General features: G+C 73.5%; 58 protein-coding genes (1 of these 58 only partly in view). 44 read left to right on the forward strand and 14 right to left on the reverse strand.

The features are described from left to right. Positions 1–193 precede the first annotated feature (193 nt). Positions 194–769, forward strand: coding sequence for a hypothetical protein (locus ACI79R_RS05715; RefSeq protein ID WP_456572614.1), 576 nt, complete (start codon positions 194–196; stop codon positions 767–769). A gap of 78 nt (positions 770–847) precedes the next feature. Here ACI79R_RS05715 and ACI79R_RS05720 read toward each other — a convergent pair whose 3' ends face one another. Together ACI79R_RS05720 and ACI79R_RS05725 are read right to left on the reverse strand one after the other, a co-directional pair. Next, positions 848–1231, reverse strand: a complete 384-nt coding sequence (locus ACI79R_RS05720; protein ID WP_456572615.1) for a VOC family protein — start codon at positions 1229–1231, stop codon at positions 848–850. Between the two features lie 124 nt (positions 1232–1355). After that, positions 1356–2273, reverse strand: coding sequence for a LysR family transcriptional regulator (locus ACI79R_RS05725; RefSeq protein ID WP_456572616.1), 918 nt, complete (start codon positions 2271–2273; stop codon positions 1356–1358). Positions 2274–2379: 106 nt separating this feature from the next. Here ACI79R_RS05725 and ACI79R_RS05730 point away from each other — a divergent pair, with 106 nt between their 5' ends. From ACI79R_RS05730 to ACI79R_RS05775, 10 genes are read left to right on the forward strand one after another with little or no spacing between them, the layout of a single operon-like run. Further along, on the forward strand, positions 2380–3252 hold the full coding sequence (locus tag ACI79R_RS05730; RefSeq protein WP_456572617.1) for an FAD binding domain-containing protein: 873 nt from the start codon (positions 2380–2382) through the stop codon (positions 3250–3252). After that, complete coding sequence (locus tag ACI79R_RS05735; RefSeq protein ID WP_456572618.1) at positions 3249–3746, forward strand: (2Fe-2S)-binding protein; 498 nt, start codon at positions 3249–3251, stop codon at positions 3744–3746. Before ACI79R_RS05730 ends, ACI79R_RS05735 begins: the two co-directional genes overlap by 4 nt. Continuing rightward, on the forward strand, positions 3743–6109 hold the full coding sequence (locus ACI79R_RS05740; RefSeq protein WP_456572619.1) for a xanthine dehydrogenase family protein molybdopterin-binding subunit: 2367 nt from the start codon (positions 3743–3745) through the stop codon (positions 6107–6109). The genes ACI79R_RS05735 and ACI79R_RS05740 overlap by 4 nt, the downstream gene beginning before the upstream one ends. After that, the gene (locus ACI79R_RS05745; RefSeq protein WP_456572620.1) at positions 6106–6507 is read left to right on the forward strand and encodes a Rieske (2Fe-2S) protein; all 402 of its coding nucleotides are present in this window, start codon (positions 6106–6108) and stop codon (positions 6505–6507) included. Before ACI79R_RS05740 ends, ACI79R_RS05745 begins: the two co-directional genes overlap by 4 nt. Positions 6508–6514: 7 nt before the next feature. Further along, positions 6515–7876, forward strand: a complete 1362-nt coding sequence (locus ACI79R_RS05750; RefSeq protein WP_456572621.1) for an aromatic ring-hydroxylating oxygenase subunit alpha — start codon at positions 6515–6517, stop codon at positions 7874–7876. After that, positions 7873–8400 (forward strand): aromatic-ring-hydroxylating dioxygenase subunit beta, encoded by a 528-nt coding sequence (locus ACI79R_RS05755; protein ID WP_456572622.1) that lies wholly within the window; start codon positions 7873–7875, stop codon positions 8398–8400. Before ACI79R_RS05750 ends, ACI79R_RS05755 begins: the two co-directional genes overlap by 4 nt. Before the next feature lie 2 nt (positions 8401–8402). Beyond that, on the forward strand, positions 8403–9248 hold the full coding sequence (gene hcaB, locus ACI79R_RS05760) for a 3-(cis-5,6-dihydroxycyclohexa-1,3-dien-1-yl)propanoate dehydrogenase (RefSeq protein ID WP_456572623.1): 846 nt from the start codon (positions 8403–8405) through the stop codon (positions 9246–9248). After that, the gene (locus tag ACI79R_RS05765; protein WP_456572624.1) at positions 9245–9583 is read left to right on the forward strand and encodes an antibiotic biosynthesis monooxygenase; all 339 of its coding nucleotides are present in this window, start codon (positions 9245–9247) and stop codon (positions 9581–9583) included. The genes hcaB and ACI79R_RS05765 overlap by 4 nt, the downstream gene beginning before the upstream one ends. After that, positions 9583–10464 (forward strand): polysaccharide deacetylase family protein, encoded by an 882-nt coding sequence (locus ACI79R_RS05770; RefSeq protein ID WP_456572625.1) that lies wholly within the window; start codon positions 9583–9585, stop codon positions 10462–10464. Before ACI79R_RS05765 ends, ACI79R_RS05770 begins: the two co-directional genes overlap by 1 nt. Positions 10465–10469: 5 nt before the next feature. Then, the gene (locus tag ACI79R_RS05775; protein ID WP_456572626.1) at positions 10470–11204 is read left to right on the forward strand and encodes an SDR family NAD(P)-dependent oxidoreductase; all 735 of its coding nucleotides are present in this window, start codon (positions 10470–10472) and stop codon (positions 11202–11204) included. A gap of 4 nt (positions 11205–11208) precedes the next feature. Here ACI79R_RS05775 and ACI79R_RS05780 read toward each other — a convergent pair whose 3' ends face one another. Both ACI79R_RS05780 and ACI79R_RS05785 read right to left on the reverse strand, forming a co-directional pair. After that, on the reverse strand, positions 11209–11976 hold the full coding sequence (locus ACI79R_RS05780; protein ID WP_456572627.1) for an SDR family NAD(P)-dependent oxidoreductase: 768 nt from the start codon (positions 11974–11976) through the stop codon (positions 11209–11211). Beyond that, on the reverse strand, positions 11973–12431 hold the full coding sequence (locus ACI79R_RS05785; protein WP_456572628.1) for a nuclear transport factor 2 family protein: 459 nt from the start codon (positions 12429–12431) through the stop codon (positions 11973–11975). The genes ACI79R_RS05780 and ACI79R_RS05785 overlap by 4 nt, the downstream gene beginning before the upstream one ends. Positions 12432–12496: 65 nt before the next feature. Between ACI79R_RS05785 and ACI79R_RS05790 the strand changes: the two genes are divergently transcribed. Next, positions 12497–13669, forward strand: coding sequence for an NAD(P)/FAD-dependent oxidoreductase (locus tag ACI79R_RS05790; protein WP_456572629.1), 1173 nt, complete (start codon positions 12497–12499; stop codon positions 13667–13669). A gap of 49 nt (positions 13670–13718) precedes the next feature. Here the strand turns inward: ACI79R_RS05790 and ACI79R_RS05795 are convergent, their stop codons facing one another. Further along, positions 13719–14414: a GntR family transcriptional regulator gene (locus tag ACI79R_RS05795; RefSeq protein ID WP_456572630.1), complete on the reverse strand. Its 696-nt coding sequence runs from the start codon at positions 14412–14414 to the stop codon at positions 13719–13721. A 271-nt stretch (positions 14415–14685) separates the two neighbouring features. Here ACI79R_RS05795 and ACI79R_RS05800 point away from each other — a divergent pair, with 271 nt between their 5' ends. Genes ACI79R_RS05800 through ACI79R_RS05830 form a run of 7 tightly spaced genes read left to right on the forward strand, consistent with a single transcriptional unit; the run spans position 14686 to position 21035 of the window. Then, positions 14686–15702, forward strand: a complete 1017-nt coding sequence (locus ACI79R_RS05800; RefSeq protein WP_456572631.1) for a dihydrodipicolinate synthase family protein — start codon at positions 14686–14688, stop codon at positions 15700–15702. Then, the gene (locus ACI79R_RS05805; protein ID WP_456572632.1) at positions 15699–16706 is read left to right on the forward strand and encodes an ornithine cyclodeaminase family protein; all 1008 of its coding nucleotides are present in this window, start codon (positions 15699–15701) and stop codon (positions 16704–16706) included. The genes ACI79R_RS05800 and ACI79R_RS05805 overlap by 4 nt, the downstream gene beginning before the upstream one ends. Beyond that, positions 16703–18172 (forward strand): NAD-dependent succinate-semialdehyde dehydrogenase, encoded by a 1470-nt coding sequence (locus ACI79R_RS05810; RefSeq protein WP_456572633.1) that lies wholly within the window; start codon positions 16703–16705, stop codon positions 18170–18172. Before ACI79R_RS05805 ends, ACI79R_RS05810 begins: the two co-directional genes overlap by 4 nt. Before the next feature lie 34 nt (positions 18173–18206). Continuing rightward, positions 18207–19052: a carbon-nitrogen family hydrolase gene (locus tag ACI79R_RS05815; protein WP_456572634.1), complete on the forward strand. Its 846-nt coding sequence runs from the start codon at positions 18207–18209 to the stop codon at positions 19050–19052. Further along, positions 19049–19732 carry a DUF2848 family protein gene (locus ACI79R_RS05820; RefSeq protein ID WP_456572635.1) on the forward strand — a complete coding sequence of 228 codons (684 nt, stop codon included), beginning with the start codon at positions 19049–19051 and terminating at the stop codon, positions 19730–19732. The genes ACI79R_RS05815 and ACI79R_RS05820 overlap by 4 nt, the downstream gene beginning before the upstream one ends. Before the next feature lie 23 nt (positions 19733–19755). Further along, positions 19756–20115 (forward strand): cupin domain-containing protein, encoded by a 360-nt coding sequence (locus tag ACI79R_RS05825; protein ID WP_456572636.1) that lies wholly within the window; start codon positions 19756–19758, stop codon positions 20113–20115. Between the two features lie 11 nt (positions 20116–20126). After that, complete coding sequence (locus ACI79R_RS05830; RefSeq protein ID WP_456572637.1) at positions 20127–21035, forward strand: ABC transporter substrate-binding protein; 909 nt, start codon at positions 20127–20129, stop codon at positions 21033–21035. Positions 21036–21111: 76 nt separating this feature from the next. On the opposite strand, the gene ACI79R_RS05835 is transcribed toward ACI79R_RS05830, so the two are convergent. Continuing rightward, on the reverse strand, positions 21112–21873 hold the full coding sequence (locus tag ACI79R_RS05835; protein ID WP_456572638.1) for an IclR family transcriptional regulator: 762 nt from the start codon (positions 21871–21873) through the stop codon (positions 21112–21114). Positions 21874–22317: 444 nt separating this feature from the next. Here ACI79R_RS05835 and ACI79R_RS05840 point away from each other — a divergent pair, with 444 nt between their 5' ends. The 7 genes from ACI79R_RS05840 (at position 22318) to ACI79R_RS05870 (ending at position 29784) form a co-directional block, all read left to right on the forward strand. Beyond that, positions 22318–22512: a ferredoxin gene (locus ACI79R_RS05840; RefSeq protein WP_456572639.1), complete on the forward strand. Its 195-nt coding sequence runs from the start codon at positions 22318–22320 to the stop codon at positions 22510–22512. 118 nt (positions 22513–22630) lie between these two features. Next, positions 22631–23956: an aromatic ring-hydroxylating oxygenase subunit alpha gene (locus ACI79R_RS05845; RefSeq protein ID WP_456572640.1), complete on the forward strand. Its 1326-nt coding sequence runs from the start codon at positions 22631–22633 to the stop codon at positions 23954–23956. Beyond that, the gene (locus tag ACI79R_RS05850; RefSeq protein WP_456572641.1) at positions 23953–24471 is read left to right on the forward strand and encodes an aromatic-ring-hydroxylating dioxygenase subunit beta; all 519 of its coding nucleotides are present in this window, start codon (positions 23953–23955) and stop codon (positions 24469–24471) included. Before ACI79R_RS05845 ends, ACI79R_RS05850 begins: the two co-directional genes overlap by 4 nt. Positions 24472–24662: 191 nt before the next feature. Further along, complete coding sequence (locus ACI79R_RS05855; protein WP_456572642.1) at positions 24663–25544, forward strand: VOC family protein; 882 nt, start codon at positions 24663–24665, stop codon at positions 25542–25544. Positions 25545–25590: 46 nt separating this feature from the next. Further along, a complete protein-coding gene (locus tag ACI79R_RS05860) occupies positions 25591–27294 on the forward strand; it encodes a thiamine pyrophosphate-binding protein (RefSeq protein ID WP_456572643.1) in 1704 nt (567 codons plus the stop codon). 22 nt (positions 27295–27316) lie between these two features. Then, positions 27317–28834 carry an aldehyde dehydrogenase family protein gene (locus tag ACI79R_RS05865; RefSeq protein WP_456572644.1) on the forward strand — a complete coding sequence of 506 codons (1518 nt, stop codon included), beginning with the start codon at positions 27317–27319 and terminating at the stop codon, positions 28832–28834. Further along, complete coding sequence (locus ACI79R_RS05870) at positions 28831–29784, forward strand: alpha/beta fold hydrolase (RefSeq protein WP_456572645.1); 954 nt, start codon at positions 28831–28833, stop codon at positions 29782–29784. Before ACI79R_RS05865 ends, ACI79R_RS05870 begins: the two co-directional genes overlap by 4 nt. 5 nt (positions 29785–29789) lie before the next feature. Here ACI79R_RS05870 and ACI79R_RS05875 read toward each other — a convergent pair whose 3' ends face one another. Beyond that, positions 29790–30491, reverse strand: a complete 702-nt coding sequence (locus ACI79R_RS05875) for a GntR family transcriptional regulator (protein ID WP_456572646.1) — start codon at positions 30489–30491, stop codon at positions 29790–29792. Positions 30492–30694: 203 nt separating this feature from the next. On the opposite strand from ACI79R_RS05875, the gene ACI79R_RS05880 reads away from it, so the two are divergent. The 11 genes from ACI79R_RS05880 to ACI79R_RS05930 all read left to right on the forward strand — a co-directional run bounded on the left by ACI79R_RS05880 (position 30695) and on the right by ACI79R_RS05930 (position 41255). Further along, positions 30695–31375 (forward strand): cysteine hydrolase family protein, encoded by a 681-nt coding sequence (locus ACI79R_RS05880; RefSeq protein ID WP_456572647.1) that lies wholly within the window; start codon positions 30695–30697, stop codon positions 31373–31375. Positions 31376–31421: 46 nt separating this feature from the next. Continuing rightward, positions 31422–32675, forward strand: a complete 1254-nt coding sequence (locus ACI79R_RS05885) for an MFS transporter (RefSeq protein ID WP_456572648.1) — start codon at positions 31422–31424, stop codon at positions 32673–32675. Between the two features lie 195 nt (positions 32676–32870). After that, positions 32871–33749: an ABC transporter permease gene (locus tag ACI79R_RS05890; protein ID WP_456572649.1), complete on the forward strand. Its 879-nt coding sequence runs from the start codon at positions 32871–32873 to the stop codon at positions 33747–33749. Beyond that, positions 33749–34609 carry an ABC transporter permease gene (locus ACI79R_RS05895; RefSeq protein ID WP_456572650.1) on the forward strand — a complete coding sequence of 287 codons (861 nt, stop codon included), beginning with the start codon at positions 33749–33751 and terminating at the stop codon, positions 34607–34609. Before ACI79R_RS05890 ends, ACI79R_RS05895 begins: the two co-directional genes overlap by 1 nt. 25 nt (positions 34610–34634) lie before the next feature. Further along, positions 34635–35414 (forward strand): ABC transporter ATP-binding protein, encoded by a 780-nt coding sequence (locus ACI79R_RS05900; RefSeq protein ID WP_456572651.1) that lies wholly within the window; start codon positions 34635–34637, stop codon positions 35412–35414. A 136-nt stretch (positions 35415–35550) separates the two neighbouring features. Beyond that, positions 35551–36543 (forward strand): ABC transporter substrate-binding protein, encoded by a 993-nt coding sequence (locus ACI79R_RS05905; protein WP_456572652.1) that lies wholly within the window; start codon positions 35551–35553, stop codon positions 36541–36543. Between the two features lie 95 nt (positions 36544–36638). Then, on the forward strand, positions 36639–37574 hold the full coding sequence (locus ACI79R_RS05910; protein WP_456572653.1) for an alpha/beta hydrolase family protein: 936 nt from the start codon (positions 36639–36641) through the stop codon (positions 37572–37574). 156 nt (positions 37575–37730) lie between these two features. Continuing rightward, on the forward strand, positions 37731–38792 hold the full coding sequence (locus tag ACI79R_RS05915) for an ABC transporter substrate-binding protein (RefSeq protein WP_456572654.1): 1062 nt from the start codon (positions 37731–37733) through the stop codon (positions 38790–38792). Between the two features lie 45 nt (positions 38793–38837). Then, on the forward strand, positions 38838–39647 hold the full coding sequence (locus ACI79R_RS05920) for an ABC transporter ATP-binding protein (protein WP_456572655.1): 810 nt from the start codon (positions 38838–38840) through the stop codon (positions 39645–39647). After that, the gene (locus ACI79R_RS05925) at positions 39647–40426 is read left to right on the forward strand and encodes an ABC transporter permease (protein WP_456572826.1); all 780 of its coding nucleotides are present in this window, start codon (positions 39647–39649) and stop codon (positions 40424–40426) included. The genes ACI79R_RS05920 and ACI79R_RS05925 overlap by 1 nt, the downstream gene beginning before the upstream one ends. Then, positions 40419–41255, forward strand: coding sequence for an ABC transporter permease (locus tag ACI79R_RS05930; RefSeq protein ID WP_456572656.1), 837 nt, complete (start codon positions 40419–40421; stop codon positions 41253–41255). The genes ACI79R_RS05925 and ACI79R_RS05930 overlap by 8 nt, the downstream gene beginning before the upstream one ends. A 93-nt stretch (positions 41256–41348) precedes the next feature. Here the strand turns inward: ACI79R_RS05930 and ACI79R_RS05935 are convergent, their stop codons facing one another. Beyond that, the gene (locus ACI79R_RS05935; protein WP_456572657.1) at positions 41349–42830 is read right to left on the reverse strand and encodes an APC family permease; all 1482 of its coding nucleotides are present in this window, start codon (positions 42828–42830) and stop codon (positions 41349–41351) included. 252 nt (positions 42831–43082) lie between these two features. Here ACI79R_RS05935 and paaZ point away from each other — a divergent pair, with 252 nt between their 5' ends. Further along, positions 43083–44648 (forward strand): phenylacetic acid degradation bifunctional protein PaaZ, encoded by a 1566-nt coding sequence (paaZ, locus tag ACI79R_RS05940; protein WP_456572658.1) that lies wholly within the window; start codon positions 43083–43085, stop codon positions 44646–44648. A gap of 4 nt (positions 44649–44652) precedes the next feature. Here paaZ and ACI79R_RS05945 read toward each other — a convergent pair whose 3' ends face one another. Beyond that, entirely contained in the window at positions 44653–45648 is a 996-nt protein-coding gene (locus ACI79R_RS05945) for an alpha/beta hydrolase (protein ID WP_456572659.1), read from the reverse strand. A gap of 150 nt (positions 45649–45798) precedes the next feature. On the opposite strand from ACI79R_RS05945, the gene ACI79R_RS05950 reads away from it, so the two are divergent. Then, complete coding sequence (locus tag ACI79R_RS05950; RefSeq protein ID WP_456572660.1) at positions 45799–47409, forward strand: Na+/H+ antiporter; 1611 nt, start codon at positions 45799–45801, stop codon at positions 47407–47409. Between the two features lie 21 nt (positions 47410–47430). On the opposite strand, the gene ACI79R_RS05955 is transcribed toward ACI79R_RS05950, so the two are convergent. After that, positions 47431–48456, reverse strand: coding sequence for a TerC family protein (locus ACI79R_RS05955; RefSeq protein ID WP_456572661.1), 1026 nt, complete (start codon positions 48454–48456; stop codon positions 47431–47433). Between the two features lie 181 nt (positions 48457–48637). Between ACI79R_RS05955 and ACI79R_RS05960 the strand changes: the two genes are divergently transcribed. Continuing rightward, entirely contained in the window at positions 48638–48946 is a 309-nt protein-coding gene (locus ACI79R_RS05960; protein ID WP_456572662.1) for a winged helix-turn-helix domain-containing protein, read from the forward strand. A 21-nt stretch (positions 48947–48967) separates the two neighbouring features. On the opposite strand, the gene ACI79R_RS05965 is transcribed toward ACI79R_RS05960, so the two are convergent. Further along, a complete protein-coding gene (locus tag ACI79R_RS05965) occupies positions 48968–49180 on the reverse strand; it encodes a DUF1918 domain-containing protein (protein WP_456572663.1) in 213 nt (70 codons plus the stop codon). 130 nt (positions 49181–49310) lie between these two features. Here ACI79R_RS05965 and ACI79R_RS05970 point away from each other — a divergent pair, with 130 nt between their 5' ends. Continuing rightward, a complete protein-coding gene (locus ACI79R_RS05970; RefSeq protein ID WP_456572664.1) occupies positions 49311–50216 on the forward strand; it encodes an NAD-dependent epimerase/dehydratase family protein in 906 nt (301 codons plus the stop codon). 18 nt (positions 50217–50234) lie between these two features. Here the strand turns inward: ACI79R_RS05970 and ACI79R_RS05975 are convergent, their stop codons facing one another. Then, on the reverse strand, positions 50235–50423 hold the full coding sequence (locus ACI79R_RS05975) for a hypothetical protein (RefSeq protein WP_456572665.1): 189 nt from the start codon (positions 50421–50423) through the stop codon (positions 50235–50237). Positions 50424–50603: 180 nt separating this feature from the next. Here ACI79R_RS05975 and ACI79R_RS05980 point away from each other — a divergent pair, with 180 nt between their 5' ends. Then, entirely contained in the window at positions 50604–51326 is a 723-nt protein-coding gene (locus ACI79R_RS05980; protein WP_456572666.1) for a GAF and ANTAR domain-containing protein, read from the forward strand. Positions 51327–51347: 21 nt separating this feature from the next. Here the strand turns inward: ACI79R_RS05980 and ACI79R_RS05985 are convergent, their stop codons facing one another. Both ACI79R_RS05985 and ACI79R_RS05990 read right to left on the reverse strand, forming a co-directional pair. Beyond that, on the reverse strand, positions 51348–52082 hold the full coding sequence (locus ACI79R_RS05985; RefSeq protein WP_456572667.1) for an ANTAR domain-containing protein: 735 nt from the start codon (positions 52080–52082) through the stop codon (positions 51348–51350). Between the two features lie 113 nt (positions 52083–52195). Next, a complete protein-coding gene (locus ACI79R_RS05990) occupies positions 52196–53431 on the reverse strand; it encodes a cytochrome P450 (RefSeq protein ID WP_456572668.1) in 1236 nt (411 codons plus the stop codon). 228 nt (positions 53432–53659) lie between these two features. Here ACI79R_RS05990 and ACI79R_RS05995 point away from each other — a divergent pair, with 228 nt between their 5' ends. Together ACI79R_RS05995 and ACI79R_RS06000 are read left to right on the forward strand one after the other, a co-directional pair. Next, positions 53660–54865, forward strand: a complete 1206-nt coding sequence (locus ACI79R_RS05995) for an ABC transporter ATP-binding protein (RefSeq protein ID WP_456572669.1) — start codon at positions 53660–53662, stop codon at positions 54863–54865. Then, positions 54862–55390, forward strand: the beginning of a protein-coding gene (locus ACI79R_RS06000) for an ABC transporter permease (RefSeq protein WP_456572670.1). Its footprint extends 1256 nt past the window's final position; 529 of the gene's 1785 nt are visible here — the first part of the coding sequence; it begins with the start codon at positions 54862–54864; the stop codon falls past the right edge of the window. Before ACI79R_RS05995 ends, ACI79R_RS06000 begins: the two co-directional genes overlap by 4 nt.

Below are 55390 nucleotides of genomic sequence, written 5' to 3' on the forward strand. Positions count from 1 at the left end.
CGGGTCGAGCCGGGCCGGAGGCGTGGGGGTCCGGCCCGGGTGACGCGCGGAGGGCCCGGACCCCCGAACGGCAGTCGAGCGAGAGCCGGGCGCCACCACGGTCACAGGCCGGTCCCGGGCGGATGCCAGCCGGAGCACAGGAAGCGCGCCGAGATTCGGCCCGACGGCTGGAGGGTCCGGCCGACAGGAGGACATGGTGCGCAAGAAGCTGATCGTCGCCGGCGCTGCCGGCGTGCTGACCCTGGCCGGTCTCGGGGTGGCCCTGCCCGCCCTGGCCGACGAGGAGACCCCCGCGGGGAGCTCGACGTCGGAGGACCGCATCCGCGACGCCCTCTCCGATCTGGTCGAGGACGGCTCGATCACCCAGGAGCAGGCCGACGAGGTGGCCACGACCCTCAGTGACGCCGGCCTGGGCGGGCACGGTGGACACGGCCCCGGGGGTGGGCGGGTCTCCCTGTCGGCGGCCGCGGAGACCCTCGGCATGACCGAGGACGAGCTGCGCACCGCCCTGGAGGCCGACGGCGCCTCGCTGGCCACCGTCGCCGAGGGCCAGGGCGTCGCCGTGGACGACCTGGTCGCGGCGCTCGTGGCGGCCCAGACCGACCGCATCACCGAGGCGGTGACCGCCGGCGACCTCACCCAGGAGGAGGCCGACGAGCGCCTGGCCGACCTGGAGGAGCGCGTCACCGAGTGGGTGAACAGCACCGACCTCGACGGCCTGCGCGGCGGCCCCGGCCCCGGCCCCGGCCGCGGCGGCGACGGCGACTGACCCACCTGCGCCGGCGGCGCCGCCCCGGACGGGGCGGCGCCGCTGCCGCGTGCGCGCCCCTGCCGCCGGCCGGTCCGCTCAGCGCTGGTCGCGGCGCAGGGGGTGGTCGTCGGGCACCTCGACGAGCGCGATCCGCACGCCGTCGGGGTCCTCGAGCCACATCTCGACCAGGCCCCAGGCCTCGGTCCGGGGCGGCCGGGTGACGGTCACGCCGGCGGCGGCCAGCCGGTCGTGCTCGGCGGCGACGTCGCGGACCTGGAGCCACAGCGCCATCCCCGCCGGTGGGACGTCGGACCGGCCCGAGACCTCCAGCAGCCCGTTGCCGAGGAAGAAGACGACACCGCGGTGCTCGGGCGGGCCGAACTCGCGGTACACGGCCAGGCCGAGGACGTCGCGGTAGAACGCCTGGGACCGCGCCGGATCCGACGGGCGCAGCAGGATGCGACTGGTCAGGACCTCCATGGCGGCATCCTCGCCTGCCGGGGTCCGGTGCGCCCGTGTCGGCTGTGCGGATTTCCGGCGAGGGGAGACGACGGCAATGTGTATACAGTAGTCTCCGAACGTGCGACCGCCGCCTTCCTCGCCGTCACCCGCGATCGGGGGAGGCGCTCCGGGCCCGCAGGGTGGCGGTCGCCAGATCGACGAGCTCGGTGACGAGCCGGTTGCCCTCGAGCTCGCGCCGCCAGCCGACCATGAAGCCCAGCGGCGCCACTCCGGTCACGGGGACGCCGACCAGCCCCGGGCGCGGGTAGAACGCCATGACCGAGGCCGGCGTCGTCGTCAGGCCCTGGCCGTCCTCCGCTGCCTGCAGCCATTCCTCGGCCGTCTCGACCACGGCGCCGACCGGCCGGTCGCCGATCTCGGCGGCGAGGGTGTGCACCGCCATCCACTCCCGGATGACCGGATCGCTGTCGTGGCCGCGGACCACGATGGCCGGGTGCCCGGCGAGGTCCTCGGGGTGCAGCTCGGTCCGGTCGGCGAGCGGGTGGTCGCCGGGCACCAGGACGATCCGCGGCTCCTCGCTGATCCGCACCAGGCGGACCCCGGGGTGGGGGAGCGGGTTGCGCAGCAGCGCGACGTCGGTCTCGCCGGTGAGCAGTCCGGCGTAGGGGTCGGTGAAGGGGAAGCTGCGGATCTCGACGCTGACCAGAGGGTTGCGACGGCGGAACTCCCGCAGCAGCGGTGCCTGGAGGTCGCCGGCGCCCTGGGCCACGAACCCCACCCGCAACCGGCCCGCCGACGCCGCGGCGACGGCGCGGCTGCGGATGATGCCGTCGTCCAGTGCGGTCAGGGCCGCCTTCACCGCGGCGAGGAACTCCTCCCCGGCGGGGGTGAGCGCCACCCGGTGGGTCGTGCGGTCGAACAGGCGCGTCCCCACCTGCCGCTCGAGGTCCTTGATCTGGGAGCTGAGGACCTGCTGGGCGATGTGCAGGCGCTGGGCGGCGCGGGTGAAGCCGAGTTCCTCGGTCAGCACCACGAAGCGGCGCAGCACCTCGAGCTTCACAGCTTCCGGACTGTAGACCCACGCGCAACTCCGTCTATCCGATGACCGTGGCCTCCGACACGCTGTTGTGTATGCAGAATCCACTAGCACGCGGAAGCTGCGACTCGTGAAGCCGGCCCCCTTCACGTACTCCCGCGCGGAGTCCCTCGAGTCGGCTGTGTCGCTGCTGGGTGAGGACGGCGCCGAGGCGCGCGTCCTGGCGGGCGGGCAGAGCCTCGTCGCGCAGATGAACCTCCGCGACGTCCGTCCCGGACGCCTGGTCGACATCATGCGGGCGCGCGACCTGCAGGGCATCGACGCCTCGGACGGGTTCGTGGAGATCCAGGCCGCCGTCCGTCAGGCGCGGGTCGAGGACGATCCGCGGATGGGGGAGCGGGTACCGCTGCTGGCCGAGGCGCTGGCGAAGGTCGCCTACCGCGAGATCCGCAACGCCGGCACGGTCTGCGGCAGCATCGCCCACGCGGACCCGCTCGGCGAGGTGCCGACCGTCGCCGTGACCCTGGACGCCGAGATCGTCGCCCACGGTCCCCGCGGGCGGCGGTCGATCCCCGCCACGGACTTCTTCCGGGCGCGGCACGTCACCGCGCTCCAGCCGGACGAGCTGCTGGCAGCGGTCCGGTTCCCGGCCGCGACCCCCGGCACGGGCAGCGCCTTCGTCGAGATGGCACCGCGCAAGGGCGGCTACGCCATCGTGGGGGCCGCCGCCACGCTCCGGATCGAGGACGGCGTCATCGCCGGCGCGGCCGTGGGCCTGCTCGGCGTGGCCGACACCCCGGTCCGCAGCCGCCGCGCCGAGGCGGTGCTCCGTGGCGGCGCGCCCTCGGAGGCGCTGTTCCGCGAGGCCGCGGCGGCGGCCGCCGGAGACGTCGACCCGGCGGATGACGTCCACGCGACGGCCGCCCACCGCACCCACCTGACATCCGTCCTCACGCGTCGAGCGCTCACCGTCGCCGCGGCCCGCATCCAGGAGAAGGCATGACCACCATCGCCGTCACGGTCAACGGGGTCCAGCGGGAGGTCGACGTCGAGGACCGCACCCTCCTCGCCGACGCCATCCGCGAGCAGCTGGGCCTGACCGGCACGAAGCTCGGGTGCTCGCACGGCGTCTGCGGCAGCTGCACGGTCCAGGTCGACGACGTCGCCGTGCGCTCGTGCCTGATGTTCGCCGTCCAGGCCGACGGCTGCTCGATCCGCACGGTGGAGGGCCTGGCGACCGAGACCGGGGACCTCCACCCGCTGCAGGAGGCGTTCCGCCAGGCGCACGGGCTGCAGTGCGGCTTCTGCACGCCCGGCTTCCTCATGACGGCGGTGGCGCTGGTGGAGTCCGGCGCCCCCATCGACGAGGCCTCGGCGCGCCGGCTGGTCGCCGGCAACATCTGCCGCTGCACCGGCTACGACGGCATCGTCTGCGCCGTCGTCGACGCGGCCCGCAGCATCGCGGCCGCCGCGGCCGGCGAGGGAGCGGTCCGATGACCGTCGAGGAGCGCGCCGGCTTCGCGCGCACCCGCTGGGTCGGGCAGCCCCTCGTCCGGGTCGAGGACCCCAAGATGCTCATGGGCGTGGCCCGCTACGTCGGGGACCTCGCGCCGGCCGGCGCGGTGGAGGCCGCCTTCGTCCGGTCGACGCTGCCGCACGCCCGCATCCGCGCCATCGATGCCAGCGCCGCCCTGGCCCTGCCCGGCGTGCTGGCCGTGTACACGGCCGCGGACCTGGCCGGCACCACGCCGCTGCGCGACCTGGTCGCGATCCCGGAGGTGCAGAGCACGCCGCGGGGCGCGCTCGCCGGCGACCGGGTGCGCTTCGTCGGCGAACCGGTCGCCGTGGTCATCGCCGCCGACCGCTACGTCGCCGAGGACGCCGTCGCCCTGGTCACCGTCGACTACGACCCGCTGCCGCCGGTGGCGTCCGTCGAGGCCGCCGTCGCCGACGGCGCGCCGCGACTGCACGACGACATCGAGGGCAACTGCTACTACCGCGCCGAGGGGGACACCGGCCGCACCGACGAGGTCCTGGCGAGCGCGCCGCACGTCGTGCGCCGCACGCTCCACCTGGCCCGCGCCGTGTCCTCCGCCATGGAGGCCCGGGGCATCGTCGCCGCCCTCGACCCGGCGACGGAGGAGCTCACCTGCTGGATCTCCAGCCAGGCGCCGCACCAGCAGCGCTACTTCCTCTCCCTGGCGCTCGGCCTGCCGGAGAACCGGATCCGGGTCGTCGCGCCGGCGGTCGGCGGCGCGTTCGGGCCGAAGGACTTCATCTTCCCGGAGGACGTCTGCGTCGCCTGGGCCGCCATCCGGCTGCGGCGCCCGGTGCGCTGGATCGAGGACCGCCGGGAGAACCTCACGGCGGCGCCGCAGGCCAAGGAGCAGGTCCTGGAACTGGAGCTGGCGGCCGACGCGAACGGCTGCCTGCTGGCGGCCCGGGGCCGGTTCACCGGGGACACCGGGGCGTACTCCTACTCGGCGCCGGGCGGGCTCATCGACTTCGCGCTCACCGCCCAGGGACTGCCCGGGCCCTACCGGATGGGCTGCTACGCCTTCGAGATCGCCGGGGTCCTGACCAACAAGGCGCCGATCGCGCCGTACCGCGGCGTGGGTTTCACCGCGGCGCAGATCATCCGGGAGATGGCCCTGGACGACCTGGCCCGCGAGATCGGCCTCGACCCCGTCGAGCTGCGGCGGCGCAACCTCCTCGACGGCGCGCCGACCACCTCCCTCACCGGCATGGCCTACGACGGCGGCAGCTACCGCACGTCGCTGGAGCGGGCCGTGGAACTGGTCGACTACGCGGGGTTCCGCGAGCGGCAGGAGGCCGCCCGCGCGGAGGGACGGCTGCTCGGCATCGGCGTCTCGCCGTTCGTGGAGATGACGGCGATGGGCACCCGCTCGGCCCTGCAGAGCGGGGTCAACATCTTCAGCCACGACAACGCCCGGGTGACCATCGACCTCACCGGCAAGATCACCGTCGCGGTCGGGACGTGCTCGCACGGCCAGGGCCACCACACCGCGTTCGCGCAGGTCGCCGCGGACGCCTTCGGGGTCGATCCCGGCGACGTCGTCGTCGTCGACGGTGACACCGGGCGCACCCCCTGGGGGATGGGCACCTTCGCCAGCCGCAGCGCCGTCTTCGGCACGGGCAGCATCCTCGCGGCGGCCACCCGGGTCCGCGACAAGCTGCTGCGGGTCGCCTCGCTCCTGCTGGAGGCGCCCCCGGAGGCGCTCGAGTGCGCCGACGGGTTCGTCGGCATCCGCGGGGTCCCGGAGGCGAAAATCCCCTTCGCCGGGCTCGCCGGCGCGGCGCACTTCGACCCCGGCGTCCGGGAGGCCCTCGGCGACCCGACGCTGACCGCCGAGGCCTTCTTCGACGTGGACCCCACCTTCTCCAACGGGGTCGTCGTCGCCGTCGTCGAGGTGGACCGCGAGACCGGGGAGGTGACGGTCGAGCGGATCTGCGCCGTCGAGGACTGCGGGCCGATGCTCAACCCCGCCCTCGTCGAGGGGCAGGTGCGCGGCGGGGTCGCCCAAGGGCTGGGGCTGGCGCTCATGGAGGACCACGTCTACGACGAGCAGGCCCGGCCGCTGACCACCACGCTGCACGGCTATCTCCTCCCGCACTCGACCGACCTCCCCGAGATCGAGATCGCGCACCTGGAGACGCCGTCGGCGCACACCCCCGCCGGGGTCAAGGGCATGGCGGAGGGCTCGTCCATCGCCACCCCGGCCGCCGTCGCCAACGCGGTGCTCGACGCCATCGCCCCCGCCGGGCGGGACATCGACCGCCTCCCGCTCACGCCGTCGACCATCTGGGCGGCCCTGCACGGAACGGAGAACCACGGATGAGCGGCTTCGTCCGCCTGTCGCGACTCGACGAGATCCCCACCCGCTCGTCGAGGATCGTCGACCACGACGGGCAGAAGGTGCTGCTCGTGCACCTCGAGGAGGAGGTGCGGGCGTACAACGGCCGGTGCCCGCACGCCCGGACGGTGCTGGCCGCCGGACCACTGGTCGAGGGCGAGTTCGTCGAGTGCCCGATGCACGGGGCGATGTTCCGCGCCGACGACGGCGCGCTCGAGCCCGGCCCGGTGAACTGCCCGGGCCTCACCGCGTGGCCCGTCACCGTCGACGACGGGCACATCGCCGTCGACGTCCCGGACAAGCCGAAGGACCAGCGCCCGGCGTGGCGCCCTCCTGCCTGGAACACCACCCCCCGCGCCGCTCAGCGCAGCGCCGACCACTAGGAGCGACATGTCCATCACCTCGCACGACCCACGGCTGACGCTGCGCGACGGGACCTCCCTGCTGGACCTCGTCGACGAGACCGGCGGGCACGTCTCCCGGCGCATCTACGCCGATCCGGAGATCTTCGAGCTCGAGCAGGCGCGCATCTTCCGCAAGGCCTGGCAGTTCCTCGCCCACGAGAGCGAGTTCGGCGAGGCCGGCGAGTACATCACCCGCAACCTGGCCGGCGAGCCCGTCGTCCTCATCAAGGGCGACGACGGCCAGATCCGGGCGTTCCTCAACTCCTGCCGCCACCGCGGGATGCGGGTGTGCCGCGCCGACCGCGACAAGGTCACCTTCATGCGGTGCCCGTATCACGGATGGGCCTACGACAAGCAGGGCTCGCTGGTCGCCGCGTTCGCCGAGGAGCTCTACGACCCCGGCAAGCTGGTCAAGGAGGAGCTCGGCCTCATCCCGGTGGCCCAGGTGGACACCTACCGGGGGATGATCTTCGGCACCTGGGACCCGGCCGCGCCCGGGCTGCACGACTACCTGGGCGACATGCGCTTCTACCTGGACCTGTTCCTCGCCCGGACCGACGCCGGCGTGGAGGTCATCGGCGCGCCGCACATCTGGGACGTGAAGACCAACTGGAAGTTCGCCACCGACAACTTCACCGGCGACAACTTCCACCTGTACACCGCCCACGGCAGCGTGGCCGAGCTCGGCATGCTGCCCCCGGACCCCATGTCGCTGTCCTACGGCCACCTGGTGACCGCCCAGGACGGGCACGTCCTGCACATCGTCCCCGGCCCGCCGGACCCGGCCTTCGAGAACTTCGGCCTGCCGGCCGAGCTGTCGGAGCAGTTCGACCGCAACCTGGGGCCCGCGCAGCGCCGGCTCCTCCGCGACCACGCCTGGAGCGTCGGCACGGTCTTCCCGAACCTGTCGTTCCTCCAGGTGATGGTCCAGGGCGACCTCGACAGCCCGATGGTGCCGTTCCTGTGCTTCCGCGTCTGGGAGCCCACGGGCCCCACCACGACGCGCATCCACTCCTACTTCATGGCCGACAAGGACATGCCGGCCGAGGCGCGGCAGGCGTCCTACCTCGCCTACGTCCGGACCTTCGGCCCCTCGGGCATCTTCGAGCAGGACGACACCGAGAACTGGGAGGACTGCACCCGGGTGAACAGCGGGGTCATCGCGCAGCGCTACGGCCTGCACCACGGGATGGGCCTGCACCTCGAGCCCGACCCCGACTTCATCGGCCCCGGGAAGGCCTATCCGGGCAGCTACGGCGAGCGGACCCAGCTGGCCTTCTACGGCGAGTGGCAGAAGTGGCTGACCGACGGGATCGGCGCCGGCTCCACCACCGAGGTGACCCGGTGACCGCCGCGGCCGCCGAGCGGCTGCGGATCGGCTCGCCGGAGTACGCCGAGGCGGTCGAGTTCCTGTTCGAGGAGGCCCGCCTCCTGGACGCCTACGACTACCGCGGATGGCTGCAGGTCCTCCACCCGGACATCGACTACCGGATGCCGGTCCGCATCACGCGGATGCCCAAGGACGGCCCCGGCTTCGTCGACGGCATGGAGTTCTTCAGCGAGAACCACAGCTCGCTGCGGACGCGGGTCGAGCGGCTGCAGACCGAGCAGGCGTGGGCGGAGCAGCCCGGCTCCCGGGCCCGGCACTTCGTCAGCAACACGCTGGTCGACCGGCTGCCCGACGGCGACCTGTCGCTCACCAGCGCCTTCCTGGTCACCCGGGTCCGGGCCGACTCGCCCTACGACATCTTCACCGGCACCCGCCAGGACGTGCTGCGGCGGGGCGAGGACGGGCGGCTCCTGCTCGTCAAGCGATTGATCCACTTCGACCAGACGGTGCTGCAGGCCATGAACCTCAGCATCTTCTTCTGATCATGGGAGATCGTCTGCGTGGCCTGGTCGCCCTCGTCACCGGTGGTGCCTCCGGCATCGGCCGGGGCGTCGTCGAGGCCTACCTCGCCGAGGGCGCGTCGGTCGTCGTCCTGGACCTGCACCCCGAGCGGCTGGGGGACCTGGAGGACGCCGGCGCGGCCGTCGTCGGCGTCCAGGGCGATGTCCGGCGTTTCGCCGACCACAAGGCGGCGGTCGCCCGGTGCGTCGAGCGGTTCGGCCGGCTCGACGTCCTGGTCGCCAACTCGGGCATCACCGACGCCTTCACCCCGCTGGTCGACCTGGACGAGGAGCTCATCGAGAGCGCCTGCGACGAGATCCTCGCGGTGAACGTGAAGGGCTACCTGCTGGCGGCCAAGGCGGCCCTGCCGGAGCTGCTCCGCTCGCGGGGCAGCATGGTCTTCACGCTCTCCAACGCGTCCTTCTACCCGGACGGCGGCGGGCCGCTGTACACGGCCAGCAAGCACGCCGACCTCGGGCTGATGCGCCAGCTGGCCTTCGAGCTGGCACCGCACGTGCGGGTCAACGGGGTCGCGCCCGGCGGCACGCCGACCGACCTGCGCAAGCCCCGGGCGTTCGGCTCGGACGCCACGGGGGAGCCCCAGCGGGCGCAGGGCGGCCCCGAGCTCGAGGGCATGATCGAGTCGGTGACGCCGCTGCGCATCGCGGCCCGCCCGGAGGACCACGCCGCGGCCTACGTCCTGCTGGCCAGCCCGACCGAGGCCCGCACCATCACCGGCACCGTCATCAGCACCGACGCGGGGCTCGGCATCCGGGGCATCCGGCGGGTCCGTGGCGGGGACGAGCTGCCGGTCGAGCAGCGCCGATGAGCGTCGTGGAGATCATCCGCCTGCCCGTGGCGGCGGCCGACGCCCAGGCGCTGGCCGCCACGGTCCTCGCGGGCCGGGACAGCTACCTCGCCCCGCCCCGGTGCCAGGAGGTGCAGGTCCTGCAGGCGGTCGCGGGGGACGAGGTCGTCGTGCTGGCCACGTGGGCCTCCCAGGCGGCCCACGACGAGGCGGCGGCCGAGCCCACGACCGGTGCGTTCCTCGACGGCGTGGGCCGGCTGGCCGCCGGGCCGCCGTCCGTCGCCTTCTACACCGCGGCCTTCGACACCGCGGCCTTCGACACCGCGCAGCCGGACGCCACCGGAGGAGGAGCCTGATGAACCCGGTCTTCGACTACACGCCGATGCCCGAGCGGACCCTGCCCGGCCTGCCGGGCGGCAACCGGGTCGCCGTCTGGCTCGGGCTCAACGTCGAGCACTACCAGTGGGGGCGCCCGGCCCTGAGCCTCGCGCCCTTCACCGCCGAGCTGGTACCGGACCCGTTGAACTACGGCTGGCGGGACTACGGGCCGCGCGCGGGGTTCTGGCGCCTGGCGCGGTTGTTCGACCGGCTGGAGCTCCCCGTCACCGCCATCGTGAACTCCGCGGTCGTCGAGGAGCACCCGCAGGTGGCCACGGCGATCGCCGAGCGCGGCTGGGCGGTCGTCGGGCACGGCGTGGACAACTCGACGTGGCAGACGTTCATCCCCGAGGCGGAGGAGCGGGGCTACGTCGACGGGGTCGCCGCCACCCTCGAGAAGGGCCTGGGGCGCCGTCCCCGCGGGTGGCTCGGCCCCGCCCTCACGGCGAGCCCGCGCACCCACGAGGTGCTCGCCGCGGCGGGGTTCGACTACTCCCTGGACTGGGCCAACGACGACCTGCCCTACGACCTGACCGTCTCCTCGGGGCGGCTGCTGTCGGTGCCGTACTCCAGCGAGATCAACGACATCCCGCTGTGCACGATCCACCACTTCGACGGTGCGCAGATGGCGGCCGCCATCGTCGACCAGGTCGAGCAGCTGCGCGACGAGGGGGCCGACCAGCCCCGCGTCGTCGGCATCGGCCTGCATCCCTTCCTCGCGGGGCAGGCCTGGCGGACCCGGCACCTGGCGCGGGCACTGGAGCACCTGCGGGGGCTCGACGGGATCTGGTGGACGACGGCCGACGACGTGGCCGACTGGTACGCCGGGGCGGTGCCGGGCGGCGGGACGGCGCCCTGAACGACGTGTCCGGCGGCGACCGGTCGCGGCGGGGAGGCAGGAACCGACCCGTCGCGCTGGTCGCCGGCGGCGCCGGTGACATCGGCGCGGGAGTCGTCGACGCGCTGACGGCCGCCGGCACCGCCGTGGCCGTGCTGGACCTGGAGCCGAACCCGCGCGCCGCGCTGACGCTGCGCTGCGACCTCACCGACCCGGGCGCGGTGGCCGCGGCGGTGGCGGCCGTCCGGGCCGAGCTCGGCGAGCCGGAGCAGCTGGTCTGCGGTGCCGGGGTGGTCCACCGCGCCGCGGTGGCGCAGATGCGGCCGGCCGACTGGCAGCGGGTCGTCGACGCCTCGCTGACCAGTGCCTTCCTCGTGACGCGGGAGGTGCTCCCCGCGATGCAGCGGCGGGGCGGCGGCGCGATCGTGATGCTCAGCAGCGGCCTGGCCCGCAAGGGCTCGGCCTCCGGCGCCCACTACGCGGCCGCCAAGTCGGGGGTGGAGGCGCTGGTCAGGTCGGTGGCACTCGAGCACGCGCGCGACGGCATCCGCTGCAACGCCGTCGCGCCCGGCCCGATCCGGACGCGGATGACCAGCGGGAACGCGAACGTCGACGAAGCGGCTGCCGTCGCGGCGATCCCCATGGGCCGGCTGGGTGAGGTCGCCGACGTGGTCGACCCCGTCCTGTTCCTGCTCGGGCCGGGCGCCGGCTACGTCACCGGTCAGGTGCTCCACGTCAACGGAGGGATGTTCCTGGCCTGACCGGCTACCCGTCGACGCTGTAGCCGCCGTCGACCACGACCACCTGCCCGGTGACGTACGCCGCCAGGTCCGAGCACAGGTAGACCACGGTGCCGGCGACGTCCTCGGGAGAGCCCCAGCGGCCCAACGGGATCCGGGACACGATCCCCGCCGACCGCTCGGGATCCGCGGTGAGCGGCGCGGTGAGGTCGGTGGCGATGTAGCCCGGCGTGACCGCGTTGACGCGGATCCCGTCGGCCGCCCACTCCAGGGCGAGGGCGCGGGTGAGGCCCAGCAGCGCCGACTTGCTCGCACCGTAGGAGGCGGCCCGGCGGACGCCGAAGTGCGCGCTCAGCGAGGCGATGTTGACGATCGATCCGCCGCCGAGATCCCGCATGGCGCCGAGGACGGCCGTCGACGCCGTGACCGCGCCGCCGAGGTTGGTGTCCAGGACGCGCCGCCAGGACCCGGCACTCGTCGTCTCGGTGGGGGAGCGGTCGATGGCTCCGGCGTTGTTCACGAGAATGGAGGGGGCGCCGAGATCGCCGGTCAGCGCGTCGATCGCCGCGCGCAGCGACGGGGCGTCGGCGACGTCGGCCGTGCGCACGGCGACGGCGCACGTGCCCTCGTCCCCGAGCCGGGTCGCCAGCCGCGCCAGCGCCGCGGGGTCCCGCGCGAGGAGACCCACGGCGGCTCCGGCCTGCGCCAGCGCGACCGCCGTGGCGGCTCCGATGCCGCGCGAGGCGCCGGTGACGATCGCGGTGCGGCCGGCCAGGAGCCCTGCCGTGCTCACGACACGGCCTCCCGGTACAGCCGCGCCAGCTCGAGCACGCTGCGCGTCGGCACGGCACCGATCTGGTGCAGCCCCTCCAGCGGGTTGACGTGCACGATCTCGGCCGCCAGCAGCCCGTCCGCCGCGATCAGGAACTCGGCCAGAGCGTGCGTGACCACCTCGCGGCCGGTCGGGGCGAAGGGCCCCCACGCCCCGAGGTGGGACCGCCGGACGACGATCGAGGCGAACACCCGGTCCCCGGCGTCGTGGAGGGTGACCTCCTCGTTGACCAGGTCGGGGAAGGTGGCGAACAGCGCCGCGTAGTGCGCCCGCACCTCGTCCTGACCGCGCAGCAGGTGGTCCTGGGCGGGGATGGCGTACCAGCAGTCGGTGGTGAACGTGGCCATGGTGGCGTCCAGGTCCTGGCGGTCCTCCGCGTCGAGATGGGCGCGGACCAGGTCGACGGCGCTGGTCATCCGGCTCTCCTCCCACCGGCTCGGCGTGCTTGTCCGCCAAGCTGAAGACTGTTTACATTATGGCCGTGGAGCGCATCATCGTCGTCGGAGCCTCGCTCGCCGGACTGAAGGCAGCCGAGACGCTGCGGCGGGAGGGGTTCGCGGGCGAGGTCGTCGTCATCGGCGACGAGGTGCACGCGCCGTACGACCGGCCGCCGCTGTCCAAGGACTTCCTCGCCTCCACCGCCGCGGTGGAGGACGTGGCGCTGCGTCAGGCGCCCGAGCTGGACGTCACCTGGCAGCTGGGCCGCCGGGCCGTCGCGCTGGACGGCGCGGCCAGGCGGCTCGTGCTGGAGGACGGGGGAGAGGTCCGGTACGACGGCCTCGTCGTGGCCACCGGCGCCGCCGCGCGCAGCCTGCCGACCGTGCCGCCGATCGCAGGCGTGACCGCGCTGCGGACGCTGGACGACGCGCTGGCCCTGCGCGAGCTGCTGGCGACCGCGACCAGGGTCGGCGTCATCGGGACCGGCTTCATCGGCACCGAGATCGCCTCGACCTGCCGCTCGCTGGGCCTCGACGTGACCCTGCTGGGGGCGCTCCCGGTGCTGCACCGGCCGCTGGGGCCGCTGTCCCCGGCCGCGGCCGAGCGGATCCGCGCGCACGGCGTCCGCGTCCGCGAGGGGGTGAGCGTCGCCGGCCTCGACGGGGATGATCGCGTCCGGGGGATCCGGCTGGACGACGGGACCACCGAGGCCGCCGACGTCGTCGTCGTGGCGGTGGGCGCGGCGCCGGTGACCGACTGGCTGACCGGCTCGGGCGCCGTGCTCGAGGACGGCGTCGTCTGCGACGCGTCGCTCGCCGTCGAGGGGCTGGACGGCGTCGTCGCGGCCGGAGACGTCGCGCGGTGGCCGCACCCGGCGCTCGGGGGCGGGTTGCTGCGCATCGAGCACTGGACGAACGCCACCGAGCAGGGGGCCGCCGCGGCGCGCCGGCTGCTGCACGGGCCGGACGTCCCGGCGTTCGTCCCGGTGCCGTCGTTCTGGACCGACCAGTTCGGCACCCGCATCCAGGGCGTGGGCCTGCCCACCCTGGGCGACCAGGTCGACGTGGTCGACGGCGACCCGGCGTCGGACCGGTTCGTCGCCGAGTACCGCCGGGACGGGATCGTCGTGGGTGCCATCGCCGCCGGCTCGCCGCGTGCGCTGTTCCCCTACCGCGCCCGGCTCAAGGAGTCGATGGGCCCGCCGCTGGTCGTGTGACGGGGGCCGTGGCCGGCACGACGCCCTCGGGCGTCAGGGCGTCAGGGCGTCAGGGTGCCTCGGTGCCGCTGGGGACCCGGCTGTCCTCCAGCAGGTCCAGCACGCGCTCACGCGTGGCGCCGATGTGCTCCTCGAGCAGCCGGCAGGCGTCGTCGACGCGGCCGGCCGCGACCGCCTCGACGATCTGGCGGTGCTCGGCGTTGGCCTCGAAGTTGCGGTGCACCCCCTCGCCGCGCCCGGCGTGCAGGTACCGCTGGATCCGCGCCGTGAGCTTCTGGGCGAGGTCGAGGGCGAGGTCCGCCCGGGCTGCCGCGTACAGCCGCCCGTGGAACCGGGAGTTCAGCGCGAGCCAGGCCTCGTGGTCCTCGGCCTTCTCCATCTCGTCGCACAGGTCGAGCAGGGCGGCGAGATCGGCCGGGGTGAGGCGACCGGCCGCCCGCCGGAGGAGGTACTGCTCCATGAGCATGCGCAGGTCGAGCACCTCCGCGACGCGCTCCCGGGTCAGCGCCGTGACGACCGCGCGCATGTGCGCCCGGGCGCTGACCAGACCCTCGGCCTGGAGCTGGCGGAGTGCCTCGCGCACCGGCACGCGCGAGATGCCGAAGTGCTTGGCCAGGGCGACCTGGTTGAGCTCCTCGCCGTCCTCGAAGTCTCCTCGGACGATCGCCTCGCGCAGCGCGTCGGCGACGTCGTCCGCGCTGGTGCGGCGGGGGAACTCGCCGGCGCCGGGTGCGAGAGCGGGCATTGCTCCGTCCAATGTCAGCGGGCGCGACCGGGCGGGGACGCCCTGGTCTGCCCCGCATGCTAGCCCGCGCCGGGGGTGCCCGACTCCGCACCGGGCCGCTTCTCACCCTTGCCAGCGAGAGGCCAAGTGCATACAGTTGCCACATGGCACGGTGCCGGGGCTCGGCCGGCGGGTGTCGTCTCCGCGTCGCGGTCACCGGAGCGGTGACCGCAGCCTCCCCGTGAGCAGCAGCCCCAGATCGTCCGGACACGTCGTCATCAGGAGATTCCCCATGGCACTTCCCTACACGCGCGCCGAGGTCAAGGACCGCGCCCGCGAACAGTGGCACGGCGCCTGCAACGTCACGCTGCCCTCCTTCACGGCCGACTTCTCCGCCCTCAACCGCGAGGGCATCGCCCACGACGTGCGACGGGCTGCCGAGCACGGCTTCTGGGGCACGCTGGTCGCCTCCGAGAGCGGCACGACCACCGACGAGTACGTCGAGTTCATGGAGATCGCCAAGGAGGCGGCGCCCGACGACTTCAAGCTCGTCGCGCACCTCTCGTTCTCCACCGTCGAGGAGTCCCTCCGCGCCGCCGACGCGGCCACCGCGCTGGGGTTCGAGGCCGCGCTGCTGTCCTACCCGCCGTCCTTCCGCCCGAAGACGGCCCAGGAGATCGTCGAGCACACCCGGCACGTCTCGGAGAGCACGGACCTCGCGCTCATCCTGTTCGCGGTCATGACGTGGGGCTTCAAGCACCTGGACCCGACCGGCTTCCCGGCCGAGGCGATCGAGGAGATGGCCAAGCTCGACACCGCCGCGGCGCTGAAGTACGAGGCCGGCGGCTCCGCGTCGCTCAGTGCCCTCGTCGACGTGCACCGCCGGGTGGGCGAGCACGTCCTCGTCGAGAACCCCATGGAGCAGTACGGCCCGCTGACCGTCGACCGCCTCGGCGTCCAGTGGATCGGCACCAGCGCCTACGAGTCGTTCGGCGACCGCGTCCCCCGCTGGATGAACCTCCTGCGGGAGGGCAAGTGGGACGAGGCGATGGAGGTGTTCTGGAGCTACCAGGCCGCGCGCGACGCCAAGGGCGCCTTCCACGCCACCTTCGCCGGCGCCAACCTCATCCACCGCAACGGCTGGAAGTACCTGAGCTACCTCCAGGGGTACAACGGCGGGCTGCTGCGCATGCCGCAGATGCGCCTGCTCCCCCCGCAGATGAAGGCGCTGCGCGCCGGCCTGGCCGCGTCCGGCTACGACCTCCCGGAGGACGACGAGCAGTTCTACACCGGCCGGTTCCCGGCATGACCCTGTTCCTGGACGGAGGGGACATCCGGACCCTCGCGACCGACGACGTCTGCCGGGGCGCGGCCCGCTTCGCGCTCGAGGCGGAGACGGCCGGCCGGACCCAGCTGCCCCCGCGCATCGACGTGCCCAGCGCGACGGGCTTCATCCGGACGATGCCGGCCGTCCTCGACGACGTCATGGGTCTCAAGATCATGACGCTGGTCCGGGGGGTCGGGAACCGCTACGTCGTCCTCCTGTACAGCGTCGCGTCGGGCGAGCTCCTCGGGATCTTCGACGCCGACGAGCTGACCCGGCTGCGCACGGCCACCTACACCGCGGTGGCAGCCGAGCTGATGGTCGAGGCGCCGCCGCGACGGCTGGCCGTCGTCGGCTCCGGCTTCGAGGCCGAGGGCCACCTGCGCGCACTGGCCCGGATGTGGTCCCTCGACTCGGTGCAGGTGTACAGCCCGTCGCCCGAGCGGCGCGCGGCCTTCGCCGACCGCATGTCCCAGGAACTGGGCCTCGCCGTGCAGCCGGCCGCCGGTGTCGACGACGCGGTGGCCGACGCCGAGGTCGTCGTCCTCGCGACGAAGGCGACGCAGCCCGTGCTCGACGGTGCCGCCCTGCGCCGCGGCACCACGGTGCTGTCCATCGGCTCGACCCGCCCCGACCTCCGGGAGCTCGACCGGACGACGATGCTGCGCAGCGCGACGGTCGTCGTCGACGACCCGACGCAGGTCCTGGCCGAGTCCGGCGACATCATCGCCGGCTGCGCCGACGGCGACCTGGACCCCGGCCGTCTGGTGGCGGTGTCCCGGCTGGCCCGCGACCCGGGCCTGCTGCGCCGGGAGCCCGACCGGGACCTCCTCACGTTCAAGTCCGTGGGCACGGCCCTGCAGGACCTCGCGCTGGCCCGCGCGGTCCTCGACGTCGCCCGCCTCGGCGGACACGGGCGCGAGCTCGGCGAGCTGGTCCGACTCAAGGCGCCGGCCAACGGCGCGGTGCTGACAGGAGGTCCTCGGTGACGCGCGACGACGCGACGGTGCGCAAGGTGCTGGAGGCCGTTCCCCGCGGGCTCCTGATCGACGGGGAGTGGCGGCCGGCCGCGCGCGGCACCTTCGCCGTGCACGACCCGGCGACCGGGGAGGAACTGGTCCAGGTCGCCGACGGCGACCCCGCGGAGGGCATGGCGGCCCTGGACGCCGCCGCCGCGGCCCAGGACTCGTGGGCGGACACCCCGCCGCGGGTGCGCGCGGACATCCTGCGGGCGGCGTACGACACCACCCTCGCCCGGCGCGACGAGTTCGCGACGCTGATGACCCTGGAGATGGGCAAGCCCCTCGCCGAGGCGCACGCCGAGCTCGACTACGCCGTCGACTTCCTCCGGTGGTTCTCCGAGGAGGCCGTGCGGATCGACGGCGGGTACATGCAGGCCCCCAACGGCGCCAGCCGGCTGCTCGTCACGAGCCGTCCGGTGGGCCCGTGCATGCTCATCACGCCGTGGAACTTCCCCCTGGCCATGGCCACGCGGAAGATCGCCCCGGCGCTGGCCGCGGGCTGCACCTCGGTGATCAAGCCGCCGGAGCTCACCCCGCTCACGACGCTGCTGTTCGCCCAGGTGCTGCAGGACTGCGGTCTCCCGCCGGGCGTCCTCAACGTCGTCACGACCACCACGTCGGGGGAGGTCACCCGGCCGCTGCTCGAGGACGGCCGGATCCGCAAGCTCTCCTTCACCGGGTCCACCGCGGTGGGCAAGGTGCTGCTCGCCCAGTGCGCGACGAAGGTGGTGCGCACCTCGATGGAGCTCGGCGGCAACGCCCCCTTCCTCGTGTTCGCCGACGCCGATCTCGACCGCGCGGTCGAGGGCGCGGTCCTGGCCAAGATGCGCAACATGGGGGAGGCCTGCACCTCCAGCAACCGCATGTACGTCGCCCGTGAGGTCGCCGACGAGTTCGCCCGCCGGCTGGCCGAGCGCCTGGGCAGCCTGCGGCTGGGGCACGGCCTGGACGAGGGGACGCAGGTCGGTCCGCTGATCGACGAGGAGTCGGTGCAGAAGGTCGCCGGCCTGGTCGACGACGCGGTGGCCCGCGGGGCCCGCGTCCTCGCGGGTGGGGGCCCCGTGCCCGACAGCCCCGGCTGGTTCTTCCAGCCCACGGTCCTCACCGACGTCAGCACCGACTCGCGGCTGATGCACGAGGAGGTCTTCGGTCCGGTCGCGCCGATCGTCGCGTTCGACACCGAGGAGGAGGCCGTCGCCTGGGCGAACGCCACCGAGTACGGCCTGGTGGCCTACGTCTTCACCGAGAACCTGGCGCGGGGCCTGCGGGTGACCGAGGCGCTGGACGTCGGCATGGTCGGTCTGAACCAGGGGATCGTCTCGAACGCCGCGGCGCCCTTCGGGGGAGTCAAGGAGTCCGGGATCGGTCGCGAGGGCGGCCGGGCCGGCATCCAGGAGTACCTCAGCACGAAGTACGTCGCGGTTCCCCGCTGACGGGCCCGACCGCACCCGAATCGAGGGGAGCTGTATGGACATCGGTCTCGCGCAGGTCTCGAGCCCGCCGGAGGAGTCGCCGGAGCGACGCCGCGAGCGGGTCGGCGAGCTCCTGGCGACGCTGCCGGACGTCGACCTGATCGTCCTGCCGGAGCTGTGGGCCGCGGGCTACTTCTCCTTCGAGCAGTACCCGCAGCGGGCGGAGACCCTCGCCGGCCCGACGGTCGAGCTGGCGCGGGCCACGGCCCGGGAGCGCGGCTGCTTCGTCCACCTCGGCAGCATCGTCGAGCGCGGCGAGGGGGACCGGCTGTTCAACACGGCGGTGCTGGTGGACCCGCAGGGCGAGCTCGCGCTCACGTACCGGAAGATCCACGTCTTCGGCTACCAGTCGCTGGAGGCCCAGCTGCTGACGCCGGGGGACGCGGTCGGCGTCCGCCGGACCGACCGCCTGGGGGCGGTGGGCACCACGACCTGCTACGACCTCCGCTTTCCCGAGCTGTGGCGCGACCTGGTCGACCTCGGGGCCGAGCTGGTGGTCGTGCCCGCGGCCTGGCCGATGCGCCGGCTGGAGCACTGGCGGTTGTTCACCAGCTGCCGCGCCGTGGAGGAGCAGGTCTTCGTCGTGGCGTGCAACAGCGCCGGCACGCAGGCCGGCGACGTGCAGCTCGCCGGCCACAGCCGGGTCGTCGACCCGTGGGGGTCGGTGCTGTTCGAGGCCGGTGCCGACGAGCAGGTCGCCGTCGTCCCCGTCGACCTGCAGGTGGTGGCCGACATCCGCGGGGAGTTCCCCGTCCTGGGTGACCGGCGCAGGCGGTCCGGGGCGCTGCCCGGGGCCTACGGATCGCAGGCGTCACCGACGCCGGAAGGGGCACGGGCATGAGCGCGCAGGTCGAGTTCGAGGTGGCCGGGACGACCGAGCGGATCTCGGCGGCACCGCAGCGGCTGGTCATCGCCGGCTACACCGGCCGCGACCGCGCCGCGGTGCAGCACCACATCGACGAGCTGGCCGAGCAGGGGATCGCCCCGCCCCCCACGGTCCCGATGTTCTACGAGCTGGACCCCGCCCTGCTCACCACCGAGGCGCAGGTGTCGGTCGGCGGCACGCAGACCGCGGGTGAGGTGGAGCCGGTGTACGCGCGCCTCGGCGGCCGCTGGTACCTCGGCGTGGGCTCCGACCACACCGACCGGCTGGTCGAGCAGCGGGACGTCCACGAGTCCAAGGCCGCCTGCGTCAAGCCGGTCGCTCCGGTCCTCGTGCCGCTGCCCGGCGACGTGCTCGCCGGTGGCTTCGACGGCGACTTCGACGCCCTCACGGCCACCAGCTGGGTCGACGGGACGGTCTACCAGGAGGGCGCCCTGACCGGCCTGCGCCCGCCCGGGGACGTCCTGACCCGGCTGTTCGAGACGCTGGGGCCCGACGACGACTCGGACCTGGTCGTCCTGGGCGGCACGCTCCCGCTGCTCGGCGGCCAGTTCGTCTACGGGCGGACCTGGCGCCTCCGGCTGGCCGTCGGGGACGGCCCGGTCCTCGAGCACACCTACACCGTCACCACCGACTGACCGACCGTCCAGGAGGAGGGCCCATGCCCAAGCCGGAACTCGAGTTCTTCCCCGTCGACTCGGTGCCGTTCACCGCGTGCGCCGGCAACGTGCCCGAGCTCACCGAGCGCGTGATCTCGCGGGACGAGGAAGGCGGCGTGGCCAGCCGCATCCTGCGCTTCGAGCCGGGCACCGACACCTCGCCCAACGGCGTGCAGATCCACGACTTCTGGGAGGAGGTGTACATCCTCGAGGGCTCCTTCACCGACGTGCGGCTCGGGGAGACCTTCACGGCCGGCATGTACGCCTGCCGTCCCCCGGGCATGGAGCACGGCCCCTGGACGTCGGCCGAGGGATGCCTGACCTTCGAGGTCCGGTACCACTCCGCGTCGCCCGCCCGCTGATGGGGTCGCCGGTGCGCATCGCCGTCCCCGACCTCGTCTCGCCGTCGTACTTCCCGGCCATCGCCGCGGTCGAGCTGGGCTACGCGCGCGACCTCGGCCTCGACGCCGACCTGGAGCTCCGCTTCCCGGTCACCGACGCGGTCGCCGCCCTCGCCGAGGGCGACATCCACTTCCTCGCCGGTGCGGCGCACGCGCCGGGACACCTGCCCGACGGCTGGGACCGGATCGCCCTGCTCGGCGCCCTGTCGCAGCACATGTACTGGTTCCTCGTCGTGCGCAGCGACCTCGACGTCGCGCGGGGGGACCTCGCCGCGCTGCGCGACGTCCGCATCGGCGCGGCGCCCGGGCCGGACCTCGGGCTCGTGGAGATGCTGCGGGCCGCGGGGGTGGACCCGTCCGCCGCGGGGCTGGAGATCATGCCCGTCCGCGGCGCCGACGCCGGCAGCGTGTCCTTCGGGGTGACGGCGGCCAAGGCCCTCGAGGCGGGGACGATCGACGCCTTCTGGGCCAACGGGATGGGCGCGGAGGTGGCCGTCCAGCAGGGCGTCGGGCGGCTCGTGGTCGACGCCCGCCGGGGCGACGGGCCGCCGGGCAGCCAGGACTACACGTTCGCGGCGCTGATGACGACCCGCCGGCTGCTCGAGGAGGACCGCGCGACCGCCGCGGCGATGACGCAGGCGGTGCGGCGGGCCCAGACCGCGCTGGCCGCCGATCCCGGGCTGGCGACCGAGGTGGGCGAGCGGGTCTTCCCGCCCATGGAGGCCGCGCTGATCGCCGAGCTGATCAGGCGGGACGCGCCGTTCTACACCCCCGACATCCCCGACCGGGCGCGGCAGGGGCTGTCCGCGTTCGTCACCGCGCGGGGACTGACCCCGATCGGCTCCCGGGATGTCACCGTGGCCCTCGAGGACGCGAGCTAGCGCCATGACCGCCCCGGTCCACGACCCGGTGCCGCCGGACGACGGCGGGCACCGGGTCGTGGCCGGCCGGCGCAGGTCAGACCAGGACGCGCGAGACCGACTGCGCCGTCGAGTGCACCCGCTGGGCCAGCTCGCTGTCGGTCGACAGGTGCGGTCCCAGGTCGGGGCCGGAGACGGACACCGCACCCACCGGCGCGCCGTCCCGGTTGCGGATGACCGCGGCGATCGCGCTGATCCCCGGCCGGATCTCGTTCGACGACCAGTCGACGCCGCCGGCCTCCCGCACCGCGACCAGCCGGCGCTGCAGCGCCTCGTCGTCGGCAGGCACGGAGGCGAGGCCGTGCCCGTAGGCGAGGAAGCACCGGCCGATGGCACTGCCGGTCAGGGACAGCCGGGTGCCGAGGTCCAGGAGGCTGGCCAGGGGAGCCTGTGGCTTCCACAGCCGGTCGATGAGGATGGCGCAGTCCGTGGCCGGGATGGCCAGCGACACGATCCACGGCGCGTCCTGGATCGAGGTGTGCAGCTCGACGGCGTAGGGGAGCGCGGCCTGGCGCAGGCCGAGGCGCTCGACGTAGGCCAGCGACATGACGGCCGCGGCGCTGCCGATCGAGTACCGGCCGCCGGCCTCGGACACCAGGTCGTTCAGCGCGAGGGTGCGGAGCAGCCGGTGCGCCACCGTCCGGTGCAGGCCCGTCTCGCGGGCGAGGTCCAGCGCCGACCTCGGGCGCGTGGGGTCGGCGGCGAGGGCGTTGAGCAACAGGCAGGCGCGATCCACCGACTGCACCCGGCCGGAGCGGCCCGCCTCGCCGTCTCCGGACGTCGTCAGCGGCGAGACCATGGGAACTCCCCTTCGGGATGCGTCGGACGCGGCCGGTGGCTGGGCACCGCGCGGCAGGGGGAGAGCGTATGTCCGTCCCCCGGACGCCCCGACCCGGACCGCCTGGATGCCGTCACGCTACGGCGCGCCATCGGCCGACACGGGGTGGACACGGAGCCGACACCGCAGCCGGTCAGGGTCGAGGTCCCGGCATGGCCCACCGCACCCCTCCACGTCCGCAACCCCACGTCACCGTCGACGACGGCTGTGTCTCTTGCCACACGGGAGCTTATCTTGCTACGTTGTGTGCGCAATGAGCACGTCGCTCGGGCGGCGGATGGTGGCGCACCGTCCGACCGCAGAGCGCTCGGGAGCCGCTCGTGGCACCCCGGACATGGAGGGGCGCGGCCCGCACCGGGCCGGCGCCGGCACCAGGAACGACCCATCGGTGACCCAGGAGAGTGCATGAAGATCCACCTCGACCTCTCGCTCTGCAACGCCTACGGGAACTGCGTCATGGAGGCGCCGGAGGAGTTCGACCTCGACGAGGACTCCGGCAAGGCGGTGCTCCTGCGCGAAGAGATCGGGGAGGAGGCCAGAGCGCGCGTCGAGTCGGCCGTCCAGGTGTGCCCCGTCCAGGCCATCAGCCTCGTGGAGTGATCGATGGGCGCCGCCACTCGCCGGGCCGGGAGCGACCCGGGGTGAGGAGGCGTCGTGCAGGAGACCGGTACCGGGTGTTCGACCCTCCGGGGTCACCGAGTGAAAGCGTGCTGGAGACATGAGCCGATACGACCTCCGCGGCCGTGAAGAGCTGTGCGAGCGCATCCGCAAGACGGTGAGGCCGGAAGCGGGTGAGATCCCGCTGTTCGTGTACAGCGACCCCGATGTCTACGAGCTGGAGAAGGAGCGGCTGTTCGGCCGCACGTGGCTGTTCCTGGCGCACGTGTCCGAGGTGCCGAACCCGGGGTCGTTCGTCGTCCGCACCATGGGCGAGGAGTCGGTCATCGTCGGTCGGGGGGACGACGACGTGGTGCGGGTGTTCCTCAACGCCTGCCGGCACCGCGGCATGAAGCTCGCCTGCGAGGACTCCGGGCAGACGAACATGTGGCGCTGCCCGTACCACGGCTTCACGTACGGCTCGAAGGGCGACTTCATGGGCACGCTCATGGGAGCCCCGTTCGAGCGCAGTGCCTATCCGGGCGGTCTCGACCGTGCGGCCCTCCACCTGGTCGAGGCGCGGACCGAGGTCTACCAGGGGCTGGTCTTCGCGACCTGGGACAAGACCGGACCCTCGCTGGAGGAGTTCCTCGGCAACGTGCGCTGGTACCTCGACCTCATCGTCGGCCGTGCCGAGATGGAGGTCGTGGGCGTTCCGGAGCGCTGGGTGGTGCCCTCGAACTGGCGGCTGCCCTCGGAGAACTTCACCGCCGACGCGTACCACACCGCCACGGCGCACTCCTTCCTGTCGCGGCTGGACATGGTCAAGGGCGCGGACTTCGGCCGGGACGGCTACCACGTCGACCCGGGCAACGGTCACGGCCTGGGCGTCGGGGTCCACCGGGACGACCACTCCTACTTCCCGGCGGAGCTGGCCGACGAGTACGCGCAGAACCTCGACGAGGGTCAGCTGCGCACCCTGGCGCGGCTGAAGAACATGCACGGCAACGTGTTCCCGAACTTCTCCTTCCTCATCCCGAACTTCATCCCGATGGAGGGCCGGCTGGTGAGCGGGGCCATGCTGCGCGTCTGGCAGCCGGCGGGGCCGGACCGCATGCAGGTGTGGTCCTGGCACATCGTCGAGAAGAACGCGCCCGAGTGGTGGAAGCGCTCGGCCAAGCGCATGTACACCCAGACCTTCAGCTCCTCGGGCATGTTCGACCAGGACGACACCGAGAACTGGGAGGCGCAGACGCGGACGGCCAACGGCGCCCTCTACCGCGGCGAGGAGTTCATGCTCCACTACGGGATGGGCGTGCACGCCGAGCCGCTCGCCGCGGGGGAGTTCCCCGGGCCGGGTGACGTCTACGACGGGAAGTTCAGCGAGGCGGCCGGGCGGACGTACTACAAGGTCTGGCGCGACCTCGTCCTGCAGGAGCAGTCGTGACCGCGACGGCGCCGGGCGTCGACCTCGCCGTCCGGCTGCAGATCGAGGACCTCTACTCCCACGAGGCCGAGTGCCTGGACGAGCGCCGGTGGGAGGAGTGGCTGGAGCTCTTCGCGCCGGAGGTGGAGTACTTCGCTCCCATCCGGGTCAACCGGAAGACCCCCGCCAGCGACATCGTCGAGGAGCTGGGGCACTTCGACGACACGTACGGGTCGCTGGCGCTGCGCGTCAAGCGGCTGCGCACCGACGTGGCGTGGGCCGAGGATCCGCCGTCGCTGACCCGCCGGCTGGTCACCAACCTGAGGGTCCGGACCGCGGACGTGCCCGGGGAGTACGACGTCCGCACCAACTTCCTGCTGTTCCGCAGCCGGGGAGACCTCGGGGCCCACGACCTCATCGTCGGAGAGCGCCAGGACCGCCTGCGTCCCGAGGGTGAGCGGCTGCTCATCTCGCGGCGACGCATCCTGCTGGACCAGGCCTCCCTGGGGACCAAGAACCTGGGGGTCTTCCTGTAGGTCACCGCCGGGTCCGCGGCGGGTCCGAGCGACCCGCCGCGGCACCCGGATCGTGCCCGGATGCGGCCCGCCACCGGTTCCGCGCCCCTTCCTCGCCACTCCGCTCGTTCCGTCACTCACGCAATGCGCCGAAGGGTCCAGCGCGCTCGCTGCGACCTCCGCACGGCGCCGACGAAAGGAAGCGATCGCCCATGTCGTCCAGCCCCGCCCCGTCGCCGGCGACCGCAGGCCTCGGGTCGGCGCCCGGCCAGGTCGAGCGGATCGTCGTGGCCGTACCCGACCCCGAGGCGACCGCGCAGTTCCTCGCCACCGGCCTGCACATGCAGATCGAGGAGCAGGACGGGCACCTGCTGGCCGTCTGCGAGGGGGAGTACCACTCGGGTCGCGGGCAGGGCGCGATCGAGCTGCTGCCCGGCCGGGAGCTGGCCGTCCAGCGCCTGGTGTTCGCCGTTCCCGACGAGCTGGAGCTCGGCGAGCTGGAGCGGCTGCCGGGCTCCTCGCGGCGCACGGACGGCGCGGTGGAGATCACCGAGCCGGGCGGCACGACGCTCAGCTTCGAGCACGTCTCCGGGCTGAAGGTGGCCGTTCCGGCCGCGTCGGCCCTGCGCCCGCGGCGCATGGGGCACGTGAACCTCAAGAGCCCCCGGCCGCCGGAGTCGGTCGACTTCTTCACGCAGGTGATCGGCCTGCGCCTGTCCGAGTACATCGGCCAGGACCTGTTCTGGATGCGCACCGACACCGAGCACCACAACGTCGCGCTGCGGCCCGGTGCCGGGGGCACGGTGCACCACCTCGGGTTCGAGGTCGCCGGATGGCACGCCTACCAGCCGATGATGGACCACCTGGACGCCCACGGGCTGAAGATCGAGTACGGGCCGGGCCGGCACCGCCCGGGGCGCAGCCTCTTCGTCTACGTCTGCGACCCGTCCTCGGGCCTGCGGATCGAGCTGTTCGCCGACATGGTCCACATCGTGGACCCGCACCAGCCGCCGATCGGCTGGCAGCCCGAGGACCGGCTGAAGACGACGCTCAACACCTGGGGGCCGACCCCGCCCGCGAGCTTCCTCGCCTGAACCACCGCCCGCACGACGTCCGCCAGCGATGATGAAGGAAGAGGCAGTGGCGAGAGCTCCGCGTTACGGCTCCGACGTGGTCGTCGACCTCCTGATGGAGGCCGGCATCGAGCACGTGGCCTTCAATCCCGGGGCGAGCTTCCGGGGCATCCACGACTCGCTGGTGCACACCCCGGGCGCGCCCGAGCTGACCCTGTGCATGCACGAGATGGTCGCGGTGTCGATGGCCCAGGGGTACGCCAAGGCCACCGGCAAACCCATGGCCGCGCTCCTGCACAACGTCGTCGGTCTGCAGAACGCGAGCATGGCCATCTACAACGCGTGGTGCGACCGTGCGCCGATGCTGCTGCTCGGCGGCACCGGCCCGAAGTCCAAGCCCCGCCGGCGACCGTGGATCGACTGGATCCACACCGCATCGGTGCAGGCCAACATCGTGCGCGACTTCGTCAAGTGGGACGACGAGCCGCACGACCTGGCCAGCGTCGAGGAGTCCTTCGCGCGGGGCTACGCCGCAGCCACCAGCGGGCCGGCCGGTCCGGTCTACCTCTGCTACGACGTGGACATCCAGGAGGACCCGGTCCCCGACGGGTTCGTCACCTCGGGCCTCGAGCGCTTCGCCGTGCCCAGCGACCCGGCTCCCGACCCCGCCGCGGTGACCTGGATGCTCGAGGAGCTCCGGGGGGCCGAGCGCCCGGTGGTGCTGGCCGGGTACGTCGGCGAGTCCGCGGAGGCCTTCGCCCGGGTCGTCGAGCTGGCCGAGGCGCTGGGCGCGCCCGTCGTCGACACCGGGGTCCGGCACGCGTTCCCGACCAGCCACCCGCTGGCCGCGATGCACGTCGACGGCGTCGTGGCCGAGGCCGACGTCGTGCTGGCCCTCGACGTGGAGGACCTGCACTCGGCGCTGGGCGGGCGGCTCGGCAACGCCGACCTCAGCGTCCTGAACGTCACGCTGTCGTCCCTGAAGCTGCGGGCGTGGGCGCACGACTACCAGTCCATGGTGCCCGCGCGCCGGCACGTCACCGCCGGCGCCGACCAGGTCGTGTCCGCGCTCGTCGACCGGCTCCGGCAGGAGCCGCTGCCCGCCGACGTGGTGGCCCAGCGGACCGCGGCGATGACCGGGCGCGTCCGGGCGGCGCGCGCCGGATGGCGGCAGCGTGCCTCGGCCGCCACGGCGTCCGGCGTGGTCCCCGTCGAGCGGATGCTCTACGAGCTCGACCTGGCGCTGGCCGGCACCGACTACGTGCTCGGTGGCGGCACGAACGGGCGGCACGAGCACAAGTTCCTGACCCTCGACCGGCCACGGCAGTACGCGGGCTGGGCCGCCGGCGGCGGCCTGGGGTACGGGGTCGGCGGCGCGCTCGGGGTGGCGCTCGGCCAGACGGGCGACACGGTCACCGTCGACGTCCAGGCCGACGGCGACCTGTTGTTCCTGCCCTCGGCGCTGTGGACGGCGGCGAGCCGCTCCCTCCCCGTGCTGGTGGTCGTCCACAACAACCGCCAGTACGGCAACACCGTCGAGCACGCGATGAGGATCGGCGCGCACCGCGGGCACGGCACCGGCAACCGCTACGTGGGCGCGGGCCTGAGCGAGCCCGCCGTGGACATCGCGGGCATGGCCCGGTCCTTCGGGGTCTGGGCCGAGGGCCCGATCTCCGACGCCGACACGCTCGCCGAACAGCTCGAGGCGGCCGTCAAGGTCGTCCGCTCGGGGCGGCCGGCCCTCCTCGACGTCCTCACCCCTGGTTTCTGACGGCACGGAAGGAAGCGACCACATGACGCAGACGCTCGACGACCCGGTGGCCACGCACGTCCGGGGTCAGGACTTCAGGATGCTCATCGGCGGGCGGCTGACCGACGGGACGGGGGACACCCGGCGCGACGTCTACGACCCCTCCACCGGCGAGCTCGTGACCACCGTCCCGTCGGCGGCGCCGGACGACGTCGCGACGGCCGTGACCGCCGCCCAGGAGGCGCAGCCGGCCTGGGAGGCGCTCGGCGTGGACGGCCGGGCGGCCTGCTTCGCGACCTTCGCGCAGCTGGTCCGGGACAACCGGGAACGGCTGGCCATGCTGGACGCGATCGACTGCGGCAACCCCGTGAAGGCCATGCGGGTCGACGTCGACCTGAGCGACACCTACCTCCGGGGCTGGCCGGCACTCGCCAAGGCGATGACCGGCGACGTCTACCCCGCCAGCCCGGGCAACCTGCACTACACGGCCCACCGCCCCTACGGCGTCGTCGGGCGCATCACCGCGTTCAACCACCCGGTCATGTTCGCCCTCACCCGCCCGCTGCCGGCGCTCATCACCGGCAACACCCTGGTGATGAAGCCGTCGGAGGAGACGTCGCTGTCGACGCTGGCCCTGGGCGAGCTGTTCGCCGAGGCGTTCCCGCCGGGTGTGGTCAACATCGTGACCGGTGACGGCAGCGTGGGGGACCGCCTGGTCACCCATCCGCGGGTCAAGCGGCTGGCCTTCACCGGCTCGGTGCCGACCGGCCTGCTGATCCAGCGCCGCGCCGCCGAGTCCGGCACGGTCAAGCACCTGTCGCTGGAGCTCGGGGGCAAGAACGCCATGGTCGTCTTCCCCGACGTCGACCTCGACGCCGCGGTCGAGGGCGCGATCTACGGCATGAACCTCGACGTCTGCCAGGGGCAGTCGTGCGGGTCGAACTCGCGGATCATGGTGCACGGGGCCATCTACGACGAGTTCGTCTCGCGGATGGCCGCCCGGCTCGACGAGTACCGCGTCGGCGTCGCCTACGACGAGGCGACCGACGTGGGCCCGGTCGTCAGCCCGGCGCACCACGACCGCGTGAGCGGCTACATCGAGGCGGGCGTGGCCGAGGGCGCGACGCTGGTCCGGGGCGGTGGGCGCCCCGACGGGGTGCCCGAGCGGGGGAACTTCATCGACCCCGCGCTGTTCGCCGACGTCCGCCTGGACATGCGGATCGGCAGCGAGGAGATCTTCGGGCCGGTCATGTCGGTGTTCCGGTGGGACGACTACGACGACATGGTCGCCGACGCCAACCGCCTGGACCTGGGGCTGACGGCGAGCGTGTGGACCAACGACCTGCACGTGGCGCACAAGACCGCCGAGGCGCTGGACGCCGGCTACGTCTGGGTCAACGACTCCACCCGCCACTACTTCGGCACTCCCTTCGGCGGGTCGAAGAACAGCGCCCTCGGCCGCGAGGAGTCGGCCGACGAGCTGCTGTCGTACCTGGAGCAGAAGGTCGTGCACACGCGGCTGGGTGACCCGCGGGCGGCGCTGCGCCGGATGCTCGGGTGACCGCGCGGGCGCTGCGCTGCGGGTACGAGCCGACCTCCGGGCTGTACTACGAGGTGCTGGGGAGCGACGGCTCCGCGCCGTCGCTGCCCCCGCTGCTGCTCATCCACGGTGGCGGGGCGACCGGTGCCTGCTTCCGCGGCACCCTGGACGGCCGGCCCGGCTGGGCCGACCGGCTCGCCGCGCGCGGGCACGAGGTGTGGGTGACCGACTGGCCCGGCACCGGGCGGTCGGGCGGGCGGCACCTGGTCGACATCGACTACGCCGACGTGGTCGACGGTTACCGGCGCCTCCTGCGCGACGTCATCTCCGAGCCGGTCGTCGTCGTGCCGCACTCGATGGGCGGGGCCACCACCTGGCAGCTCGTCGAGCACGAGCGCGACCTCGTGCTGGGGGTGGTCGCCATCGCGGCGTCCTACCCCGGCAACGTGCCGCCCCGGGCGACGGTCCTCACCGAGGACGGCGACCGCATCGTCGCGCGGTTCGAGGAGACCGGCGTGGAGTTCGTGGTCGACCGGGGGAGGGGCTACCTCTACGAGGACGCCTACATCCAGCGCCAGGCGATCGCGACGAGCACCCGCTTCCCCCGGGACCAGGTCGAGCGGCTGCGCACCAGCTTCTCCGGGCTCCCCCCGAAGATGCTGCTGCAGCGCATCGGGGTCATCCCGGGGCTCCCCGCGGTCGAGCGGGCGAGCGCCTTCGCCGGTGTCCCCATCCGGTTGGTCTCCGGACCGGAGGACCCCGCGCACACCCGGGACGTGGAGGAGGCCACGGTCGCCCAGTTCCGCGGGTGGGGAGCCGACGCCCAGGTGGTCGCCCTGGCCGACCGGGGGATCTCCGGCAACGGTCACTTCCTGTTCTACGAGGAGAACGAGGAGCAGGTCCTGGACGTCGTGGCGCAGCAGATCGGCGAGGTCGCCGAGCAGGGCGCCGCAGCACTCGCCGGGCGCTGACGGCGTCAGGTCGTCGTGGGCACGCCGGCCCCCGTCGCCGCCCGGCGGCGGAGCACGGCGACGACGCGCTCGCGGGTCCCGGCGATGTGGCACTCCAGCTGCTTGCGGGCGCCCGCCGGATCACCGCGCTCGATGTGGTCCAGGATGCGGCGGTGCTCCTCGTTCGCCTCGCGCGTCCGGTGGATGCCGTCCCGCTGCGCGGCGCGGACGTAGCGCTGCACCCGAGCGCTCAGCTGGCCGGTGACCTCCAGCGCCACGTCCGCTCCGCCGGCGCGGTACATCCGGTCGTGGAACGTGGCGTTGAGCTGCAACCAGGTGTCGTGGTCCGGCGCCCGGTCCATCCGGTCGCACAGCTCCCTCAGGTCGGCGAGGTCCGCCGGGCCCAGGCGGGTCGAGGCGCGCTCGAGGAGGTGGGACTCGATCAGGTCCCGGAGGTCGAGCACCTCGAGGACGCGCTCGACGCTGAGCGTGGCCACGACGGTGCGCATGTGCGGCCGTCCGTCCACGAGTCCCTCGGCCTGGAGACGGGTGAGCGCCTCGCGCACCGGCACCCGCGAGACCCCGAAGTGGCGCGCGATGGCCACCTGGTTCAGTTCCTCGCCGTCCTCGAGGTCGCCGCGGCCGATGGCCTCGCGGAGGGCGTCGGCGATGTCCTCCGCCGTCGTCCGACGCCGGAGTGCCCGGCCACCTGGCTGCAGAGCGGTCAACGCTGCCCGTCCCTCCGGCGACGTGTCTGCGGGCTTGCATTACACGACAAGGTGAATACAGTAGGCAAGAGGATGTGGGGGTGTCCGCCGGCCGGCTCGACGCCGACGTCGACGTCCGCGGCCGTCGCCCCTGCGTTCCCCACGCGGTGCGCCCCGCCGGGGCGGCAGGCCGGCACGTGGGTGACGACGGAGGAGCAGCTGGCATGCGTTCGGCACTCGATCGACTGAGCAGGATCCCCGCCGAGGACCTCGCGGCCCTCCGGAAGATGTGGTCGGGGGACCTGCCCGAGCCGCGGGCCATGGGGGAGCGTCCCGCCCTGCTGGTGGTCGACATGACCGAGGGGTTCGTGCGCGACGAGTACCCCACCGGCTGGGCGGCCACCGGGGAGCCCTGCGCGGCGGCGCTGGCCGAGCTCCTGGAGGTCGCGCGCCCCGCCGGCGTCCCGGTCGTCTACACGGTGACCGAGCCCCTGGGCCACGCGGCGCAGGTGGGCGCCTGGCTGCGCAGCCGGCCCGGACCGAGCATGTTCCCGTTCGACTCCGAGGGGCCGCACCACGACGTGGTCGGGGAGCTCAAGCCCCAGCCGGAGGACATCGTGGTGGTCAAGCCGAAGCCCTCGGCGTTCTACGGCACCCAGGTCAACGGGATCCTGAACGCCCTGCGGGCGGACACCGTGATCGTCACGGGCATGACCACCAGTGGGTGCGTGCGGGCGACGGTCAACGACGCCTTCATGCTCAACTACCACGTCGTCGTGCCGATGGAGTGCGTCGCCGACCGGTCCCAGCTGTCCCACGAGGTCGAGCTGTTCGACATGGGCGCCAAGTACGCGGACGTCGTCTCCGTGGCCGACGTGGTCGCCGAGCTCCGCGCCCGGCTCTGACCGGCCCGCGGGTGCCGGCGCGCCCCCGGTCGACCACGGGCACCGCATGACCCTGCCGACGGGGGAGTGGCAGCCGTTCGACCCCGCGCTGCGTCCCTACGGCGAGCGGTCGGCGTGGTGGCGACTGCGGTTCTCCCTGGTGCTCGCCTTCACCATGGCGATCTCCATCTACAGCATCCCGGCGCTGGCCGTGCTCTCCGGCCTGCTCATCGAGGACCTCGGGATCGACCGCTCCCAGTACGGCGTGACCGTGACCGTGATCGCCGCGTCCAACGCGGTGGGCGCCGTCCTGTCCGGCCGGCTGGTCGACCGCGTCGGGGGGCGCACGGTCCTGCTGTGGCTGCTCGCCGCGACCGCGATGTCGGCCCTGCTGCTCGCGGTGAGCCCGAGCTTCCCGGTCCTGCTGGCCGTCGCGGCACTCTCGGGGCTGCCCAACGGGGCCAACAACCCGGCGACGAACAAGGTCATCGCCGAGTACGTCCCGCCGGGGCGGCGTGGTGCCGTCGTCGGCACGAAGCAGTCCGGCGTCCAGGCCGGCATGTTCCTCATCGGGCTCCTCCTGCCGGCGCTCGCGCTCGCCACGAACTGGCGGTGGGCGCTGGCCGCGCTCGCCGCCGTCGCGCTGGCCAACCTGGCCATGGCGGTGCGCGTCCTCCCGCGGGCGTCGCGGAGGGCGGGTCGCGGTCCCACTGCGCACGCCCGGGGGCCGCTGCCCGCGGCCATCCGCTGGCTGGTCGCCTACTCGGCGCTGATGGGAGCCGGTGGCGCGGCCGTCTCCTCGTTCCTCCCGCTCTACGCCCACGAGTCCCTGGGCCTGAGCCTCTCCGCCGCCGGTGCGGCGGCCGCCGTCGTCGGCCTGGTGGGCATGGCGTCCCGGATCCTGCTGGGGCGCCACATGGACCGGATCCGGCACGTCGCCGCGCCGCTCGGGGTCATCGCGGTCGGCTCCGCGGCCAGCGTCCTGGCATTCCTGGCCGCCCCGGTCGCGGGCGCGTGGCTGTGGATCGGGGTGGCCGTCGCCGGCGTCACGATCGCGACCTGGAACGCGATCACCATGCTGGCCGCGCTGTCGGGGAGCGGCGCCCAGGCGGGCCGGGCGACGGGGTGGATCGTGCTCGGCTTCATGGGCGGGTACGCCTCCAGCCCGACCCTCTTCGGCGCCATGGTCGAGAGCACCGGCGGGTACGCGGCGGGCTGGTGGGGCGTGGTGGGCTCGTTCCTGGCCGCCGGTGCGCTGATGACAGCATGGTGGCTGCTGTCCCGGCAGGGCCGGCCGGCGGCAGCGGTCGCGGCCGCATGACGGCTGGTGCACGGGCGGCGACCGCGCCTGGCCGGGAGCCGGCGGGATGCTTGACAGCCTCTGTGGGCGACTGCACACTGTGGCTGTGGTGCTTACTGTATACAGAAAGCCGACCAGCCTCCTCGGACATGCCCTCCCGACCGCCGAGGTGGCCGCTCCCGTGCCGTTCCGCCGGTGTCCCGGCGTGCTCCCGCAGTGACCGTCTCCGCCACGCCGGTGGTCGACCTGGCGCGCAACGACCGCGGGACGACGCCCGGCGCCACCGGGACCGGACCTCGACGCACGGACCCTCGGCGCCGGCGGGCGTCGCTGAGCAGGCTGGCCTACGGCCTGGCGGGCACGCTCGGCATCCTGGCGATCGCCGAGCTGGCCTCCCGGACCGGGCTCATCGACCCCGAGTTCCTCCCGCCGGTCTCGACGGTCCTGGGCCGGGCGGTCGAGCTCGGCGGCGACACGGCCTTCCTCGCCGACGTGGGGTCGACGCTGCTGGCCTGGGGGCTCGCTCTCCTCGTCGCCACGGTGATCGCCGTGCCGTGCGGGGTCGCCCTGGCGCTGTCCAAGCTCGGCTACACGGCGAGCTCGCCGGTGATCAACGCGCTGCGGCCCATCCCCGGGGTGGCCCTGATCCCGCTGGCGATCCTGGTGTGGGGCAACGGGCTCGGCATGAAGGTCGGGCTGACGGTCTTCAGCATCGTCTGGCCGATCTTGTTCAACACCATGTACGGCGTCCACGACGTCGACCCGGTCGCCAAGGAGACCGCGCGCAGCTTCGGCATGCGGCGCCTGCGCCTGCTGCGGCACGTCATCCTGCCGAGCGCGGCGCCCTTCATCCTGACCGGCATCCGCGTGGCCGCCAGCGTCGCGTTCATCGTCGTCGTCGGCACGGAGCTGTTCGCCGGCACGCGGGACGGGATCGGCGCCTTCCTCCTCGCGAACACCTCCGGTGGCGGTGACCTGGCGACCACCATGGCCGGCGCCTTCTGGGCGGGTGCGCTGGGTCTGATCATCAACGTGGTGCTCGCGCGCATCGACCACCGCTTCTTCCGATGGACGCGCAGGGGAGTGACCGACTGATGGCCGCCACCGTCTCGGCCGGCCGGGCGTCGACGTCCCGGTCCGGCGGGATCCTCGCCTCCCGGGCCGCCGCCGTGGTGGGCGCGGTGCTCCTGCGGCTCGCCGCGCCGATCGCCCTCATCGTGGTGTGGGAGCTCGCGGCGACCAGTGCGGCGTCGCTCTGGTTCCCCCCGCCGTCGGAGATCGTCACCCGGATGTACGAGCTGTGGCTCTCGGGCGACGTCCTCGGGGTCTTCACCCCGGCCGTCGCCGAGGACGTGCTCCCCAGCATCGGCCGCATGCTGGCCGGCTGGGCGCTCGCCGGGGTCCTGGGCGTCACGCTGGGGCTGGCCATCGGGCGGTCGCGGGTCGTCGCCGACCTCGTCGAGCCGACGGTCCACTTCCTCCGCTCGACGCCGGGGCCCGCCCTGATCCCGATCTTCCTGATCGTGCTGGGCACCGACTCCACGATGCGGATCTCGCTCATCGCCTTCGCGTCGATGTGGCCGGTCCTGCTCAACACCATCGACGGGGTGCGGACGGTGGACCCCACCCAGCTGGAGACGGCGCGCGCCTTCGGTGTGCCGCGCTGGTCCCGCATCGTCCGGATCGTGCTGCCCAGCGCGCTGCCGAAGATCTTCGCCGGTCTCACCATCGCGCTCGCGGTGTCGCTCACCCTGATGGTCGTCAGCGAGCTGACCGTGGCGACCGACGGGATCGGCTACCAGATCCAGCGCGCCTCCCAGCTGTTCGCGATCAAGGACATGTGGGCCGGGATCATGCTGATCGCCGTCCTCGGGGTCGTGCTCAACGCCCTGCTCCACCTCACCGAGCGACGCGTCCTGCGCTGGTACCGCGGCGCGCGCCGGCACAACGACTGACCCCCCACGAGCGAAAGGGCTCCCGATGGCGCTCCTCGACGTCCGCGAACTGCACCACGAGTACGGGCCCGGGAACGTGGCGATCGACGACGTCACCTTCTCCGTCGCCGAGAACCAGTTCACCTCGATCGTGGGTCCGTCCGGCTGCGGCAAGACGACGCTCATGAAGTCGATCTCCGGGCTCCTGCCGTTCACCTCGGGTCGGGTGGAGCTGCTCGGCAAGCCGGTCGACGACGTGCCCGGCGACCTGGCGATGGTCTTCCAGGACTACAGCCGGTCGCTCTTCCCCTGGCTCAGGATCGCCGCGAACGTCGAGCTCCCGCTGCGCTACCGGGGCCTGGACGCCGCCGAGCGCCGGCGGCGCACGGCCGAGAGCCTCGAGGCGGTGGGCCTGGACAACAAGGCGCACCTGTACCCGTGGGAGCTCTCCGGCGGCATGCAGCAGCGCGTGGCCATCGCCCGCGCTCTCGCCTACCGGCCGCGGATCATGCTGATGGACGAGCCGTTCGCATCGGTGGACGCGCAGACCAGGTCCGACCTCGAGGACCTCGTGCAGCGCGTGCACCGCGACCTGCACATGACGATCCTGTTCGTCACCCACGACATCGACGAGGCCGTCTACCTGGCCGACGAGGTGCTGGTCCTGTCCAAGTCGCCGAGCCGCGTCGTCGAGCGCATCACGGTGGAGCTCCCGGACGAGCGTGACCAGGTCCTGACCAAGCAGACCCCGGAGTTCGTCGACCTGCGCACCAGGGTGGCCCAGCTGATCCGGCGGACGCCGGTGGAGCAGGCACCGGTGCCCTGACCGGACGGCGCCGCCCGGCGTCCGACGCGCCCCCCGCTCCACCGACTCTTCCGTCGGCCCCTCCCTGTCGTGGTCGGGCGACGGGACGCACACGCACGTCTCCTCCGTATCGGCCAACTACCCCACGGGAAGTGCAATGTCGACATCGCGACGATCCTCAACCAGGGTCGGACTCGCCCTGTTCGCCGTCTCGGCGCTGGCGCTCGCCGGCTGTTCCGGTTCCGACAGCGACTCCGGGACCCAGCAGGCCGCGGCCGAGGCCACCGGCGAGCCGGAGGTCGCCGACATCACCTTCGGCATCCTCCCGACCCCGGACTACGCGCCCGTGCAGATCGCCATCACCGAGGGCTTCTTCGAGGACGAGGGCCTGAACGTGACCACGGTGGTCTCCAACCCCGGCACCGTCGTGCCGTCGCTGCTGAGCGGCGATCTCGACATCGCGGGCGTGAACTGGCTGGGCTTCGTCCAGGCGGTCTCGCAGGACGTGCCGCTGCTCGCGGTCGCCGAGTCCGACCTCGGGTCCCCCGGCTACGCGGAGATCATGGTCGCCGCCGACTCGCCCTACCAGACGCTCGCGGACCTCGACGGCAAGACGATCGGCGTCGTCGCCACGCCCGGCAACTGCGACCTGATCCCGCTGGGGCACCTCGCCGGGGAGGACTCCGACGCGCAGCCCAACTTCGTCAACCTCCCCATCCCCGAGATGGCCGGGCAGATCTCGCGTGGCGGCGTGGACGCGGCGTGCGTGCCCGAGCCCACCCTGAGCGCCATGAAGGCCTCCGGGGAGTTCCGGTCGGTGCAGGACGTCTTCTCCGGTGACTACGAGGGCTTCCCGATCGTCGGGTTCTCCATGTCGCGCGCCTTCGCGGAGCAGAACCCGAACACCGTCGCGGCGCTGAGCCGGGCGCTGGAGAACGCCACGAGTCTCGCGGCGGAGAACCCCGACGCCGTGCGCGCGGCACTCAAGGAGTTCACCGAGATCCCGCCGGAGGCGATCGACGCGATGGTCCTGCCGACCTACGCCGAGGAGACCGACCCGGGGCGGATCGAGCAGGCCGTCGAGCTGCTCCAGCAGACGGGCACCAACGCCGAGGCCGAGCTCCCGGACGGTTCCATCTACGGGCAGTGAGCCGCCCGTAGTGCCGCCGGCACGGGATCCGCCAGGGCGGGTCCCGTGCCGGTCGGCGACCACCACCACCATCGCGAGAGCCGGAGGCGGTCGGCATGACCGACATCAGCGACATGAGGGCCAGCGTCGGGCACGAGCCGTCCAGCGGCCTCTACTACGAGATCCTCGGCGACGGCACGAGCTATCCGCACCCGATCCTGTTCATCCACGGGGGCGGCGGCAACGGCGCGGGGTGGCGGCGCAGCCTGGACGGCCGCGCCGGGTGGGCCGACCTCCTCGCCGCCGACGGCTACGAGTGCTGGGTGACCGACTGGCCCGGGTCCGGGCGGTCGGCCTACCGGGACTACGAGACCCTCGAGTACGCCGACGCGGTCGACGGCTACATCCGGCTCCTGCGGGACGTCATCGGCCGGCCGGTCGTCATCGTGCCGCACTCGATGGGCGGCGCCATCACCTGGCGCCTGGTCGAGGAGGTTCCCGAGCTCGTCGCGGGCGTCGTCGGGATCGCGGCGGCCTACCCCGCCAACATCCAGCGGAGGTCGGAGGTCACCAGCGACGACGGGACGCACGTCGAGCTGACCTTCGCCGACACCGGCGTCGTCTTCCGGGTGGACCGGACCCGGCCGTACGTCTACAGCCGCGAGTACATGGAGAAGCAGGCCGGCGGCGACGGGCCGCTCATCGACCCCGAGTGGCGCGAGGGCATGCTGCGCCACCCGGGGGCCATGGCTCCCCGTCTGCTGCTGCAACGCGTCGGCGTGCTCGACGGCATGCCGGTCATCGAGGACACCACGGGCTTCCAGGGCAAGACGGTGCGGCTGGTCGCCGGCGACCACGACCTGGCGCACACCCGTGAGATCGAGAACCGCACCGTCGAGCTCCTGCGGTCGTGGGGCGCCGACGCCCGCCTGGTCTGGCTCGCCGACGAGGGGCTGCCGGGCCACAGCCACTGGCTGACGCGGGAGCGCAACTACCAGGACGTGCTGGCCGTGGTGCGCCGGCAGTTCGAGGAGATGCGCCACCCCGTGTGATCGGCGCTCCCACGCGGGGGAGCGGCGTGCGCGGGCGGCCGTCGGGGTCCGGCACCCGGAACGCGGTCGTAACCGGGACGACCTTGACAGGCATCACAAGGTGCATACAGTAGCCAGCTATCCGGCGAGGTGCAGCCGGTCACATCGGAGGTCCCAGTGCGCGTATCGCGAATCCCCTCGGTCCTCGTCGGGATGACCCTGCTCGTCGCCGGCTGCAGCGCCGGGGCGGACGAGAACGTCGAGACCACGGAGGCCGGTGACGAGACCTGCGCCGACATCGACCTGGGCGCGGCCCCCGACCAGCCCACCGCGATCCGGATCGGCCACGGCGTCGCCTCCGAGGAGCCGTTCTGGCTGATGAGCGTGGCCGACGACGTCGTGGAGCACCGCGACAGCTGGTACACGATGGAGCTCGCCCCGTTCCGCGGCACCGCCGAGCGGCTGACCGCCTACCAGGCGGGTGACCTCGACGCCGTGGTGATCTCCCCGCAGGCGCAGATCAGCGGCACCGCGCGCGGCGCGCTGGACCTGTACACGGTCGGCACGATCATGCGCGAGGCCGACCCCGATGCCTTCAGCACCAGCTTCGTGGCGCTGGAGAGCAGCGGCATCGACTCGATCGAGGACCTCCAGGGCAAGCGCATCGCGGTCGTCGACGAGGGGTCGCAGCTGGACTTCCTCGCTCGCCAGGCGCTGCGTTCGGTCGACCTGGACCCCGACGCCGACGCCCAGTACGTCGTCTTCCCGTTCCCGGCGCAGCTCGAGGCGCTGCGGGGCGGGCAGATCGACGTCGCCGGCCTGCCGGAGCCCTTCTACACGCAGGCCACGAGCGGGGGTGACGTGCAGCCGGTCTTCGACGCCGCCGACCTGACCGACTACGCCTACGACCTGCTCACCGTGTCCTTCGACAAGCAGTTCGTCGAGGACAACGTCGGTGCGGTGTGCGCCTGGGCCGCGGACTTCGCCGCCGCGATGGAGTACTACCGGGGCAACGTCGACGAGGCCAAGCAGCAGCTGGTCGGGACGCCGTTCGTCACCCTGCCGCCGGAGGTCTACCTGCAGACCAGCGACTACGCCCGCCCCGAGGGCGGCGTGGTGGACACCGAGGGCACCCAGCAGATGATGGACACGATGATCGAGTTCGGCATCCTCCAGGAGTCCGACCGGATCGACGTCGAGACCCTCGTCCGCCCCGGGGTCACCCTCGGCCACCAGTGACCCGCGCACTCGGCAGGGACCAGCGTCCAGGAGGGGGGAGTGGCCGTGAGTGATCCGTCCGCCGGGCTGCCGGAGGCGCTGCTCTCGGTGCGCGGGGTCGACAAGGTCTTCCGCCGGGGCGGGCGCAGCGTGACCGCGCTCGACGGTGTCGACCTCGAGGCACGGGACGGCGAGTTCGTCGTGGTCATCGGGCCGTCCGGCTGCGGCAAGTCGACGCTGCTGCACATCCTCGGTGGCTTCGAGACCGCCACCACGGGGACCGTGACGATCGGCGGCCAGCCCATCACGAAGCCGGGCCGCGACCGGGGCATGGTCTTCCAGAAGGCGACCCTGTTCCCCTGGTGGACGATCGAGCGCAACGTGGCCTGGCCGCTGGAGGTCGCGGGTGCCGGCCGGAAGCAGTGCCGGGCCCGGGCCGCCGAGCTGCTCGATCTGGTCGGGCTGACCGGCTTCGCCGACGCCTATCCGGGGGAGCTCTCCGGCGGGATGCAGCAGCGCGCCGGCATCGCCAGGACGCTGGCCCTCGAGCCCCGCGTCCTGCTGATGGACGAGCCGTTCGGGGCGCTCGACGCCCAGACCCGGGAGCTGATGCAGGAGGAGCTGAACCGGATCTGGCAGCAGTCCGGGATCACGGTCGTCTTCATCACCCACGACATCTACGAGGCGGTCTTCCTGGGCGACCGCGTCGTGGTGATGAGCGGTCGCCCCGGGAAGATCATCGCCGACGTCCCGATCACGCTCGCCCGCCCCCGGGACAACGAGATCAAGGGCAGCAAGGAGTTCGCCGAGTACCACGCCCAGCTGTGGGCGCTGCTGCGGGACGAGGCGATCGCGGCGGAGGGCGTCCGCACGTGATGGAGGCGGTCCTCGCCCGGAAGTGGCTGGCCTCCAGCCTCTTCCTCGTCCTCGTGCTGGTGGCCTGGCAGGTCGTCGGGGCGGCGGGCCTCCTGCCGGCGTACGTCCTGGCCCCCATCGAGATCGCCCAGGCGCTGTGGACGACGCTGCGCGAGGGCGTGCTGCTGCCGGCCTCGGGGCAGAGCCTGCTCCGCCAGCTCAGCGGGTTCCTCCTGGGCAGCACCGCGGGCGTCGTCCTCGGGCTGCTGGCGGGGGTCTCGCGCTGGGCCGAGGACGTGTTCGACACGCTCGTGTCGCTGACCTACCCCCTGCCGAAGATCGCCCTGTTCCCCGTCGTGGTCATCTGGCTCGGGTACACCGACACCGCGCGCATCCTGGTGATCGCGGTCTCGTGCTTCTACCCCTCGTTCATCAACGCACTGGCCGGCACCCGCGGGATCGACCCCCGCCTCCTGTGGGTGTCGCGCAACGCCGGCGCCGGGCGTCTCCGGGCCTTCCGGCAGGTGGTCCTGCGCGCGGCCATGCCCTCGGTGGTCAACGGCGTCCGCCTCAGCCTGGCGCTGTCGTTCATCCTCACCTTCGCGACGGAGTCGCTGGGAGCCAGCCGAGGCGGCCTGGGCAGCCTCATCGAGGACGGGTTCAACGACCTCGTCTACCCGCTGATGTGGGCCGGGGTCGTGGCCTTCGCGATCTACGGCTTCCTGGCCGACCAGATCTGGAGCCGGCTCGCCGGCAGGTTGCTGCGTGGGCAGCGTGTGGAGGCGGTCGGACGTGGTTGAGGTCCTGAAGGCGCCGCCGCCGGCGGCCTCGCACGAGGGGGACGTCGAGCGTCGCACCCGGTCGTGGCGGCCGGGCGAGGCCGCCGTGCGCCGGATCCGGCGGGTCGCCGTCGTCGTCCTCACGTTCGTCGCCTGGGACCTCACCGCGGCGGCTGCGCAGAGCCGGCTGCTCCCCGGGCCGCTGGCGGTCGGCCAGACGCTCTGGCGTGCGCTGTCCGACGGCACCATCTGGTTCCACGCGCAGCTGACCTTCCAGCGCGGGCTGACCGGGCTGGCCATCGCCGTGGTCGGGGGAGTGGTGCTCGGCGTCCTCCTCGCGCGGGTGCGCTGGCTGGACGCCGCGCTCGAGCCCCTGGTCGCCGCCACGTATCCCGTGCCGAAGCTGGCGCTGTACCCGTTGCTCATCCTCATGCTGGGCTTCGGCGCCGGGTCGAAGATCGCCATGGTCGCCCTGGAGTGCGCCTACCCGATCATCCTGACCACCTACGCGGCCACCCAGGCGATCGACAAGCACTACTTCTGGCTCGCCCGCAACGTCGAGGCCGGCGTGCTGGCGCGCTTCCGCGTCATCGTGCGGGCCACCACGCCGGCGATGGTCGCCAGTCTCCGGATGGCCACGCCGATCATGCTCGTGATCATGGTGGTCACCGAGATGCTCGGCGAGAGCCGCGGCCTGGGGTACCTCATCCGCCGGGCCGGCACGGACTTCGACCCGATGACCGCCATGGCCGTGATCCTGCTGCTGGCCATCATCGGCTTCGTGCTGGACCGCCTCATCGTCTTCGCGGCGAACCGGACCGGCCGCTGGGCGGGGGAGGTCCGGCTGTGACCGGCTCCCGCGCCGTTCTGCACCACCGCGGCTGCCGGCGGGCCGGCTCCGGCCCCTCCGGTCGGGAGGTGCCGGAGCCGGCTGCGCCCGCGGCTACCGCGGGGCCGGCAGGGTCTGGCCGGGCACCGGCTCCGGGGACGGGTCGATCCGCTCGAGGTCGACGTCGAGCCCCGCGTAGACCTCGGGACGGCGGCTGCGCAGGTACGCGGCGTACAGCAGGCCCCCGACCAGGGCGGCGACCAGGAGCCACGGCAGCAGCCTGACGTAGAGCGCCTCGGAACCGGCGAGGACGGGGAACCGGGCGATCGCCATGGCGCAGATGACCAGCAGCCCGAGGAGGCCGAGGCCGGGGGCGACGAAGGTCTTCCACCAGCGGGCGTCGCGCCGCCGGCGGAAGTGGACCACGATGGCCAGGGCGGCCATCAGCTGCAGCACGAGGACGCACAGCGTGCCGAACCCGATCATGACGGGCACCAGGGTGGTGATCGGGTCCAGCCCCGCGACGGCGAAGGCCCCGGCGAGGAGCACCGCGAAGGTCGCGTTCACCGCCATCGCGCGCTGGGGGACGCCGTTGCGGCGCGTCGTGGCCAGCGCCGCCGGCAGGACCCCGGCCCGGCCCAGCGAGTAGAGGTAGCGCGCCGCCATGTTGTGGAAGGCCAGGAGCGCGGCGAACAGGCTCACGACCAGCAGCACCATGGCCACCCGCAGCAGCCCGGTGCCGAGGTACTCGTCGACGAGCACGAAGACCAGGTCGCCCGTGGGCAGGTGCTCGAGGGCCATCTGCTGCGCCCCGCTGACGCCGGCGGCGCTGACCAGCGCCCAGACCGTGAGGGCGTGGACGAGGCCGATGACGACGATCGCCGCGTAGGTGGCCCGCGGGATGGTGCGCAGCGGGTCCCGTGACTCCTCGCTGAACAGCGCGGTGGCCTCGAAGCCCAGGAAGGCCGTGGCGGCCAGGAGCAGCGCGATCGCGACCGAGCCGCCGAACATCACGTCCGCGTGGAACACCTCGATGCTGAAGCCGGTCTGCGCGAACACGGCGACGCAGAACGCGAGCAGGGTGAGCACCTCGAGGACCAGAGCCACGCCGAGCACCTTGGCGCTGATGCTGATCCCGCCCCGGGCCAGCAGGAACGCGGCCACCATCATGGCCACGCCGAGCAGCGCCCAGTGCAGGTCGATGCCGGTGAGGTCGACCAGGACGACGGAGGTGAAGAACCCCGCCGTGCCCACCGCCCCGGCGACGAAGAAGTTGTAGCCCATCGTCGCGATCAGGCCGGCGACCAGTCCTCCGGGCCGGCCCAGGCCCTTGACGACGAAGGCGTAGAACCCGCCGGCGTTCACGACCTCGCGGGACATCTGCGCGTACCCGACGGCGAACAGGAGCAGGATCGCGGCCACGGCGAGGAAGGCGAAGACCACTCCTCCGCCGTTGCCGAGCGCGATCGCCAGCGCCGTCACCACGATGGCGCCGGTCAGCGGGGCGACGGCGGCGAGCACCAGGAAGACCACCCCGGGAACTCCGAGCTGGTCGGGGGCGAGTCGGGTCTCCGACCCGGCGCCGGACGTCGTCATGCTGCTTCCTCCCGGTACGGGGCGTTCTCCCCTGGTGGGGGCGCCCTGTGTGGCGCAGACCATATTGAGCGGCCGCTCAGGGATCAAGGAACGTCACGCGGTCGTGACCTGTGGTGCCGAACCCTCTCCGCCGCGCAGCCACCCGCCATGCGGCGGCCGGTGCCCGCGGCGGACGTGCTACTAGCCTTGTGCTCTGTCGAGCTGGACCTGTAGAACTCCGGGGATGCCTGTTCCGGAGTCGAGGAGGACGCGGTGAGCGCACCACTGCTGGAGAGCTACGTCGCCGGGAGCTGGTACCGGGCCCCGGACGAGGGGACGACGCTGGCCGACGCGGTGACCGGCGAGCCGGTCGCCCGCATCAGCAGCACCGGCCTCGACGTGCCGGCGATGCTCGACCACGCCCGCTCGGTCGGCGGGCCGGCCCTCCGGGCGCTGGACTTCGGCGAGCGGGCGGCGCGGCTCAAGGAGCTCGGCAGCCTCCTGATGGCGGAGAAGGCGTCGTTCTACGAGCTGTCGCGGCGCACCGGAGCGACCGACCGCGACAGCACCGTCGACGTCGACGGCGGCTTCGGCACGCTGCTCGCCTACGCCGGTCGGGCCCGGCGCGAGCTGCCGGCCGGCGGCGTCCTCGTCGACGGCGACCTCGAGCCGCTGGGCAAGGGCGGCACCTTCGCCGCCCGCCACGTGTGGACGCCGCTGCGCGGGGTGTCGGTGCAGATCAACGCGTTCAACTTCCCGGTGTGGGGATTCCTGGAGAAGCTCGCGCCGGCCTTCCTCGCCGGCGTCCCCACGATCGTCAAGCCGGCCAGCCAGACCGCCTACCTCACCGAGGCGGTGTTCCGGCGGATCGTGGAGAGCGGCCTGCTGCCGGAGGGCAGCGTGCAGCTGCTCGCCGGGAGCGCGGCCGGCGTGCTGGACCGGCTGACCGGCCAGGACCTGGTGTTCTTCACCGGCTCGGCGGACACCGCCCGCTCGCTGCGCAGCCACCCCGCCGTCGTCGCCAACTCCGTGCGGTTCAACGCCGAGGCCGACTCGCTGAACTGCTCGGTGCTCGGCCCCGACGCCGGCCCGGGGACGCCGGAGTTCGACCTCTACGTCGGCCAGCTGGTCACCGAGATGACGGTCAAGGCGGGGCAGAAGTGCACCGCCATCCGGCGCGCCCTGGTGCCGCGGCAGTGGGTGGGCGAGGTCGTCGACGCGGTGGGGGAGCGGCTCTCGCGCGAGGTCGTCGGCGCTCCCGGTGCCGAGGGCGTGACCATGGGCGCCCTCGCCAGCCTCGGCCAGCGCGAGGAGGTGCTGCGCTCGGTGGACCGGCTGCGCCGCGCGGCGGACCTGGTGGTCGGCGATCCCGGCTCGTTCGACGTGGTGGGCGCCGACCCCGACCGCGGGGCGTTCCTCCCGCCGCTGGTGCTGCGCGGGGACCCCGACGCCGCCGAGCCGCACGACGTCGAGGCGTTCGGGCCGGTCAGCACCGTGCTGCCCTACGACTCGGTGGAGTCCGCCGTCGACCTCGCCGTCCGCGGGCAGGGCAGCCTGGTCGGCTCCCTGGTCACCCACGACCCCGACGTCGCGCGCACCGTCGTCCTCGGCGCCGCGCACGCCCACGGCCGGATGCTCGTGCTCGACCGGGACGACGCGCGGGAGAGCACCGGCCACGGCATCCCCATGCCGATGCTCGTGCACGGCGGCCCCGGGCGCGCCGGCGGCGGGGAGGAGCTCGGCGGCCTGCGCGGCGTGCAGAAGTTCATGCAGCGCACCGCCGTCCAGGGGTCGCCGGCGATGCTCGCCGGCATCGGTCTGGCCGACGCCGGCGCCTGAGGGGTCAGCCGCCGGCCGGCTGCGGCGCGCGGTACCGGGCCAGGAAGTCGCGGAACCCGTCGAGCAGGAAGGCGCGGGCCCGGCGGCTGACCGGTGCCGAGCCCGCGACCAGGTCGAACCCGTGGAAGGCGCCCGGGTAGACCTCGCAGCTGACCGGCACCCCGGCGCCGCGCAGCCGCTCGCACCAGTCGACGACCTCGTCGTGGAAGGGCTCGATGTCGCCGACGAAGGTCAGCGTCGGCGGCAGGCCGGCGAGGTCGGTGGCGCGGGCCGGCGCGGCGTAGGCGGGCACGTCGCCGGAGCGCAGCGGGCCGAGGTAGAGGTCCCAGGCGGCGGTGTTGGTGGCGGTGTTCCAGACGGGGGTGCCGTTGTCGCGGGAGGAGGCGGTGGGCCGGTCGTCGATCATCGGGTAGAGCGGCACCTGGAAGGCGACGGCGACCTCGCCGCGGTCGCGCGCGAGCAGCGTGACCGCGGCGGTCAGCCCGCCCCCGGCGCTCTCCCCGCCGGCGACGAGCTGGTCGTCGGCGACGCCGAGCTCGGCGGCGTTGTCGCGCAGCCAGAGCAGGGCGTCGTAGCAGTCGTCGAGCGCCGCGGGGTAGGGCGCCTCGGTCGACAGCCGGTAGTCGGGCAGGACGACGACGGCATTGCTGACGGTGGCCAGGCGCCGGGCGGTGGCGGTGCTCTGCTCGGGCGCGCCGATGGCGTAGCCGCCGCCGTGGATCCACAGCACGCCGGGCACCCCCTGGCGCGGAACGGCGGGGCGGACGACGAGCAGTCGCAGCGGGGAGCCGTCGCGCCGGGTCGTCCAGCGCTGGCCGATCTCGACGTCGCCCCGGATCCGGGTGGTCTCCTCGCCGGGCCGGCGCCGCCGCCGGGTGAGCGCGTTCATCACCCGGACCTGCCGCCGGTAGCCCTCCGGGGTGCTCGGGGTGAGCCGGCCCAGCAGCCGCCCCATCCGTGCCAGCCCGGGGTCGAGCTCGTCGCCGCTGCCAGCCGTCATCTGCCGCCTCCTCGGTGTCGGCTCATCCTGCCCGTCCTCGCCCGGTTCCGAGGGCCTGCCGGGGCCGGATGACCGGACCCTCCCGGACGGCGTGCGCCTTCCCTAGCGTGGTCGCCGGCGTGGTCGCCGTCGAACAGCCGGGAGGTAGCCGTGAACGGACTCGAGATCACCGTGATGATCGGTACCGCCGTCTTCGCCGGTGCCGTGCTCGCCCCGCGGCTGCGGATGGCCGTGCCCCTGCTCCTGCTGGTCCTCGGCCTGCTGCTGGGCTTCGTGCCGGAGTTCCGCGAGGTCGAGCTGCCGCCGGAGACGGTGCTCCTGCTCTTCCTCCCGGTCATGCTGTTCTGGGAGAGCCTCACCACCTCGCTGCGCTCGATCCGCCGCGACCTGCGCGGCATCCTGATCATGAGCACGCTCATGGTGGTGGTGACCGCGTTCGCGGTGGCCGGCATCGCGTACGCGCTGGGCATGCCGTGGCCGGTCGCGCTGGTGCTCGGCGCCGCCCTCGCCCCGTCGGACGCGACCGCGGTCGCCGCGCTCGGCCGGATGCTGCCGCACCGCCACTTCATGCTGCTCAAGGCCGAGAGCCTCACCAACGACGGCACCGCCCTGGTCGTCTTCGCCCTCGCCGTGGGGCTCGCCGTGGGCGACTCCGTGACGCCGCTGGAGGTCACCGAGCGGGTGCTGCTCTCCTACGTCGGCGGCATCCTGGCCGGGGCGCTGGTCGCCGCCGTCGCCTACCGGGTGCTGCGCGGCCTGCGGGACGCGACCGCCATCAACCTCGGCCTGCTGCTCGTGCCGATGGGCGCGTACCTGGCCGCCGAGTCGGTCGAGGCCTCCGGCGTGCTGGCGGTCGTCGTGGCCGGGCTCGTGGTGTCCTACGTCTCGGCGCGGATCAGCACCGCGGCGTCCCGGCGGCAGGCCGACTCGGCCTGGCCGCTGGGCACCTTCGTGCTCAACGGCGCGCTGTTCGTGCTGATCGGGCTGGAGTTCCAGGCGGTGGTCCGGGAGCTCGCCGCGCGCGACGTCGGCCGGCTGCTCGCGGTCGTCGTCACCGTCTGGATCGGCATGCTCGTCGTCCGCTTCGGCTTCCAGACCCTCAGCGTGCTGGTCATCCGGCTGCTCGACCGCCGCCCGTCCCAGCGGGCCCGCCGGACGACCTACCGGGCCCGCATCGTGCACGCCGTCGCCGGCTTCCGGGGCGCCATCTCCCTGGCCCTGGCGCTCTCCGTGCCGGCGACGACGCCGGACGGGGGAGCGGTCTCCGGCCGCGAGGACGTCGTCGTGGTGACCGCCGGCGTCATCATCCTGACGCTGCTGGTCCAGGGGCCGCTGCTCCCGGCGGTGGTGCGGTGGGCGCGGCTGCCGGAGGACACCACCAGCGAGGAGGAGCTGCAGCTGGCCTACGAGGAGATCAGCCGGGTGGCCGTCGAGGCGCTGCCCGACCTCGTCGAGGAGCACGGGATCAGCGAGGAGACCCGCGAGCGGCTGGTGCGGGAGCACGAGGAGCGGACGCGGGACGCCGCCCCGGTGGCGACCGCCCCGCCGGTGGAGGACGGAGCGGTCACGGTGGCCGAGCACCGCCGGGTCGACCTCGAGGAGGAGTACACCCGGCTGCGGCTGGCCGTGCTCGACCGCAAGCGCGAGGTGCTGGTCCGCCTCCGCCGGCAGAGCGCCATCGACGACTCGGTGGCCCGGCGGGTGCACACCCGCCTCGACATCGAGGAGCTGCGGCTGACGGGGGTCGAGCCCGTGGACTGACCGGGCCCGACCCCCGCGGGATCACCCCACGCCGGCCCGCCGGGACCGCCGGAACAGCGGCTCGGCCGCGGCCCGCTCCTCCTCGGTGGCGATCCGGAACGGGGGGACCGCCGGGGCCGGGGCCGCGCGCCGGCCCTGCCCGCGGGTGGCGCGGAGGCTGGCGACGACCGAGACGGCCAGGATCGTGGCGATGACGGCCAGGCTCACCGTGGTCGGCACGTAGTAGACGTCGATCTTCAGCAGCATCTTGACCCCGACCCACATGAGCACCAGGGCCAGCCCGACCTTCAGGTAGACGAAGCGGTGGATCAGGTCGGCGAGCAGGAAGTACATGGCGCGCAGCCCCAGGAGGGCGAAGGCGTTGGCGGTGAAGACGAGGAACGGCTCGTCGGTGACGGCGAAGATGGCCGGGATGGAGTCGACGGCGAAGACGACGTCGGTGACCTCGACCAGGACGAGCACCGCCAGCAGGGGCGTGGCCAGCAGGACACCGCCGCGGCGGACCAGGAATCGCTGGCCGTGGTAGGCGTCGGTCATCGGCACGTACCGGCGGAACAGCCGAAGGACCCGTGACCGCGCCGGGTCGATGTGCTCGTTCCGCTGCCGCAGCATCCGCCAGCCGGTCCACAGCAGGAAGCCGGCGAACAGGTACAGCACCCAGCCGAAGGTGGAGATCAGCGCCGATCCGCCGGCGATGAACAGGCCGCGGAGGACGAGCGCGCCGAGGACGCCGAGGAACAGCACCCGGTGCTGGTACTCCCGCGGCACCGCGAAGAACGTGAAGATGATCGCCCACACGAAGACGTTGTCGACGGCCAGCGACTTCTCGATCAGGTAGCCGGCGAAGTACTGCTGGCCGAACTCCGCGCCGTGCGCCCACCAGACCCAGGCGCCGAAGCCGACGCCGATCGCGATCCACACCGCCGACCACGCCGCCGCCTCGCGGACGGCGATGACGTGCGCCCGCCGGTGGGCGAACAGGTCGACGGCGAGCATGACGACGATCAGGCCGAGCACGGCCGGCCACAACCACAGGGAGACGTCCACGGATCCTCCTCCGGTCCTCGACGACCGGAGGTCTCTCCCGGCACCGCGGCGCGCTGCCACGGGCCCGTTCCGCCGGGCCCCTCCGACGGGGCCGTACTGACGACGGAGCGCTGCGGGGATACTCCCCTCCGAGAACGAGTGAAGCAGAGTTCACCTGATCGCGCCATGCAGGAGGCCGGACGTGCCAGCGGTCGAGCGCCCGCCGTGGACGTTCCTCACCAACCACGGCCACGTGCTGCTCGCGGTGGCGACGGATCCCGACGCCCGGGTCCAGGAGATCGCCGCCCGGGTCGGCATCACGGCCCGGGCGGCGCTGAGCGTCCTCCGCGACCTGGAGGACGGCGGCTACCTGACCCGGACCCGCCGCGGCCGGCGCACCCACTACGACGTCGCGCGGCACCGGCCGTTCCGCCATCCCGGTGAGGCGCACCGCGAGGTCGACGACCTGCTGGCCATCTTCACCCGGCCCGATCCGCCCGGGACGAGCTGACGGGCCCGGGCCGACCGCCGGTCAGGCGCGCGCGCCCTCGTGCGCGGGTTCGGCCAGCCGGATCTCGGTGTCCGGCCCGGGGTAGACGACGCTGACCCGGTCGTCGTCGCGCCAGCGCACCACGTAGGGCGGGCTGCCGTCGGCGTGCGGCACCTCGACGATGCGGCCCTCCCGGACGACCTGGTCCACCCGACGGCTGTGCACCACCAGCCAGTTGCCCACCTCGGCCCGCACGGCTGCCTCCCGGTCCTCGACCCGGTGGCGGGGACGGTTCCCCGCCCTGCAGCCACGGTCGGCCCCGGGGCGGGGAGGGACCAGGGCCTCCGGTCCCTGATCCCGCCCGGAGGCTGGAACACCGCGCCCCGTGCGCGACTTGACGCCGGTCATGGACGTCTTCCTCACCGGCGGCACCGGCCTGGTCGGCTCGGCCGTGCTCCGCTCCCTGCTCTCCGACGGTCACTCCGTCACCGCCCTCGCCCGCAGCCAGGCCGCGGCCGGCCGGCTCTCCGCCGCCGGCGCCACGGTGCTCCACGGCGACGTCGCCGACGCCGGGCTGCTCGCCGCGGCGGCGCGCGACGCCGACGCCGTGGTGCACACCGCGGCCGCCGGCGACGGCCGCGACGCCGAGCGCGACACCACCCTGCTCGACGCCGTCCTCCCGGTGCTCGCGGGCACGGGCAAGGCCTACGTGCACACCAGCGGCGTGTGGGTGCACGGCTCGGGCACCTTCGACGAGGAGTCGCCGCTCGACCCGCCGGCGCTCACCGTCTGGCGGCTGCCGCTCGACGCCCGCGTGCGGGCCGCCGCGGCCGACGGCGTGCGCAGCGTCGTGATCGCCCCCGGCATCGTGTACGGCGGCGGCGCGGGCATCCCCGCGATGCTCCGGTCGGGCCCGCGCACGGACGACGGCGCGCTCGTGCTGCCCGGCCCGGGCGACCAGCACTGGACCACCGTGCACGCCGACGACCTGGGCCGGCTGTACGCCCTGGCGCTGGAGCGCGCGGCCGCCGGCTCCTACTACCTGGGGGTCAGCGGCGCGAACCCCACGGTCCGGGAGATCGGCGAGGCCGCCGACCGCGGCATCGGCGGCACCGGCCGGGTCGAAGGCAGCACCGCCGAGGAGACCGAGGAACGCCTGGGACTGTTCGGCGGCGCGCTGCTGCTCGACCAGTCGACCACGGGTGCGCGGGCACGGGCCGAGCTCGGCTGGGCGCCCACCGGGCCGGCGCTGCTCGAGGACCTGGCGTCGGGCTCGTACGCCACGCGGTGAGCGGGGACGGGTCGTCCGCTACTCGCGGACGACCCACACCTCGGCCGGGCCGTCGGCGGTGTCGCGCACCTGCACGGGCTCGAAGCGCTCGTAGACGCCGTACCAGCGGGGCCCGTCGTAGACGAGCACCGACGACTGCAGCCGCTCGGCGGCCACGTCGTCGACCTCGCCGTGGCGGGGCCCGCCCCAGTGGAAGATCAACGGCATGGGAGGCACGGTAGTGCTGCTCGCGCAGCCGCCGGTCGCCGGGCCGCGTACCGTCGGTCCCGGAGGCGGGCGACCGCGTCCGTGTACGTCATGACGCGGCGTACCCAGCGCGGGTCCCGGATCGCCCCGGGCCCGCCGCCGGGGATGCCCGCCCTCCCCGGTCGTCCCGGGAGGAGGGCCATGTCGACGCCGTCGGACCCGGGGCCCATGGACGCCACCGCGGCGCTGGAGGAGCTCGGCCGGATCTCGCTGCAGGAGCACTCCATGGAGTCGCTGCTGCAGACCGTCGCCGATCTCGCCCACCGCGTGCTGCCCGGCCGGCCCGAGACGTCGGTCTCGGTCATGGTCGACGACCGGCCCGTCACCGTGGTCTACCAGGGGGAGCTGGCCCGCGACTGCGACGAGAGCCAGTACGGCCGGGGCTACGGCCCCTGCCTGGAGGCCGCCGCGCGCGGGGAGACGGTGGAGATCCCCGACATGCGCACCGAGACGCGCTGGCCGGACTACGCGCGCAGCGCCGCCGAGCGCGGTGCGCTCTCCTCCCTGTCGATCCCCCTGCCGATCAGCGAGGGCATCCGCGGAGCGGTGAACGTGTACGCGCACCGGCCCCGGGCGTTCGACGACGAGGCGCGGGAGATCGCCGGCCGGTTCGCGCCGTACGCGGCCGTGGCGGCCAGCAACCTGTACGCCTACGAGAGCGCCCGCGACGTGGCGGAGAACCTGCGGCTGGCCCTGGAGTCGCGGGCCACCATCGACATGGCCAAGGGGATGCTGATGGAGCGGTTCGCGCTCACCCCCGACCTGGCCTTCCAGGTGCTGGTGCGGGTCTCGATGAGCACGCAGACCAAGGTGCGCGTGGTCGCCGACAGGCTGGTCCGCACCGGCGAGATCGACCTCGGCTGACCCTCCGCGGCAGCGGAGGCCTCACCGGCTGGGGTCGTCGGACAGCGTGAAGCGCTCCAGCGGGATGCGCCCCTCGACCACCCGGCCGGCGAGCTCGTCGACGTCGCAGCCGGCGGAGAAGGCCTGCGCGCGCAGGACCGACAGCGCCTGCTCCGCCGGGATGCCGAGACCGGCGACGAGGAAGCCCATCGCCTGCCACACCAGCGCCCGGCGCTGCGCGGCCGGGGCGTCCAGCCAGGCCGGCACGGAGCCGCTCCGGGACGGCCGGCGGGCGTGCCCCGCGAAGGCCTCGGCGATCTCGCCGGCGACGGTCAGCACGTCCAGCAGCCCGAGCCGGCCCACGCCGTCCGGGGCGACCACGTAGAGGTCCAGCGCACCGATGTCGCGCAGGGCACCGGGCAGCGCCACCGAGGCGGCGCTGCGGAACGGCGTCGTCCCGAGGAACGTGTCGGCGAAGGCGGGCCAGCGGGACCGGAGGGCCGCCTCGTCGACGACGACCGGCAGCCGCTGCGCGTGGGCGGTCAGGCACGGGCCCTCGCCGGCGGTGAACTGCAGCCGCTCGGCCTGCGCCGCGACGGGGTCGCTGGCACCCACCGGCAGGCGGCGGTCCTCGGCGAAGAACAGGCTGATGCCCGCGCCGTCCACCGGCAGCACCCGGGCGGCGGCGCGGGCCAGCCGCTCGGGCAGCAGTTCCGGCCCGGGCAGGTCGTCGGTGCAGGCGGCCACGGCCGCCGAGAACTCCGTCGCGATGCTCACCGGGCTCACCGGGCTCCGTCCACCGTGCCACCCGCACGGGGCGCGTCACCGGGCGCGTCTGACCCGCTCCACCACTCTCCCCGGGCCGGCGGGCGGCCGCCACCCGGGGCCGGTCAGGCGCGGACGAAGTCCAGCGGCACCGAGCGGGTGCCCCACTCTGCCCAGATCGCCATCTCCGGCTCGCCGGCCAGCCGGAACGAGGCGCTGCGGGCCAGTGCCTCCTCCAGCGTGATCCGCATCATCATCCGGGCCAGCGGGGCGCCCGGGCAGCTGTGCGTGCCCCGGCCGAAGGAGATGTGCCGGTCGATGTTGGGCCGGTCCAGCACGAACTCCTCGCCGTTGGGGAAGACCCGCTCGTCGCGGTTGGCCGAGGTGTAGACCAGGGCGATCGGGTCGTCCTTGCGGATCAGCTGGCCGGACAGGACGACGTCCTCCCGCGCGGTGCGGGCCATGCCGCGGTAGGGGGAGTACAGCCGGAGGAACTCCTCCACGGCGGCGGGGATGAGCGACGGCTCGGCGCGCAGCCGGTCCTGCAGCTCCGGGTCGCGCGAGAGGTGCACGAACATGTTCCCGGTGAACACGCTCGGCGCCACCATCCCGGTGACGATGAGCTGGCGCACGCAGCCGAGCACCATGTCCGCCGGCAGCGGCGCGCCCTGGTACTCCGCGGCGAGCAGGGCCGCGGTGAGGTCCTCGGCGGGGTCGTAGTCCCCGGCCCGCCGCTCGTCGATGATGTCCTGCGCGATCTCGTACAGCCGCCGGCTGAGCTTCTTGACCGTCTCGTGGTCGAGCACCTGGATGGCGTCGACGTAGGTGCCGCTGACCCGCTTGATCTCGTCGGAGACGTCGACCGACAGGTTGAAGAAGTGCGCGAACACGTGCGCCGGGAACTTGTGCGCGTACTGCTTGCACACGTCGACCCAGCGCGCCTCGACCAGCGGCTCGAGCAGCTCGACGGCGACCTCCCGCACCCGCGGCTCCAGCGCGCGCATCTTCGGCGGGGTGAAGAACGAGTTGATGACCCGGCGGTAGGCCATGTGCTCCGGCGGGTCCAGGTGCAGTGGCGGCCGTACGCCGGTGAAGGCGAACTTCGGGATCGCGTTCTGCTTCGACGTCGTGAAGTGCTCGATGTCGGTGATCACCTCGAGCACCTCGTCGTAGCCCAGCGCGGCCCAGAAGCCGCCGTACTCCTGGCTCCGGGCGATCGGGCAGCGCGGGCGCAGCTCGGCGAACTCCTCGTGCGCGCTGGTGAACGTCTCACCGGGGCGCACCGGATCGAAGTCGTGCGCGGTGCGCCGGGTGTCGTCGGCGGTGTGCTCGACCGGGCACGTCGGGTCGGGACGGTCCATGGGGTGTTCCTCCGGATGCCGGCGTCGCGGGAGCCGCGAACGAGGGGATGCTCCGAGGTTATCCACGCCACACCGATTTTCGCCAGACCGTTGACGGCAGTCGGCGATTCGGCAAACATGTGTCGCGTCCGGAGCCGTGACCCGGGTCACCCGACCGGGACGCCGCTGATCGATCCCCGCCATCCACGTCCAGCTCGCACGGCGGGCAGAGAGAGACAGGCCGACGCGATGACGCCCGACACGCCCACCTCCTCCACGACGCCGGTCGTGCAGGTGAACAACCTCGTCAAGCGCTTCCGCCGGGAGAGCGGCGCGGTGGTGAACGCGATCGACGACGTGTCCTTCGAGGTCGCCGCCGGGGACTTCGTCGTCCTGCTGGGGCCCAGCGGCTGCGGCAAGACGACGCTGCTGCGGGCCATCGCGGGCCTGGAGACCCCCGACGAGGGGTCGATCAGCATCGCCGGCCGCCGGGTCTACTCCTCGGCCGACCGCGTCGAGGTGCCGCCGGAGCGGCGCGACATCAGCATGATCTTCCAGTCCTACGCGCTGTGGCCGCACATGACGGCGTTCAAGAACGTCGCCTACCCGCTGCAGAGCCGGCGCGGGCGCAAGGTCGCCAAGGACGAGATCGCCCGCCGGGTGCGCCAGGCGCTGGAGCTGGTCGGGGTGGGCGACCTCGAGCGGCAGTACCCGGGGCAGATGAGCGGCGGCCAGCAGCAGCGGATCGCCCTGGCCCGCGCGCTGGTGAACAACGACGACCTGGTGCTGTTCGACGAGCCGCTGTCCAACGTCGACGCCAAGGTGCGCGAGCAGCTGCGCTTCGAGCTGGTCTCGATGCAGCGCGAGCTCGGCTTCTCGGCGCTGTTCGTCACCCACGACCAGACCGAGGCCATGGAGCTGGCGCACCGGATCGCGGTGCTCGACAGCGGCCGGATCGTGCAGTTCGGCACCCCGCAGGAGATCTACGCGCGCCCGGCCACCCGGTACGTCGCCCAGTTCATCGGCGCCATCAACGAGGCCGAGGGCACGGTGGCGGCCGTCGACGGCGACGTCGTCACCGTCGAGACCGGCCAGGGCCGGGTCGTCGGCCGGGCGCACCAGCGGCCGGTGCGCATGGGGGAGCGGGTCGCGGCCATGTGGCGCCCCGAGCGCGGCGTCCTCTCCCGCGACGAGCCGTCGGCGGTCAACCGGTGGCCCGGCGCGGTCAAGGCCTCGCTGTTCGTCGGCTCGCACACCGAGTACGTCGTCACCCTCGCCGGCGGCGACGCCCGGCTGTGGAGCCCCCGTCCGGACCTGGTGGACGCCGGCTCGGCGGCCTGGGTCTCGGTGGACGCCGAGGACGTCCTGGTCCTCCCGGTCGACGCGCCCGCGGGCCCGGCCCCGGAGCCGTCGTCCGCGCCGGCGACCGCCCCGGCGATGGTGCCGGCGTCGTGAGCGCCCCCACCCTCGTCCGGGAGCCCGTGCCCGACGCCCCGGCCCCCGCCCCGCGCAAGGCCCGCCGCGGGCGCAAGCTCCCCGGGCCCTTCGACGCGGTCACCCTGGTCATCGCCGCGATCCTCATCGCGATCGTCGTCGTCCCGCTGGGCCGCGTGCTGGTCCGGCTGTTCTGGGTCGACGGCTCGCTGACCCTCGACCCGATCCGCCGCACCCTCGCCGTCCCGGACCTCGGCAAGCTGCTGCTGGACACCTTCATCCTGGTGCTGGCCAGCGCCGCCCTCGCGTTCGTCATCGGAGTCGGGCTGGCCTGGCTCAACGAGCGCACCAACGCCCGGATGGGCCTGCTGACCGACGCGCTGCCGCTGCTGCCGTTCCTGCTCCCGCCGGTGGCCGGCGCCGTGGGCTGGACCATGCTGCTCTCGCCCCGCGCCGGGCTGCTCAACAGCTGGATCCGCGACTTCTTCGGCATCTTCGGCGTGGAGATGCGCGACGGCCCGTTCGACATCAACTCCTGGTACGGGC

The sequence above is a fragment of the Blastococcus sp. SYSU D00820 genome (assembly GCF_054050695.1).

What these genes read in the sequence shown, in the direction of transcription:
- ACI79R_RS05715 (WP_456572614.1), top strand. Translation starts at nt 194, where the DNA reads ATGGTGCGCAAGAAGCTGATCGTCGCCGGCGCTGCCGGCGTGCTGACC.
- ACI79R_RS05720 (WP_456572615.1), bottom strand. Translation starts at nt 1,231, where the DNA reads ATGGAGGTCCTGACCAGTCGCATCCTGCTGCGCCCGTCGGATCCGGCG.
- ACI79R_RS05735 (WP_456572618.1), top strand. Translation starts at nt 3,249, where the DNA reads ATGACCACCATCGCCGTCACGGTCAACGGGGTCCAGCGGGAGGTCGAC.
- ACI79R_RS05740 (WP_456572619.1), top strand. Translation starts at nt 3,743, where the DNA reads ATGACCGTCGAGGAGCGCGCCGGCTTCGCGCGCACCCGCTGGGTCGGG.
- ACI79R_RS05745 (WP_456572620.1), top strand. Translation starts at nt 6,106, where the DNA reads ATGAGCGGCTTCGTCCGCCTGTCGCGACTCGACGAGATCCCCACCCGC.
- ACI79R_RS05750 (WP_456572621.1), top strand. Translation starts at nt 6,515, where the DNA reads ATGTCCATCACCTCGCACGACCCACGGCTGACGCTGCGCGACGGGACC.
- hcaB (WP_456572623.1), top strand. Translation starts at nt 8,403, where the DNA reads ATGGGAGATCGTCTGCGTGGCCTGGTCGCCCTCGTCACCGGTGGTGCC.
- ACI79R_RS05765 (WP_456572624.1), top strand. Translation starts at nt 9,245, where the DNA reads ATGAGCGTCGTGGAGATCATCCGCCTGCCCGTGGCGGCGGCCGACGCC.
- ACI79R_RS05770 (WP_456572625.1), top strand. Translation starts at nt 9,583, where the DNA reads ATGAACCCGGTCTTCGACTACACGCCGATGCCCGAGCGGACCCTGCCC.
- ACI79R_RS05785 (WP_456572628.1), bottom strand. Translation starts at nt 12,431, where the DNA reads ATGACCAGCGCCGTCGACCTGGTCCGCGCCCATCTCGACGCGGAGGAC.
- ACI79R_RS05795 (WP_456572630.1), bottom strand. Translation starts at nt 14,414, where the DNA reads ATGCCCGCTCTCGCACCCGGCGCCGGCGAGTTCCCCCGCCGCACCAGC.
- ACI79R_RS05800 (WP_456572631.1), top strand. Translation starts at nt 14,686, where the DNA reads ATGGCACTTCCCTACACGCGCGCCGAGGTCAAGGACCGCGCCCGCGAA.
- ACI79R_RS05805 (WP_456572632.1), top strand. Translation starts at nt 15,699, where the DNA reads ATGACCCTGTTCCTGGACGGAGGGGACATCCGGACCCTCGCGACCGAC.
- ACI79R_RS05815 (WP_456572634.1), top strand. Translation starts at nt 18,207, where the DNA reads ATGGACATCGGTCTCGCGCAGGTCTCGAGCCCGCCGGAGGAGTCGCCG.
- ACI79R_RS05820 (WP_456572635.1), top strand. Translation starts at nt 19,049, where the DNA reads ATGAGCGCGCAGGTCGAGTTCGAGGTGGCCGGGACGACCGAGCGGATC.
- ACI79R_RS05825 (WP_456572636.1), top strand. Translation starts at nt 19,756, where the DNA reads ATGCCCAAGCCGGAACTCGAGTTCTTCCCCGTCGACTCGGTGCCGTTC.
- ACI79R_RS05835 (WP_456572638.1), bottom strand. Translation starts at nt 21,873, where the DNA reads ATGGTCTCGCCGCTGACGACGTCCGGAGACGGCGAGGCGGGCCGCTCC.
- ACI79R_RS05840 (WP_456572639.1), top strand. Translation starts at nt 22,318, where the DNA reads ATGAAGATCCACCTCGACCTCTCGCTCTGCAACGCCTACGGGAACTGC.
- ACI79R_RS05845 (WP_456572640.1), top strand. Translation starts at nt 22,631, where the DNA reads ATGAGCCGATACGACCTCCGCGGCCGTGAAGAGCTGTGCGAGCGCATC.
- ACI79R_RS05855 (WP_456572642.1), top strand. Translation starts at nt 24,663, where the DNA reads ATGTCGTCCAGCCCCGCCCCGTCGCCGGCGACCGCAGGCCTCGGGTCG.
- ACI79R_RS05865 (WP_456572644.1), top strand. Translation starts at nt 27,317, where the DNA reads ATGACGCAGACGCTCGACGACCCGGTGGCCACGCACGTCCGGGGTCAG.
- ACI79R_RS05880 (WP_456572647.1), top strand. Translation starts at nt 30,695, where the DNA reads ATGCGTTCGGCACTCGATCGACTGAGCAGGATCCCCGCCGAGGACCTC.
- ACI79R_RS05885 (WP_456572648.1), top strand. Translation starts at nt 31,422, where the DNA reads ATGACCCTGCCGACGGGGGAGTGGCAGCCGTTCGACCCCGCGCTGCGT.
- ACI79R_RS05895 (WP_456572650.1), top strand. Translation starts at nt 33,749, where the DNA reads ATGGCCGCCACCGTCTCGGCCGGCCGGGCGTCGACGTCCCGGTCCGGC.
- ACI79R_RS05900 (WP_456572651.1), top strand. Translation starts at nt 34,635, where the DNA reads ATGGCGCTCCTCGACGTCCGCGAACTGCACCACGAGTACGGGCCCGGG.
- ACI79R_RS05905 (WP_456572652.1), top strand. Translation starts at nt 35,551, where the DNA reads ATGTCGACATCGCGACGATCCTCAACCAGGGTCGGACTCGCCCTGTTC.
- ACI79R_RS05910 (WP_456572653.1), top strand. Translation starts at nt 36,639, where the DNA reads ATGACCGACATCAGCGACATGAGGGCCAGCGTCGGGCACGAGCCGTCC.
- ACI79R_RS05925 (WP_456572826.1), top strand. Translation starts at nt 39,647, where the DNA reads ATGGAGGCGGTCCTCGCCCGGAAGTGGCTGGCCTCCAGCCTCTTCCTC.
- ACI79R_RS05935 (WP_456572657.1), bottom strand. Translation starts at nt 42,830, where the DNA reads ATGACGACGTCCGGCGCCGGGTCGGAGACCCGACTCGCCCCCGACCAG.
- ACI79R_RS05945 (WP_456572659.1), bottom strand. Translation starts at nt 45,648, where the DNA reads ATGACGGCTGGCAGCGGCGACGAGCTCGACCCCGGGCTGGCACGGATG.
- ACI79R_RS05975 (WP_456572665.1), bottom strand. Translation starts at nt 50,423, where the DNA reads ATGCCGTTGATCTTCCACTGGGGCGGGCCCCGCCACGGCGAGGTCGAC.
- ACI79R_RS05980 (WP_456572666.1), top strand. Translation starts at nt 50,604, where the DNA reads ATGTCGACGCCGTCGGACCCGGGGCCCATGGACGCCACCGCGGCGCTG.
- ACI79R_RS05990 (WP_456572668.1), bottom strand. Translation starts at nt 53,431, where the DNA reads ATGGACCGTCCCGACCCGACGTGCCCGGTCGAGCACACCGCCGACGAC.
- ACI79R_RS05995 (WP_456572669.1), top strand. Translation starts at nt 53,660, where the DNA reads ATGACGCCCGACACGCCCACCTCCTCCACGACGCCGGTCGTGCAGGTG.